Annotated in this window: 52 protein-coding genes, 5 tRNA genes and 1 pseudogene; 40 read left to right on the forward strand and 18 right to left on the reverse strand. The window is 71.4% G+C overall.

From position 1 onward, the window contains the following. Positions 1-93: 93 nt before the first annotated feature. From SSNG_RS25285 to SSNG_RS25295, 4 genes are all read left to right on the forward strand, one after another. On the forward strand, positions 94-978 hold the full coding sequence (locus tag SSNG_RS25285; protein WP_007266753.1) for a LysR family transcriptional regulator: 885 nt from the start codon (positions 94-96) through the stop codon (positions 976-978). A 264-nt stretch (positions 979-1,242) separates the two neighbouring features. Next, complete coding sequence (locus tag SSNG_RS44935; protein ID WP_277752153.1) at positions 1,243-1,374, forward strand: hypothetical protein; 132 nt, start codon at positions 1,243-1,245, stop codon at positions 1,372-1,374. Between the two features lie 128 nt (positions 1,375-1,502). After that, complete coding sequence (locus SSNG_RS25290; protein WP_007266755.1) at positions 1,503-2,543, forward strand: 3-isopropylmalate dehydrogenase; 1,041 nt, start codon at positions 1,503-1,505, stop codon at positions 2,541-2,543. A gap of 225 nt (positions 2,544-2,768) precedes the next feature. Continuing rightward, positions 2,769-3,854, forward strand: coding sequence for a branched-chain amino acid aminotransferase (locus SSNG_RS25295; RefSeq protein ID WP_007266756.1), 1,086 nt, complete (start codon positions 2,769-2,771; stop codon positions 3,852-3,854). Between the two features lie 86 nt (positions 3,855-3,940). Here the strand turns inward: SSNG_RS25295 and SSNG_RS42320 are convergent, their stop codons facing one another. Continuing rightward, positions 3,941-4,102 carry a hypothetical protein gene (locus SSNG_RS42320; RefSeq protein ID WP_007266757.1) on the reverse strand — a complete coding sequence of 54 codons (162 nt, stop codon included), beginning with the start codon at positions 4,100-4,102 and terminating at the stop codon, positions 3,941-3,943. Positions 4,103-4,137: 35 nt separating this feature from the next. Then, the gene (locus tag SSNG_RS25300; protein ID WP_042801863.1) at positions 4,138-5,568 is read right to left on the reverse strand and encodes a cytosine permease; all 1,431 of its coding nucleotides are present in this window, start codon (positions 5,566-5,568) and stop codon (positions 4,138-4,140) included. Positions 5,569-5,723: 155 nt separating this feature from the next. Here SSNG_RS25300 and ureA point away from each other — a divergent pair, with 155 nt between their 5' ends. The 5 genes from ureA (at position 5,724) to cimA (ending at position 11,858) form a co-directional block, all read left to right on the forward strand. Further along, positions 5,724-6,443, forward strand: coding sequence for an urease subunit gamma (gene ureA, locus SSNG_RS25305; protein WP_007266759.1), 720 nt, complete (start codon positions 5,724-5,726; stop codon positions 6,441-6,443). A 56-nt stretch (positions 6,444-6,499) separates the two neighbouring features. Continuing rightward, positions 6,500-8,182, forward strand: coding sequence for an urease subunit alpha (locus SSNG_RS25310; RefSeq protein ID WP_042804096.1), 1,683 nt, complete (start codon positions 6,500-6,502; stop codon positions 8,180-8,182). Positions 8,183-8,199: 17 nt separating this feature from the next. Continuing rightward, positions 8,200-9,246, forward strand: coding sequence for an agmatine deiminase family protein (locus tag SSNG_RS25315; protein WP_050779726.1), 1,047 nt, complete (start codon positions 8,200-8,202; stop codon positions 9,244-9,246). A 29-nt stretch (positions 9,247-9,275) separates the two neighbouring features. Next, positions 9,276-9,890, forward strand: coding sequence for a TetR/AcrR family transcriptional regulator (locus SSNG_RS25320; protein ID WP_042801865.1), 615 nt, complete (start codon positions 9,276-9,278; stop codon positions 9,888-9,890). A 345-nt stretch (positions 9,891-10,235) separates the two neighbouring features. After that, positions 10,236-11,858 carry a citramalate synthase gene (gene cimA / locus SSNG_RS25325; protein ID WP_007266763.1) on the forward strand — a complete coding sequence of 541 codons (1,623 nt, stop codon included), beginning with the start codon at positions 10,236-10,238 and terminating at the stop codon, positions 11,856-11,858. Positions 11,859-11,870: 12 nt separating this feature from the next. Here cimA and SSNG_RS25330 read toward each other — a convergent pair whose 3' ends face one another. After that, complete coding sequence (locus SSNG_RS25330; protein WP_129593336.1) at positions 11,871-12,371, reverse strand: hypothetical protein; 501 nt, start codon at positions 12,369-12,371, stop codon at positions 11,871-11,873. Positions 12,372-12,499: 128 nt separating this feature from the next. Here SSNG_RS25330 and SSNG_RS25335 point away from each other — a divergent pair, with 128 nt between their 5' ends. After that, positions 12,500-13,879, forward strand: a complete 1,380-nt coding sequence (locus SSNG_RS25335; protein WP_042801869.1) for a hypothetical protein — start codon at positions 12,500-12,502, stop codon at positions 13,877-13,879. Positions 13,880-13,908: 29 nt separating this feature from the next. On the opposite strand, the gene SSNG_RS25340 is transcribed toward SSNG_RS25335, so the two are convergent. Further along, on the reverse strand, positions 13,909-14,532 hold the full coding sequence (locus SSNG_RS25340; protein WP_007266766.1) for a YceI family protein: 624 nt from the start codon (positions 14,530-14,532) through the stop codon (positions 13,909-13,911). Positions 14,533-14,783: 251 nt separating this feature from the next. Here SSNG_RS25340 and SSNG_RS25345 point away from each other — a divergent pair, with 251 nt between their 5' ends. Both SSNG_RS25345 and SSNG_RS25350 read left to right on the forward strand, forming a co-directional pair. Continuing rightward, complete coding sequence (locus tag SSNG_RS25345) at positions 14,784-16,367, forward strand: acyl-CoA carboxylase subunit beta (RefSeq protein WP_007266768.1); 1,584 nt, start codon at positions 14,784-14,786, stop codon at positions 16,365-16,367. A 23-nt stretch (positions 16,368-16,390) separates the two neighbouring features. After that, the gene (locus SSNG_RS25350) at positions 16,391-16,591 is read left to right on the forward strand and encodes an acyl-CoA carboxylase subunit epsilon (protein ID WP_007266769.1); all 201 of its coding nucleotides are present in this window, start codon (positions 16,391-16,393) and stop codon (positions 16,589-16,591) included. A 146-nt stretch (positions 16,592-16,737) separates the two neighbouring features. Here SSNG_RS25350 and SSNG_RS25355 read toward each other — a convergent pair whose 3' ends face one another. From SSNG_RS25355 to SSNG_RS25390, 8 genes are all read right to left on the reverse strand, one after another. Further along, positions 16,738-17,322 carry an ATP/GTP-binding protein gene (locus SSNG_RS25355; RefSeq protein WP_007266770.1) on the reverse strand — a complete coding sequence of 195 codons (585 nt, stop codon included), beginning with the start codon at positions 17,320-17,322 and terminating at the stop codon, positions 16,738-16,740. Further along, complete coding sequence (locus SSNG_RS25360) at positions 17,303-17,857, reverse strand: DUF742 domain-containing protein (protein ID WP_042801871.1); 555 nt, start codon at positions 17,855-17,857, stop codon at positions 17,303-17,305. The genes SSNG_RS25355 and SSNG_RS25360 overlap by 20 nt, the downstream gene beginning before the upstream one ends. Before the next feature lie 93 nt (positions 17,858-17,950). Next, a complete protein-coding gene (locus SSNG_RS25365) occupies positions 17,951-18,364 on the reverse strand; it encodes a roadblock/LC7 domain-containing protein (RefSeq protein WP_007266772.1) in 414 nt (137 codons plus the stop codon). 10 nt (positions 18,365-18,374) lie between these two features. Then, positions 18,375-21,578 (reverse strand): nitrate- and nitrite sensing domain-containing protein, encoded by a 3,204-nt coding sequence (locus tag SSNG_RS25370; RefSeq protein ID WP_007266773.1) that lies wholly within the window; start codon positions 21,576-21,578, stop codon positions 18,375-18,377. 293 nt (positions 21,579-21,871) lie between these two features. Continuing rightward, a complete protein-coding gene (locus tag SSNG_RS25375) occupies positions 21,872-22,456 on the reverse strand; it encodes an ATP/GTP-binding protein (RefSeq protein WP_007266774.1) in 585 nt (194 codons plus the stop codon). Continuing rightward, a complete protein-coding gene (locus SSNG_RS25380; RefSeq protein WP_007266775.1) occupies positions 22,437-22,829 on the reverse strand; it encodes a DUF742 domain-containing protein in 393 nt (130 codons plus the stop codon). The genes SSNG_RS25375 and SSNG_RS25380 overlap by 20 nt, the downstream gene beginning before the upstream one ends. A gap of 148 nt (positions 22,830-22,977) precedes the next feature. Beyond that, positions 22,978-23,391: a roadblock/LC7 domain-containing protein gene (locus SSNG_RS25385; RefSeq protein ID WP_007266776.1), complete on the reverse strand. Its 414-nt coding sequence runs from the start codon at positions 23,389-23,391 to the stop codon at positions 22,978-22,980. Positions 23,392-23,400: 9 nt separating this feature from the next. Next, positions 23,401-27,093, reverse strand: coding sequence for a nitrate- and nitrite sensing domain-containing protein (locus SSNG_RS25390; protein ID WP_007266777.1), 3,693 nt, complete (start codon positions 27,091-27,093; stop codon positions 23,401-23,403). A gap of 581 nt (positions 27,094-27,674) precedes the next feature. Here SSNG_RS25390 and SSNG_RS25395 point away from each other — a divergent pair. The 9 genes from SSNG_RS25395 (at position 27,675) to SSNG_RS25435 (ending at position 31,749) form a co-directional block, all read left to right on the forward strand. Continuing rightward, positions 27,675-27,860, forward strand: a complete 186-nt coding sequence (locus tag SSNG_RS25395) for a hypothetical protein (protein WP_007266778.1) — start codon at positions 27,675-27,677, stop codon at positions 27,858-27,860. 111 nt (positions 27,861-27,971) lie between these two features. Beyond that, entirely contained in the window at positions 27,972-28,778 is an 807-nt protein-coding gene (locus tag SSNG_RS25400; RefSeq protein WP_007266779.1) for a fumarylacetoacetate hydrolase family protein, read from the forward strand. Beyond that, positions 28,771-30,246, forward strand: a complete 1,476-nt coding sequence (gene gltX, locus SSNG_RS25405; protein WP_007266780.1) for a glutamate--tRNA ligase — start codon at positions 28,771-28,773, stop codon at positions 30,244-30,246. The genes SSNG_RS25400 and gltX overlap by 8 nt, the downstream gene beginning before the upstream one ends. A gap of 188 nt (positions 30,247-30,434) precedes the next feature. After that, positions 30,435-31,163, forward strand: coding sequence for an HAD family hydrolase (locus SSNG_RS25410; protein ID WP_007266781.1), 729 nt, complete (start codon positions 30,435-30,437; stop codon positions 31,161-31,163). A gap of 89 nt (positions 31,164-31,252) precedes the next feature. Then, a tRNA-Gln gene (locus SSNG_RS25415) sits at positions 31,253-31,324 on the forward strand. Positions 31,325-31,351: 27 nt separating this feature from the next. Further along, positions 31,352-31,424 (forward strand) — tRNA-Glu (locus SSNG_RS25420). Positions 31,425-31,485: 61 nt separating this feature from the next. After that, positions 31,486-31,561, forward strand: a tRNA-Glu gene (locus SSNG_RS25425). 22 nt (positions 31,562-31,583) lie between these two features. Beyond that, positions 31,584-31,655: transfer RNA gene (locus SSNG_RS25430), tRNA-Gln, on the forward strand. Positions 31,656-31,676: 21 nt separating this feature from the next. After that, positions 31,677-31,749 (forward strand) — tRNA-Glu (locus SSNG_RS25435). A gap of 169 nt (positions 31,750-31,918) precedes the next feature. Here the strand turns inward: SSNG_RS25435 and ndgR are convergent. Further along, on the reverse strand, positions 31,919-32,635 hold the full coding sequence (gene ndgR, locus SSNG_RS25440; protein ID WP_007266782.1) for an IclR family transcriptional regulator NdgR: 717 nt from the start codon (positions 32,633-32,635) through the stop codon (positions 31,919-31,921). 185 nt (positions 32,636-32,820) lie between these two features. On the opposite strand from ndgR, the gene leuC reads away from it, so the two are divergent. The 4 genes from leuC (at position 32,821) to SSNG_RS25460 (ending at position 36,044) form a co-directional block, all read left to right on the forward strand. Further along, positions 32,821-34,245 carry a 3-isopropylmalate dehydratase large subunit gene (leuC, locus tag SSNG_RS25445; RefSeq protein WP_007266783.1) on the forward strand — a complete coding sequence of 475 codons (1,425 nt, stop codon included), beginning with the start codon at positions 32,821-32,823 and terminating at the stop codon, positions 34,243-34,245. 3 nt (positions 34,246-34,248) lie between these two features. After that, positions 34,249-34,842, forward strand: a complete 594-nt coding sequence (gene leuD, locus SSNG_RS25450; protein WP_007266784.1) for a 3-isopropylmalate dehydratase small subunit — start codon at positions 34,249-34,251, stop codon at positions 34,840-34,842. 137 nt (positions 34,843-34,979) lie between these two features. Beyond that, positions 34,980-35,207 (forward strand): hypothetical protein, encoded by a 228-nt coding sequence (locus tag SSNG_RS25455; RefSeq protein WP_007266785.1) that lies wholly within the window; start codon positions 34,980-34,982, stop codon positions 35,205-35,207. Positions 35,208-35,351: 144 nt separating this feature from the next. Continuing rightward, complete coding sequence (locus SSNG_RS25460) at positions 35,352-36,044, forward strand: HU family DNA-binding protein (RefSeq protein WP_042801877.1); 693 nt, start codon at positions 35,352-35,354, stop codon at positions 36,042-36,044. A 310-nt stretch (positions 36,045-36,354) separates the two neighbouring features. Here SSNG_RS25460 and cofC read toward each other — a convergent pair. Next, positions 36,355-37,029 (reverse strand): annotated as a pseudogene (gene cofC / locus SSNG_RS25465) (2-phospho-L-lactate guanylyltransferase); the annotation flags it as partial. 165 nt (positions 37,030-37,194) lie between these two features. Here cofC and SSNG_RS25470 point away from each other — a divergent pair. From SSNG_RS25470 to SSNG_RS25480, 3 genes are read left to right on the forward strand one after another with little or no spacing between them, the layout of a single operon-like run. After that, on the forward strand, positions 37,195-37,947 hold the full coding sequence (locus SSNG_RS25470) for a lysophospholipid acyltransferase family protein (RefSeq protein WP_007266788.1): 753 nt from the start codon (positions 37,195-37,197) through the stop codon (positions 37,945-37,947). Further along, entirely contained in the window at positions 37,944-38,954 is a 1,011-nt protein-coding gene (locus SSNG_RS25475) for an NAD(P)H-dependent glycerol-3-phosphate dehydrogenase (protein WP_007266789.1), read from the forward strand. The genes SSNG_RS25470 and SSNG_RS25475 overlap by 4 nt, the downstream gene beginning before the upstream one ends. Positions 38,955-38,993: 39 nt before the next feature. Beyond that, positions 38,994-40,151, forward strand: a complete 1,158-nt coding sequence (locus tag SSNG_RS25480) for a D-alanine--D-alanine ligase family protein (RefSeq protein WP_007266790.1) — start codon at positions 38,994-38,996, stop codon at positions 40,149-40,151. A 94-nt stretch (positions 40,152-40,245) separates the two neighbouring features. Here SSNG_RS25480 and SSNG_RS25485 read toward each other — a convergent pair whose 3' ends face one another. Then, complete coding sequence (locus SSNG_RS25485) at positions 40,246-40,737, reverse strand: DUF3515 domain-containing protein (RefSeq protein WP_007266791.1); 492 nt, start codon at positions 40,735-40,737, stop codon at positions 40,246-40,248. A gap of 23 nt (positions 40,738-40,760) precedes the next feature. Further along, a complete protein-coding gene (locus SSNG_RS25490) occupies positions 40,761-40,994 on the reverse strand; it encodes an Lrp/AsnC ligand binding domain-containing protein (RefSeq protein WP_007266792.1) in 234 nt (77 codons plus the stop codon). Between the two features lie 245 nt (positions 40,995-41,239). Here SSNG_RS25490 and SSNG_RS25495 point away from each other — a divergent pair, with 245 nt between their 5' ends. Both SSNG_RS25495 and thiD read left to right on the forward strand, forming a co-directional pair. Next, on the forward strand, positions 41,240-42,220 hold the full coding sequence (locus SSNG_RS25495; RefSeq protein WP_042801879.1) for a thiamine-phosphate kinase: 981 nt from the start codon (positions 41,240-41,242) through the stop codon (positions 42,218-42,220). Continuing rightward, complete coding sequence (gene thiD / locus SSNG_RS25500) at positions 42,217-43,026, forward strand: bifunctional hydroxymethylpyrimidine kinase/phosphomethylpyrimidine kinase (RefSeq protein ID WP_007266794.1); 810 nt, start codon at positions 42,217-42,219, stop codon at positions 43,024-43,026. Before SSNG_RS25495 ends, thiD begins: the two co-directional genes overlap by 4 nt. A gap of 134 nt (positions 43,027-43,160) precedes the next feature. Here the strand turns inward: thiD and rpmB are convergent, their stop codons facing one another. Next, positions 43,161-43,346, reverse strand: coding sequence for a 50S ribosomal protein L28 (rpmB, locus tag SSNG_RS25505; RefSeq protein WP_007266795.1), 186 nt, complete (start codon positions 43,344-43,346; stop codon positions 43,161-43,163). A gap of 241 nt (positions 43,347-43,587) precedes the next feature. Between rpmB and SSNG_RS25510 the strand changes: the two genes are divergently transcribed. The 9 genes from SSNG_RS25510 to mutM all read left to right on the forward strand — a co-directional run bounded on the left by SSNG_RS25510 (position 43,588) and on the right by mutM (position 52,577). Next, entirely contained in the window at positions 43,588-45,273 is a 1,686-nt protein-coding gene (locus SSNG_RS25510) for a DAK2 domain-containing protein (RefSeq protein ID WP_007266796.1), read from the forward strand. A 26-nt stretch (positions 45,274-45,299) separates the two neighbouring features. After that, positions 45,300-47,507, forward strand: coding sequence for an ATP-dependent DNA helicase RecG (gene recG / locus SSNG_RS25515; protein ID WP_007266797.1), 2,208 nt, complete (start codon positions 45,300-45,302; stop codon positions 47,505-47,507). A gap of 73 nt (positions 47,508-47,580) precedes the next feature. Continuing rightward, positions 47,581-48,159: a 16S rRNA (guanine(966)-N(2))-methyltransferase RsmD gene (gene rsmD / locus SSNG_RS25520; protein ID WP_007266798.1), complete on the forward strand. Its 579-nt coding sequence runs from the start codon at positions 47,581-47,583 to the stop codon at positions 48,157-48,159. 14 nt (positions 48,160-48,173) lie between these two features. Then, positions 48,174-48,653, forward strand: coding sequence for a pantetheine-phosphate adenylyltransferase (coaD, locus tag SSNG_RS25525; RefSeq protein ID WP_042801881.1), 480 nt, complete (start codon positions 48,174-48,176; stop codon positions 48,651-48,653). 105 nt (positions 48,654-48,758) lie between these two features. Beyond that, positions 48,759-49,829, forward strand: coding sequence for a hypothetical protein (locus SSNG_RS25530; protein ID WP_007266800.1), 1,071 nt, complete (start codon positions 48,759-48,761; stop codon positions 49,827-49,829). A 78-nt stretch (positions 49,830-49,907) separates the two neighbouring features. Continuing rightward, entirely contained in the window at positions 49,908-50,606 is a 699-nt protein-coding gene (locus tag SSNG_RS25535; RefSeq protein ID WP_241695117.1) for a DUF177 domain-containing protein, read from the forward strand. A 2-nt stretch (positions 50,607-50,608) separates the two neighbouring features. After that, entirely contained in the window at positions 50,609-50,782 is a 174-nt protein-coding gene (gene rpmF / locus SSNG_RS25540) for a 50S ribosomal protein L32 (RefSeq protein ID WP_003965982.1), read from the forward strand. 19 nt (positions 50,783-50,801) lie between these two features. Next, positions 50,802-51,623: a ribonuclease III gene (gene rnc, locus SSNG_RS25545; protein WP_007266802.1), complete on the forward strand. Its 822-nt coding sequence runs from the start codon at positions 50,802-50,804 to the stop codon at positions 51,621-51,623. A gap of 84 nt (positions 51,624-51,707) precedes the next feature. After that, positions 51,708-52,577 carry a bifunctional DNA-formamidopyrimidine glycosylase/DNA-(apurinic or apyrimidinic site) lyase gene (gene mutM / locus SSNG_RS25550; RefSeq protein WP_007266803.1) on the forward strand — a complete coding sequence of 290 codons (870 nt, stop codon included), beginning with the start codon at positions 51,708-51,710 and terminating at the stop codon, positions 52,575-52,577. Here the strand turns inward: mutM and SSNG_RS25555 are convergent. Then, positions 52,550-52,954, reverse strand: a complete 405-nt coding sequence (locus tag SSNG_RS25555; RefSeq protein WP_007266804.1) for a helix-turn-helix domain-containing protein — start codon at positions 52,952-52,954, stop codon at positions 52,550-52,552. The genes mutM and SSNG_RS25555 overlap by 28 nt on opposite strands. A 131-nt stretch (positions 52,955-53,085) precedes the next feature. On the opposite strand from SSNG_RS25555, the gene SSNG_RS25560 reads away from it, so the two are divergent. Beyond that, positions 53,086-53,697 (forward strand): flavodoxin family protein, encoded by a 612-nt coding sequence (locus SSNG_RS25560; protein ID WP_007266805.1) that lies wholly within the window; start codon positions 53,086-53,088, stop codon positions 53,695-53,697. Positions 53,698-53,727 lie beyond the last annotated feature (30 nt).

Genomic DNA, 53,727 nt, shown 5'->3' on the forward strand with positions numbered 1-53,727 from the left:
CGAACCTAGGAAGGAATCCCCCGGCCGGGCAGGGGGGGCCCTCATGGAAGCCGCACATCCATGAAAGCGGCTCATACACCGAGGTGGGAACCAGTGGCCGAGCTCGCCCCGCAGGAACTCCGGGTCCTGGTCGCCGTCGCCGACACGGGCGGATTCTCCGCCGCGGCCGCCGCGTTGGGGGTCAGCCAGTCGGCCGTCTCGCACTCGGTGCGCGGCAGCGAGGGCAAGGTCGGCGCGGTGCTCTTCGAGCGCGGCCGCACCGGGGCCTCGCCCACCCCGGCCGGCGAGCGGGCCGTCGCGCTGGGCCGGCGCATCCTGCGGCTGTACGAGGTGCTGGGCGCGGAGGCGCGCGGCGCGGCCCGCGCCCCCGCCGGGCGGGAGGCGGTGGAGGGGGTGCTGCGCGTCGCGGCCTTCCGCAGCGCGGCCCTGCACCTGCTGCCGCCCGCGCTGGAGCGGCTCGCCGTGCTGCACCCCGGCATCCGGCCCGAGGTCAGGGTGGTGCGCGAGCTCGGCGCCGGCACGGCGGGGGAGGTGGCCGCGGGCCGGGCGGACCTGGGCATCGCGACGCTGGGCGCGCGGGAGGACGTACCGCCGGGGCTGCTGACCGGGGTGCTGGCGGAGGAGGCGTACGCCCTGGTGCACCCCGCCGGGCACCCGGATCCCAAGGCGCTGCCGCTGCTGGACTGGGACGAGAACTGCGGCTCCTACACCCGGGCGTGGTGGCGGTCCCAGGACTGGATCCCGCGGGCCACCGTGAAGGCGGAGGACGACGCCATGGTGCTGACGATGGTCGGCCGGGGCCTGGGCATGGCGATCATGCCGGAGCTGTCGCTGCGGGAGGCCCCGGACACCGTCGAGATCACCGCCCTGGGGCCCCGGAGGCCGGTGAGGCAGGTGGGATACGTCACCACGACGGAATTGGCGTCGACTCTCGCCGTCAGGGCTCTGATCAGGGAACTCAGGGCCGCGAAGGCCTGAAAACGGAACCTGCGGAAGGCTCCCTTCGGGGGGTTTCCCATCTCAGATACTAGGAAGTCCGAGTAATTGCGGAGACATACAGCCGGACCTGCCCTAGCTTTGTAGGAGCCGAACGTCTCGCTGATCCTGCGAATGGCGGTCGAGGGCGCGCGCCCACTGGCAGGCAACCCCTGCGGCGCACGGCCCCCCGCCTCTTCCGGCGCCTTGAAGGAACACCCCTCATCCGTGGCCCCGCCACGCCGTGATCCCAAGGAGTCGATCACCATGACCCCCACCACCGCCGCAGCCCGCCGCGTCCGCCACACCTCCCCGGCCGACGCCGACCGCAAGAACGCCGCCGCCGCCCTCCAGCGCGCCCTGGACCGCCGCGACAACGGCGGCTCGACCGGCCACTGACCGGTCTCCCGGCAGCTCCGCCGCCCAGCCCGCCCGCACCCGGCGCACCGCGCCCGCAGCCGACCCCCGTTGGTCCGAATGCTGGACGCGATATGTCTGAGGGCTGGGACACGGAGTACGGTTCCGACATGTCGACCAGCATCAATCTCGCAGTGATCCCCGGTGATGGCATCGGCCAGGAAGTCGTGGCTCAGGGCCTCAAGGTCCTTACCGCGGTCCTGCCCCAGGATGTGAAGCTGGAGACCAAGGAGTACGACCTCGGCGCCCAGCGCTGGCACCGCACCGGTGAGACCCTCCCGGACGCGGAGCTGGAGGCCCTCAAGCACCACGACGCGATCCTGCTGGGCGCCATCGGCGACCCGTCGGTCCCGTCGGGCGTCCTCGAACGCGGCCTGCTGCTGAAGCTCCGCTTCGCCTTCGACCACTTCATCAACCTGCGCCCCTCGAAGCTGTTCCCGAACACGGCCACCCCGCTCGCCGGCCGTCCGGAGATCGACTTCGTCGTGGTCCGCGAGGGCACCGAAGGCCCGTACACCGGCAACGGCGGCAGCCTGCGCACCGGCACCCCCGCCGAGGTCGCCACCGAGGTCAGCGTCAACACCGCCTACGGTGTGGAGCGCGTCGTGCGCGACGCGTACGAGCGGGCCAACGCCCGCCCCCGCAAGAAGCTGACGCTCGTCCACAAGAACAACGTCCTCGTGTACGCGGGCCACATGTGGAAGAACATCTTCGACAAGGTCGGCCAGGAGTACCCCGAGGTCACCACCGACTACCTGCACGTCGACGCCGCGACGATCTTCTTCGTCACCCAGCCCGAGCGCTTCGACGTCATCGTCACGGACAACCTCTTCGGCGACATCCTCACCGACCTGGCCGCGGCCGTGACCGGCGGCATCGGCCTGGCCGCCTCCGGGAACATCAACCCGACCGGCGCCTTCCCGTCCATGTTCGAGCCCGTCCACGGCTCGGCGCCCGACATCGCGGGCACCGGCAAGGCCGACCCGACCGCGACGATCCTCTCGGTCGCCCTCCTGCTGCGCCACCTCGGCTACGAGGACCAGGCCGTCCGCATCGAGGACGCCGTCTCGGCCGACCTGGCCGAGCGCGACGGCACCTTCCGCTCCACCGACGCGATCGGCGACGCCCTCGCCGCGCGAGTAGCCGGCTGACCCGGCCGTTCCACCCAGGAAGCCGCCAGGTCACAAAGGGACCTGGCGGCTTCTCCTGCGCGGCCCCCGGTGCCACCATCTCCCCTGGGCCGCTAAAGCCCCGTTTCTCCGAAGCCTGCCCGCGCGCGATAATCGAACGCGAGGCCGCGGAATACGGGGAAGCTCGGACGTCCTAGTACGCATGAGCGCGGTCCGCCATACCCAACCGGTGAAGGACAAGCACTCATGACGACGCCCACGATCGAGCTCAAGCCCTCCTCGAACCCGCTGTCCGACGCGGAGCGCGAGGCGATCCTGGCCAGCCCCGGCTTCGGCCGCCACTTCACCGATCACATGGTGACGATCAAGTGGACCGAGGGCCGCGGCTGGCACGACGCCGAGCTGGTCCCGTACGCCCCGCTGGCGATCGACCCCGCGAACATGACCCTGCACTACGCGCAGACGATCTTCGAGGGCCTCAAGGCCTACCGCCAGCCCGACGGCACCGTCGCCACCTTCCGCCCGCGCGCCAACGCCGAGCGCTTCCAGGCCTCCGCCCGCCGCATGGCGATGCCGGAGCTGCCGGCCGACCTCTTCATCGAGGCCTGCGACGCCCTGATCAAGCAGGACCGCGCCTGGGTGCCGGACTCCGGCGAGGCCTCCCTGTACCTGCGCCCGTTCATGTTCGCGTCCGAGGTCGGTCTGGGCGTCCGCCCGGCCAACGAGTTCCTCTTCATGGTCATCGCCTCGCCCGCCGGCGCCTACTTCCCCGGCGGCGTCAAGCCCGTCTCCGTCTGGCTCTCCGAGGAGTACGTCCGCGCCGTCAAGGGCGGCACCGGCGCCGCCAAGACCGGCGGCAACTACGCGGCCTCCCTCGTCGCCCAGGCCCAGGCGGCCTCGCACGGCTGCGACCAGGTCGTCTGGCTGGACGCCGTCGAGCACCGCTGGATCGAGGAGATGGGCGGCATGAACCTGTACTTCGTGTACGGCGACCGCATCGTCACCCCGGAGCTGACCGGCTCGCTCCTCCCCGGTATCACCCGCGACTCCCTCCTCACCATCGCCCGCGACCTCGGCTACACCGCCGAGGAGGGCCGGATCACCACCGAGGACTGGAAGCGCGACAACGAGAACGGCACCCTCACCGAGGTGTTCGCCTGCGGCACCGCCGCCGTGATCACCCCGGTCGGCTCGGTCAAGTCCGAGCGCGCCAACTGGACCCAGGGCGACGGGCAGCCCGGCGAGGTCACGATGAAGCTCCGCAAGGCGCTCCTGGACCTCCAGACCGGCCACACCGCCGACACCCACGGCTGGATGCACCCGCTCGGTTAAGGGGGCCCCCCGAGACGCCCGAAGGCCCCCGCGCTGCTGCGCGGGGGCCTTCGGCCTTGCGGCGGGGCGGGGCGGGAGGAGCGTGGTCAGCGCTCCTCCTCCCTCTTCTTCTTCTCGTCGTCCTTCTTCCCGCCGCCCTGGACCGGGCCCTCCGAGCCGGTCATGGCCGACAGGCCGTCGCCGATCAGGTAGGCCAGGCCGGCCATCCCCTTGACGATCTTCGTCGCCACGTATGCGAGCTCTTCCACGACGCCTCCCCGTGTCGTACGCGGCGACTCCTGTCCTAGTCGGCCGCCGCCATCACTGCTTCCGCCGTCGGGGCGGCGGCCGGTGCCGCCTGCGGCCGGACGGTCAGCGCTGCGTACACCGCGCCTCCGACCAGCCCCGACAGGATGAAACTACAGTCCACCCCGCCGGTGAGCGCCAGCAGAGGGCCCTCGTACACCGGGGTCGACACGGCCGCCAGTCCCACGACCGCGCCCGCCGCCCAGGAGGCGGTGGCGCGGAGGTTCCAGCCGCCGCTGTACCAGTAGACGCCGCCGCGGGCCCGACGGTTGAACACCTGGAGGGCGTCGGCGTCGTAGACCCCGCGGCAGCGGACGAAGCCGATCAGGGTGATCACGGCCCAGGGGGTGCCGATCGCGGTGAGCAGCAGCACGAAGGAGGTCATCGCGGACTGCACGTCCCACTCGAAGGAGCCGAAGAAGACGAACGCGGTGGCCACGGCGGCGGCGATCACGGTGGCCTTCGTGCGGGTGGCCTTCGGGATGATGGCGTCCAGGTCCAGGCCCATGGAGTAGAGCATCAGCCCGGCGTTGCCCACCGAGCCGGCCGCCGCGGCCACCAGCAGCGGCACGAGGTACCAGAAGGGCGCGGCCGCCACGAGCGGCCCGGCGTAGTCGGCCCCGGCACGGGCGGCCAGGGCGGTGTAGGTGCCGAACAGCTGCGGCAGCAGCAGGCCGAACAGCAGCCCGAGGCAGGTGGCCCAGAACACCTTGCGGGAGCCGTGGCGGCGCGGGGAGACGTAGCGGGTGTAGTCGCCGAGCAGGGTGATGAACGCGACGGGCCCGCTGAGCCCGGCGGCGACGGCGGCCAGCAGCCAGGTCGGCCAGAACGAGCCGAGCAGGTACTCCGTGTCCGGCGGGGCGGCGGCGGTGAAGTGGGGGGCGTAGGCGACGACACCGACGGCCAGCAGGACCACCATGGCGATGGACAGCACCTTGCTCATGCGCAGCAGCAGCCGGTAGCCGAAGACGGCTCCGACGACGGTGCACGCGGCGAGCGCGCCGTACATCAGGGCCCGGGTGAGGCCGGTGTCGGGCAGCCCGGTGAGCCGGGACAGGGTCCCGGCCATCACGTCGCCGCCGATCCACAGGGTGAGCGCGGTGTAGCCGAGGGAGAGCAGCAGGCCGACCACGGAGCCGACCAGCCGCCCCCGTACGCCGAACTGGGCGCCGCTGGAGGTGGACAGGTTGGTCGCGGTCCGCAGCGACACCAGGGCGAGCGGCGCGGTGAAGGCGATGCCGACGAGGGTGCCGGTCACGATGGCGGTGACGGAGGGCACCAGGCCGAGCCCGAAGGACGGGGGCAGCCAGCCGAAGACGATCACGCCGAGGCAGAGGTTGGAGCCGAGGAGGATCGAGATCAGGTCACGGGGACCGCTCGTCCGCTCCTCCTCCGGGATGGTGTCGACTCCGCGCTGTTCGATGGGCATGGGGGGCTCCCTTGGCAGGGCGGGGGTGGTTGCGCATTCGTTTGAGCGTCATTCAATGTGACCTGAGTCCTGGCCCCAGGTCAATGCTTCATTGCGAGGGAATGAAGAGTTAGAGTGATGCTCTAACCCATCGAGTCAAAAGGTGGTGGATCGGCGTGCGGCTGACCCCTACGGAGCGCGACCGGCTGCTGCTGCGCAGCGCCGCGGAACTGGCCAGGGCCCGTCGGGCCCGGGGCCTCAGGCTCAACGTCCCCGAAGCCACGGCGCTGATCGCGGACACGGTCTGCGAGGCCGCGCGCGACGGCAAGCGGCTGGCCGAGGCCATCGAGGAGGCCCGGAGCGTCCTGGGCCCCGACGACGTACTGCCCGGCGTCGCCGACGTGGTCACCGAGGTCCACGTGGAGGCCGTCTTCGACGACGGGTCCCGCCTCGCGGTGGTCTCCGCGCCCATCCAGGGCGCCGTCTCCCTCGGCGCCGACGCCCCCGGCGCGGTCGTCCCCGGCCCCGGCGCGCCGCAGCCCGAACCGCGGGTGCACCTGCGGGTGCGCAACACCGCGTCCGTGCCGGTCAGCGTCACCTCCCACTTCCACTTCTTCGAGGCGAACCCCCGCCTCGACTTCGACCGCGCCGCCGCCTACGGCATGCGGCTGTGCGTGCCAGCCGGCTCCTCGGTCCGCTTCGACCCGCACGGCGAGGGCGAGGTGGGGCTGGTCCCGATCGGCGGCGACCGGATCGCCATCGGCTTCGCCGGCCTGGTGGACGGGCCCCTGGACGCACCCGGAGCCAAGGAGCAGGCCCTGGCCCGCGCCGCCGCCTGCGGCTACCTCGGCGCCGCCGCCACCACCGAAGACGACCCGCAGGGAGACCAGGCGTGAGCCGTCAGACCCCCCACACCGACCACAGCGCGCACTGCGCCCCCGGCAGCCGCCACATCGACCCGCACGAGTACGCCTCCGTCTTCGGCCCCCGCGCCGGGGACCGGGTCCGGCTCGGCGACTCGGGGCTCACCGTGCGGGTGGAGCACGACGCCCAGAAGCCCGGCGACGAGTTCCTGGCCGGCTTCGGCAAGACCGCGCGCGACGGCCTGCACCTGAAGGGCGCCGCCGTCCGCGAGACCTGCGACGTCGTGATCAGCAACGTCCTCGTCATCGATGCCGTCCTCGGCATCAGGAAGGTCTCCATCGGCATCCGCGAGGGCCGCATCCACGCGATCGGCCGGGCCGGCAACCCGGACACCCTCGACGGGGTCGACGTGGTCGTCGGCACCGGCACGAGCATCGTCTCCGGCGAGGGCCTGATCGCCACCGCCGGCGCCGTGGACACCCACGTCCACCTGCTCTCCCCGCGCATCATGGAGGCCTCCCTCGCCGCCGGCGTCACCACCGTCATCGGCCAGGAGTTCGGCCCCGTCTGGGGCGTCGGGGTCAACTCCCCCTGGGCACTGAAGCACGCCTTCAACGCCTTCGACGCCTGGCCGGTGAACATCGGCTTCCTGGCGCGCGGTTCCTCATCGGACGCCGCTCCGCTGGTCGAGGCCCTCGCCGAGGGCGGCGCCTCCGGCTTCAAGGTCCACGAGGACATGGGCGCCCACACCCGCGCCCTGGACACCGCCCTGCGGGTGGCCGAGGAGCACGACGTCCAGGTCGCCCTGCACTCCGACGGCCTCAACGAGTGCCTCTCCGTGGAGGACACCCTGCGCGTCCTCGAAGGCCGCACCATCCACGCCTTCCACATCGAGGGCTGCGGTGGCGGGCACGTGCCCAACGTGCTCAAGATGGCGGGCGTGCCGAACGTCATCGGCTCCTCCACCAACCCCACCCTGCCCTTCGGCCGGGACGCGGTCGCCGAGCACTACGGCATGATCGTCTCCGTCCACGACCTCAAGCCGGACCTCCCGGGCGACGCGGCGATGGCCCGCGACCGGATCCGCGCGGGGACGATGGGGGCCGAGGACGTCCTGCACGACCTGGGCGCCATCGGCATCACCTCCTCCGACGCCCAGGGCATGGGCCGGGCCGGCGAGACGATCCGCCGCACCTTCGCCATGGCCGCCAAGATGAAGGGCGAGCTGGGCCCGCTGGACGGCGACGGCGAGGGCGACGACAACGCCCGCGTCCTGCGGTACATGGCCAAGCTGACGATCAACCCGGCCATCGCCCACGGCCTGGCGCACGAGATCGGCTCCATCGAGATCGGCAAGCTCGCCGACATCGTCCTGTGGCGCCCCCAGTTCTTCGGCGCCAAGCCCCAGCTGGTGCTGAAGTCCGGATTCCCGGCGTACGGAGTCACCGGCGACCCCAACGCCGCCACCGACACCTGCGAACCGCTCGTCCTCGGCCCCCAGTTCGGCTCGTACGGGGCCACCGCCGCCGACATCTCCGTCGCCTTCGTCTCCGCCGCCGCGGCAGCCCTGGGCAGCGACGCGATGCCGACCAGGCGCCGCCGGGTCGCCGTACGCGGCACCCGCGGCATCGGCCCCAAGGACATGCTCCTCAACTCCCGGGTGGGCGCGGTCGATGTGGACGCGCGCAGCGGACTCGTCTCGCTCGACGGGGAACCGCTGCGCTCCGAAGCGGCCGACTCGGTCTCCCTCAACCGCCTTTACTTCCTGTAAGCCGTAAGGACCCCGCCATGACTGCACAGCACGCCAAGCCCGTGACCGACGGCTTCCGGATGCCCGCCGAGTGGACCCCCCACGAGCGCACCTGGATGGCCTGGCCCAGCCCCAACCCCACCTTCACCAACGAGCAGGAGCTCGCCGAGGCCCGCCAGGCCTGGGGTGCCGTCGCCCGCGCCGTGCGCGCCTACGAGCCGGTGACCCTCGTCGTCTCCCCGGGCGACGCCGAGAGCGCCCGCGCGATCGTCGGCGACGACGTCCAGCTCGTCGAGCAGGAGCTCGACGACGCCTGGATGCGCGACATCGGTCCGACCTTCGTCACCAACGACGCCGGCGAGCTCGCCGCCGTCGACTGGACCTTCAACGGATGGGGCGCCCAGGAGTGGGCCCGCTGGGACCACGACTCGAAGATCGCCCGGCACATCTCCGACGTGGTCGGCACCCGCACCTACAGCACCCGCCTGGTGAACGAGGGCGGCGCCATCCACGTCGACGGCGAGGGCACCGTGCTCCTGACCGACACCGTGCAGCTCGGCGAGGGCCGCAACCCCGGCTGGACCCGCCAGCAGGTCGAGGAGGAGATCCACGCCCACCTCGGCACCACCAAGGCCATCTGGCTGCCCTACGGCCTGGCCGGCGACTACGGCACCTACGGCACCCAGGGCCACGTGGACATCGTCGCCGCCTTCGCCCGCCCCGGCGTGGTCATGGTCCACACCCAGCCCGACCCGGCCCACCCGGACCACGAGCGCTGCAAGACCATCGCCGCCCTCCTGCGCGCCTCCACCGACGCCAAGGGCCGGCTGCTGGAGGTCGTGGAGGTCCCCGCGCCGACCGTGCTGGAGGAGGACGGCGAGTGGGTGGACTACTCGTACATCAACCACTACCTCTGCAACGGCGGTGTGGTGCTGTGCGCCTTCGACGACCCGCGGGACGAGGAGGCCGCCGAGATCTTCCGCGGACTGTTCCCCGAGCGGACCGTGACGCTCGTTGACGCACGTACGATTTTCGCCGGGGGTGGCGGTATCCACTGCATCACCCAGCAGCAGCCGAAGGTCTGACCCGAGGCGGACCTCGTGAAGGAGTGACCATGGTGGCGGGTGGAGTACCGGTACGGGCGGCGCGCAAGAACGCGCCCCCGCGCGAGGACGTACTCGCCGCCGCCATGGCCACGATCGCCGAGCGCGGACTGGAGGGCCTGACCATGGCCGGCCTGGGCCGCCAGGTCGGCATGAGCAGCGGCCACCTCCTCTACTACTTCGGCAGCAAGGACGAGCTCCTGCTGCAGACCCTGGAGTGGAGCGAGGCGGCCCTGGGCGGCGAGCGGCGGGCCCTGCTGGCCCGTCGCGGCCCGGCGCGCGAGCGCGTACGGGCGTACGTGGACCTGTACGTGCCGGACGGGGCCCGGGACCCGCACTGGACCCTGTGGCTGGAGGTCTGGAACCGGTCCCAGAACGCGGGCCCCCAGGAGCGCGAACGGCAGGCCGCCATCGAGGGCGCCTGGCACCGCGACCTGGTCGCCCTGCTCGCCGAGGGCATCTCGCGCGGCGAGTTCCGCGCGGTGGACCCCGACCGCTTCGCGTCCAGGCTGCGGGCCCTGCTCGACGGGTTCAGCATCCAGGTAGCGGTGGGCCTGCCCGGCATAGGGCGCGAGGACATCCTGGAACACGTCGCGGAGTTCCTCGCCGAAACCCTCGCCGACTAGGCCGTGTGCAGGGCTCCCACCGGCGGCGGCCGCCTGACGGACGCCGGGTGCCCGCATGCTGAGACCGGCGTCCACCGGCGACGGGCCGTGTGACACACTGCGAGCGTGTCTGCTCAGCTCATGATTATGGACAGCAGCGCGCCGGTCCTCTGTGACCGCTGAAACCGTGGACGACCTCCGCGGCAGCGGCCACCGTGCCTCAGACCCGCGCGCAGACCTCTCGCACCCGCGAGGGGTCTTTTCGTTTCCAAGGGCAGAAACATGCCGGAAGCGGGCGGCGCGCGATGATGGGGGCAGTGGATCCCCGGTCTCCGGAACCACTCATCCGACAGGAGTCAGATCAGCATGACGACGACAGAGGCGACCCAGCCGACAGCGGCCCTCGACGACGCCTTCCACGTCTTCGACACCACCCTGCGCGACGGCGCCCAGCGTGAGGGCATCAACCTCACGGTCGCGGACAAGCTGACCATCGCGCGGCACCTGGACGAGTTCGGAGTCGGCTTCATCGAGGGCGGCTGGCCGGGCGCCAACCCCCGCGACACCGAGTTCTTCGCCCGCGCCCGGGCCGAGATCGACTTCAAGAACGCCCAGCTCGTCGCCTTCGGCGCCACCCGCCGGGCCGGCGGCGACGCCGCCTCGGACCCGCAGGTGCGGGCCCTCCTGGAGTCCGGCGCGCCGGTCATCACCCTCGTCGCCAAGTCCCACGACCGGCACGTCGAACTCGCGCTCCGCACCACCCTCGACGAGAACCTGGAGATGGTCCGCGACACCGTCTCCCACCTCGTCGCCCAGGGCCGGCGCGTCTTCGTCGACTGCGAGCACTTCTTCGACGGCTACCGCGCCAACCCCGAGTACGCCAAGTCCGTCGTCCGCACCGCGCACGAGGCCGGCGCCGACGTCGTCATCCTCTGCGACACCAACGGCGGCATGCTCCCCGCCCAGATCACCGCCGTCGTCTCGACCGTGCTGGCCGACACCGGGGCCCGCCTCGGCATCCACGCCCAGGACGACACCGGCTGCGCCGTCGCCAACACCCTGGCCGCCGTCGACGCGGGCGCCACGCACGTCCAGTGCACCGCGAACGGCTACGGCGAACGCGTCGGCAACGCCAACCTCTTCCCGGTCGTCGCCGCGCTAGAGATCAAGTACGGCCGCAAGGTCCTGCCCGAGGGCGCGCTCGGCGAGATGACCCGCATCTCCCACGCCATCGCCGAGGTCGTCAACCTCACCCCCTCCACGCACCAGCCGTACGTCGGCGTCTCCGCCTTCGCGCACAAGGCGGGCCTGCACGCTTCGGCGATCAAGGTCGACCCGGACCTGTACCAGCACATCGACCCCGAGCGCGTCGGCAACACGATGCGCATGCTGGTCTCCGACATGGCCGGCCGGGCCTCCATCGAGCTCAAGGGCAAGGAGCTCGGGGTCGACCTCGGCGGGGACCGCGCGCTGATCGCCCGCGTGGTCGAGCGGGTCAAGGAGCGCGAGCTGGCGGGCTACACGTACGAGGCCGCCGACGCCTCCTTCGAGCTGCTGCTGCGCGCCGAGGCCGAGGGCCGGGCGCGCAAGTACTTCCGCGTGGAGTCCTGGCGGGCCATCGTCGAGGACCGCCCCGACGGCACCCACGCCAACGAGGCCACGGTCAAGCTGCGGGCCAAGGGCGAGCGGATCGTCGCCACTGCGGAGGGCAACGGCCCGGTCAACGCCCTCGACCGGGCCCTGCGGGTTGCGCTGGAGCGCTTCTACCCCCAGCTGGCCAAGTTCGAGCTGGTGGACTACAAGGTCCGCATCCTGGAGGGCAAGCACGGCACCGAGTCCACGACCCGCGTCCTGATCGCCACGACGGACGGCACCCGCGAGTGGAACACGGTGGGCGTCGCCCCCAACGTCATCGCGGCCTCCTGGCAGGCCCTGGAGGACGCCTACACCTTCGGCCTCCTGCACGCGGGCGTGGAACCGGCCGAATAGTCCGGCAGGGGGTCAGCACTTGTCCGCGACGAGCTTGCGGAACTTCTTCGGGGACATCGCCCTGCCGCCGGCCCAGACCTTGCCGGGCCCGAGCCGGGCGAGGTCCTCGGCGGTGAAGTGGACCGTCCCCGAGTAGTCGGCGAAACCCGGCGGGTGAAAACTCAGGCTGTAGCTGCGGCCGGGCTTGAGGCTCCGTTCGGCACCCCACTCGCGGACCGCCCACGTGGCCGGCGGGGAGAAGAGGGGGAACGTGACCCGCCCCGCGGCGAGTGGGGAGCCGCCGGCCATCCAGCCGTCCTCCGAGGCCGTCGACGGTGTCGTCACGGTGGGCTGCGGCGCACCGGACGCCGGAGCGTCGTGGACGAAGAAGTCCGCGGTGCCGATCGCGTCGTCGCCGCACGGCGCCATCGTGACCTGCGGCGTTCCGTCGGCTCCGATGCCGACCGAGATCAGCGGCAGATCGGCCGCCGAACAACCCGAGAGCATCCCCGCTCCCGCCAGTGCCAGAGCCACCCCACGCCATGCGCGTCTCATCGGCCCACCCCCTGGCGGCAGGCTACGCGGGCGGGGTCTCGTGAAGGCAGCGAAGGGCTTATGTCCCGCTCACACAGGAAATGACCGGTTCGGGTAGCGTCGTCGGTATGAGGACCAGGCTGATATCCGTACGCATGCGATCGGTGCTGTCCGGTCTGCTGCTCGTGCTGACCGTCGGCGCGCTCGGGGCCGCCCCGCGGGCCGCCGCCGCCGACGGGGGGACCGCCGCCGTGGCGGAGGCGCTCAAGAAGGGGCCCGTCTACGTGGACCCCGGCGCCGCGGCCCAGCTGTCGCCGGCCCAGGCCGACGCCCTCGCCGCCAAGATCAAGGCGGCCGGCAAGCCGCTCTTCGTCGCCGTGCTGCCCGCCACCCCCGCCTTCCCCGCCGACAGCGTGCTGCGCACGGTCCGCACCGGGACGGGGATCACCGGGCTCTACGCCATCCGGCTCGGTGACGGCTTCGACGCCGGGGCCGACCGGGCCGTCATGCCGAACAACGCCGTCCGCAACCTCACCGACGCGGTGAAGGCGGGCGGGGCCGTGGACGCCGCGACCGAGCTGAACAACTTCGTCGACCAGGCACTCCCGCAGATGAGGGGCAGGGCCCCGGCCTCCTGGGACGGCGCGGCCGACAGCGGCGGCGGCTCCTCGGCCGGGGCGGTGATCGCCCTCGGCGCGGTGGCCCTGGCCGGCGGCGGGGGCGCGTACCTGCTGGTCAAGCGGAACCGGAAGAAGAAGGAAGAGGCCCGGCAGGAGGCGGTCGCCCGGCTGAGCGTGGTCGTGGACGAGGACATCACCGCCTTCGGCGAGGAACTCGAACGCCTCGACTTCCACCCCGGCGAGCCCGGCGCCGACGACGCCATGCGCGCGGACTACGAGAAGGGGCTGGACTCCTACGAGAAGGCCAAGCGGATCATGTCCTCGGTCCGGGAGCCGCACGAGGTGCAGGGGGTGACCCAGGCGCTGGAGGACGGCCGGTTCGCACTCGCGAGCCTCGACGCCCGCCGTCAGGGCAGGCCGCTGCCCGAGCGCCGCGTGCCCTGCTTCTTCGACCCGCGCCACGGGCCGAGCACCGAGGACGCGGCCTGGGCCCCGCCCGCAGGGGCGGCCCGTACCGTACCGGTCTGCGCGGCGGATGCCGTACGGCTGCGCGACGGGCTGGACCCGGCGGTGCGCACCGTGGACACGGAGTACGGCCGGCGGCCGTACTACGACGCCGGCCCGGCGTACGGCCCCTGGGCCGGCGGGTACTTCGGCGGCGGGATGCTGCCCGGCCTGCTGGTGGGCACGATGCTCGGTTCGATGATGGCCACTCCCGCGTACGCCTCGGACTTCGGCGGCGGGTACGGCGGCTACGACGGCGGCGGCTTCGAGGGCGGGGACGTCTCCGGCGCCGACTTCAACCCGTCCGACTTCGGCGGCGGGGACTTCGGCGGCGGTGGCGGCTTCGACGGGGGCGGCGGATTCGACGGCGGGGGCGGCTGGTAGCCGCCCCCGGGGTTCCGCGCGGGCCGTGGTCAGGCCTGCTTGACCGCCGAGATGTCGAAGGTCAGCTTCACCTTGTCGCTGACCATCACGCCGCCGGCCTCCAGGGCCGCGTTCCAGGTCAGGCCCCAGTCGGAGCGCAGGATCTCGGCCGAGCCCTCGAAGCCCACGCGCTCGCTGCCGTAGACGTCCGTGGCGGTACCGGCGAACTCCAGGTCGATGGCGAGGGGACGCGTCACGTCCTTGATCGTCAGGTCGCCGGTGATGCGGTACTTGTCGCCGCCCAGCTGCTCCGCCGAGGTGGAGCGGAAGGTCATCAGCGGGAAGAGCTCGGCGTCGAAGAAGTCGCTGCCCAGCAGGTGGGCGTCGCGGTCGGCGATGCCGGTGCTGACCGAGGCGATCTGCACGTCGATGGAGGCGGTGGAGCGCGACGGGTCGGCGCCGTCCAGGTGGAGGGTGCCCTCGTGCTGCGCGAAGCTGCCGCGGACGTTGGTCACCATGGCGTGGCGGACGGTGAAGCCGATGCTGCTGTGCGCGGCGTCGATGGCGTAGTCGCCGGTGAGGGCGGCGAGGGCCGGGTCGACGGGGAGCGTGGCCACCGGGCCCTGCTGGGCGGGGGCGACGGTCTGGCTGCTGCGGCGGGAGAAGAGGCCCATGACTTCCTCCTGGGGAGTCCGTGGTTTGGTTCAACTTTCAACAAGAACGACGCTAGACCCATTCCGTTCAAATTTCAACTTCTCGGGTCGGGGTGTCGCCGTTTTGTTGGACCCCCACAAAGGCTGAAGGGTCCTGCTGGGGGAGTCCATGCATCCTTCGGAGGTTCTGTCCGGGCCGCACAGCGGACGGGGTCCGAGACTGTGTAGAACCAACGGAGGGTTTTGATGGCCACCCTTCGTAAGGTCGGTACATGACCGTTGTGGACCAGACCCCGAGCGAGCCGACGGACGCCCGCGGGCGCGTGGCCGAGCTGCACTCCCTGCGCGAGGAGGCCCGGCGCGGCCCCAGTGACCGCGCGACCGAGGCCCAGCACGCCAAGGGCAAGCTGACCGCGCGCGAGCGCATCGCGCTCCTGCTCGACGAAGGTTCCTTCAGGGAGGTCGAGCAGCTCCGCCGGCACCGGGCGACCGGCTTCGGCCTGGAGGCCAAGAAGCCCTACACCGACGGTGTCATCACCGGCTGGGGCACGGTCGAGGGCCGCACGGTCTTCGTCTACGCGCACGACTTCCGCATCTTCGGCGGCGCGCTGGGCGAGGCCCACGCCACGAAGATCCACAAGATCATGGACATGGCCATCGCGGCCGGTGCCCCGCTGGTCTCCCTCAACGACGGCGCCGGCGCCCGTATCCAGGAGGGCGTCTCCGCCCTCGCCGGCTACGGCGGCATCTTCCAGCGCAACACCAAGGCCTCGGGCGTCATCCCGCAGATCTCGGTGATGCTGGGCCCGTGCGCCGGCGGCGCCGCGTACTCCCCGGCCCTGACGGACTTCGTGTTCATGGTCCGGGACACCTCGCAGATGTTCATCACCGGCCCCGACGTCGTCCGCGCCGTCACCGGCGAGGAGATCACCCAGAACGGCCTCGGCGGCGCCGACGTGCACGCCGAGACCTCCGGCGTCGCGCACTTCGCGTACGACGACGAGGAGACCTGCATCGCCGAGGTCCGCTACCTCATCACGATGCTCCCCTCGAACAACCGCGAGAACCCGCCGGTCCACGAGAACACCGACCCCGCCGACCGGCGCTCGGACGTCCTCCTGGACCTGGTGCCCGCCGACGGCAACCGCCCGTACGACATGCTCAAGGTCATCGAGGAACTCGTCGACGACGGCGACGTCCTGGAGATCCACGAGCGCTGGGCGCGCAACATCATCTGCGCCCTGGCCCGCCTCGACGGCCAGGTCGTCGGCATCGTCGCCAACCAGCCCGGCCACCTCGCCGGCGTCCTGGACATCCACGCGTCCGAGAAGGCCGCGCGCTTCGTCCAGATGTGCGACGCGTTCAACATCCCGATCGTCACCCTGCTGGACGTCCCGGGCTTCCTGCCCGGCGTCGACCAGGAGCACGGCGGCATCATCCGCCACGGCGCCAAGCTGCTGTACGCGTACTGCAACGCCACCGTGCCGCGGATCTCGCTGATCCTGCGCAAGGCCTACGGCGGCGCGTACATCGTCATGGACTCCCAGTCCATCGGCGCCGACCTCACCTACGCCTGGCCCACCAACGAGATCGCCGTCATGGGCGCCGAGGGCGCCGCCAACGTGATCTTCCGCAAGCAGATCGCGGACGCCGAGGACCCCGAGGCGATGCGCGCCCGGATGGTCAAGGAATACAAGGCCGAGCTGATGCACCCGTACTACGCGGCCGAGCGCGGCCTCGTGGACGACGTCATCGACCCCGCCGAGACCCGCGGGGTGCTCGTCAGCGCCCTCGCGATGCTCCGCACCAAGCACGCCGATCTGCCGTCTCGCAAGCACGGCAACCCGCCGCAGTAACGAGCGAAGGAGACCTGCCGACGATGAGCACCGCCACCGACACCCTGCTGAAGGTCGAGAAGGGCAACGCCGCCCCCGAGGAGCTGGCCGCGATCACCGCGATCCTCCTCGCCCGCGCCGCCGCCACCCCGGAGGAGGCCGCCGCCACCAGCCGTTCCACGGCCGGCTGGCGCCGCCTGGAGCGCAGCCGGGGCTTCCAGGCCCCCCACAGCTGGCGCGGCTGAGCAGCGCACGCACGAACGCCGGAAGGCCCCGCACCCCCAGGGTGCGGGGCCTTCCGCGTGCCCGGCGCCCCCGGACACCGGACCCCGGGTACGGCGAAGGCCCCCGTGTCCCGGACACGGGGGCCTTCCGCGGGGTTCCGCTCTGCTTACCGGAGCCGGGCCATGAGGGCGTGCTCGACGAGCGTGATGAGTGCGCTCTTGGCGTCCGCGCGGTGGCGGGCGTCGGTGGTGATGATGGGGGCGTCGGGGCCGATCTGGAGGGCCTCGCGTACTTCTTCGGGGGTGTAGGGCTGGTGTCCGTCGAAGCCGTTGAGGGCGATGACGAACGGCAGGCCGCTGTTCTCGAAGTAGTCGACGGCGGGGAAGCAGTCGGCGAGGCGGCGGGTGTCGACGAGGACGACGGCGCCGATGGCGCCGCGTACGAGGTCGTCCCACATGAACCAGAAGCGGTCCTGTCCGGGGGTACCGAAGAGGTACAGGATCAGGTCCTGGTCCAGGGTGATGCGGCCGAAGTCCATGGCGACCGTGGTGGTCGTCTTGTCACCGGTGTGGGTGAGGTCGTCGATACCCGCGGAGGCGCTGGTCATGACGGCTTCGGTGCGCAGGGGGTTGATCTCGGAGACCGCGCCGACGAACGTGGTCTTGCCCACGCCGAAGCCGCCCGCCACCACGATCTTCGCGGAGGTGGTGGAGCGCGGAGCCGCTCCGCCGTTAGAGCTTGCGAAGTCCACTGAGCACCCTTTCGAGCAGTGTCACATCTGGCTGGCCGCCGGCAGACTCGTCGCCGCCGGGCTGGTGAATGGCGACAAGGCCCGCCTCCGCCAGGTCGGCGACGAGGATGCGGGCGACACCAAGAGGAATGGAGAGAAGTGCCGAGATCTCCGCGACGGATTTGATCTCCTGGCACAGGCGGCAGATGCGCTGGTGCTCGGGCAACTGCCCTTGCAGGCGCGCGGGGTCCGCCGTGGTACTGACCAGCGCCTCGATGGCGAGCTGGTAGCGCGGCCGGGTACGGCCGCCGGTCATCGCGTACGGGCGCACCAGCGGGTTGTGCGCCTTCGGGGCCTGAGGCTGCGCGGCCCTGGGGGGCTGCTGCGGAAGCCGGTGGGGCGCCTGGGGCTGCTGGGGCTGGCCGTACGGCTGCTGGGCGTAGGGGTTGTGCTCCGGCATCTGCCGGCTGGGGGAGGAGGGGAAGTTGAAGCGGTTCTGGTCGTGCCCACCCTGCGGCTGCTGGCCGCCATAAGGATGTCCTCCGGGTGTTGTCACGTTTCCTCCTCCGACTCCAAGAACGCAGTACTCCCTGTGGAACCGCGCCACCGCACCCTACGGTGCGATGACGCGAAACGCACTGCCCGTTTGCTAGTTGAGAAGGCTTCCCTGCAGCTCCGCGCGGAGGTCCGGGGTGAGGACCGTGCCGGCGCGGTCAACGAGGAGGGCCATCTCGTAGCCCACGAGGCCGATGTCGCACTCGGGGTGCGCGAGCACCGCGAGCGAGGATCCGTCGGAGACGGACATCAGGAAGAGGAACCCGCGGTCCATCTCCACGACGGTCTGGTTGACGGCGCCGCCCTCGAAGATCCGGGAGGCACCGGCGGTCAGCGAGGTCAGGCCGGAGGCCACGGCCGCCAGCTGATCGGCGCGGTCGCGCGGGAATCCGTCGGACATCGCCAGCAGAAGGCCGTCGGCGGAGACCACCACCGTGTGGGACACCCCGGGGGTGTTGTCCACGAAGTTGGTGATCAACCAGTTAAGGTTCTGCGCCGCCTGGCTCATCGCGCTCACACTAACGCTCCTGGTCATAGCTGTTACCTGACTGCTCGGAACCCGCGCTGCGTCCCTGCTGGACACCGCGTCGCAGGTTGCTCAACCTGCCACGGACGTCCTCCGGGGCGCGGGAGACCTGGGGGCCTCCCTGCGGGGTCGTCTCCGCAGCGCCCTCGACCAGGTTGGCCTTGGGCACGCGCCGAGGGAGACCGGACGAGGTGACCCCGCCCGCCTTCGGCTCACGGAGCTTGCCGGCCTGCTGCCAGCGCTCGTCGTTCGTCGAGCGCCAGCCCCCGCCGGCTGCTGCCTCCGCCACATCCTGCTTCGGTTCGGCGGCCTGCTGCTGACGCTGCGGCCGCTGCTCGAAGAGGGATCCGGCGGACTCCGCTTCCTGCTGTGCCGGCTGCCACTGCTGCTGGCTGCCGCGTCGCGGCAGGCCCGCCCCGGTCAACTCGTGACCGGCGTCGGCAGCGGCGCCCGGACGGTCGAAGCCTACGCGGTCCAGAGCCGGTTCGGGAGCGGAGGGCGATTCCGAATCGGACCCGTAATCCTGCTGGTAGGAGCCCGGGTAGGTGTTCTGCCCGGGCCACTCGACCTGCTGGGACTGGTCCTCGTAGCCGCCGTCGTACGCCTGGGCGGGCTGCTGCCCGTCCTGGTAGCCGGCTTCCGGATACGAGTAGTCCTGCTCCGGGTACGCCTCGTAGGACCCCGGCTGCTGCTGGGAGTCGTACGGAGCCTCGTAGCCCTGCGCGGACTGCTGCTCGTAGCCCTGGTACTCCTGGTACCCGTGCTCCGGCTGCGGTTCCGGATAGTCCTGCGCCTCGGGGCCGGGGTACTGCTCCTGCTCCTGAGCCTGCGGGAAGTTGAGCTGCGCCTCCAGCGCGGCCCGGCGCTCCTCGCGGCCCAGGGACCGCACGACCGGGTCCGCCGGCTTCGCGTCGCCGCCCTGGGCGCCCGGGGCGTCGTAGGCGGAGTCGTCGAAGCCGAGCTCGGCGGCCGTCCGCAGCGGGGCGGCCTGCTGGGCCTGCTGCTGCGGAATGATCGAGGAGACGGTGAAGTCGTCGTCCGGGATGCCCTCGCCACCGCCACCGTGGGTGATGGCGTCGGGGAGCATGACCAGCGAGGTGGTGCCGGCCGCCTCGCCCGAGGGGCGCAGCTGGACGCGGATGCTGTGGCGGTCCGCCAGCCGGCCGACCACGAACAGACCCATGCGCTGCGAGATCGCGGCGTCCACGGTCGGCGGGTTGGCCAGCTTGTGGTTGATGTCCGCGAAGTCCTCGGCCGTGAGGCCGATGCCCTTGTCGTGGATCTCGACCATCACGCGGCCGTCGGGCAGACGCGTGGCGGTCACGCGGACCTTGGTCTGCGGGGAGGAGAACGTGGTGGCGTTCTCCAGGAGCTCGGCGAGCAGGTGCACGAGGTCGGTCACGGCCTGGCCGTGGATCTCGGCCTCGGAGACGCCCGAGAGCTCGATGCGCTCGTACTGCTCCACCTCGGAGGAGGCGGCGCGCAGCACGTCGACGAGGGGCACCGGCTGGTCCCAGCGGCGGCCCGGGTTCTCACCCGCGAGGATGAGGAGGTTCTCGCCGTTGCGGCGCATACGGGTGGCCAGGTGGTCCAGGCGGAAGAGGTTCTCCAGCTGGTCCGGGTCGGCCTCGTTGTTCTCCAGGTCGGTGATGAGGGTCAGCTGGCCCTCGATCAGCGACTGGTTGCGCATGGAGAGGTTCGTGAAGATCGCGTTGACGTTGCCCCGCAGGAGCGCCTGCTCGGCGGCGAGCCGGACCGCTTCCCGGTGGACCTGGTCGAAGGCGCGGGCGACCTCGCCGATCTCGTCGCGGGAGGTGATCGGGATCGGCTCCACGCGGGTGTCGACCTTGCCCGGGTCGGTGCGCGAGAGCTGGTCGACGAGCGAGGGCAGGCGCTGCTCGGCGATGTCGAAGGCGGAGCTGCGCAGACGGCGCATCGAGCGGCTCATCTGGCGGGCCATCATGGCGGCCAGGATGAAGGCGGCCAACAGGGCCACGACCACGATGGCGCCGGTCAGGATGGCGTCGCCGCGCGACTTGTCGGAGACCGCGACGGCGTCCTTGACGGCCTTGTCGAGGAGTTCCTTCTCGATCTCGGCGTAGCCGTCGAACTTGGCGGTGGCGGCGGCCTGCCAGGCGGGGGCGGTGGTGCCGTTCAGGGCGAGCTTGGCGGGCTTCTCGCCGCCGGCTATCGCCTCGGTCATGCCGGTGAGGGCGGAGCCGTTCACCACGGGCGGAGCCTTGAAGACGGTGCCGGACTGCTCGGCGGCCTGCTTGGCCTGGGCGAGCTTGGCGGCACCCTCCTGGGACTTCTTGCCCATGACCTCCTTGAGCCGGTTGGTGTCCTCGTCGGTGCCGGCGGCGACGTACTCGCCGATGGCGATCTCTTCGAGGTAGGCGTAGGAGGAGAAGGCGACCAGCTGGGCCTTGCGGACTTCCTCGTTCTCGTTCGGGCGCACCAGCAGGTGCGTGCCGACGGAGCGCTGGAGCGAGTTCGCGGCCTTGGCCAGCTCGACCGCGTAGACCATGCGGCCGTAGCTGGTGACGTTTCCGGTGCCCAGGCCCAGTTCGTTGGAGAACTGCATGAGGTAGTGCTGGACCAGCACGTAGCCCTCTTCGGTCGGGATGGGGCCGGCCGAAGAGGGGAGGTTCTTCTTCTGGGTCTCCGGGACGGCGTAGGCCGTCTTGCGGACCTGCTCCAGCTTCGGCTCCTCCTGGCGGAAGAGTTCGAGGCGGCGCTCCAGGCCCTGCTTGGCCGGGAGGTCCTTCGCGGCCTGGGCGAACTTGGCCTTGGCCGCGTCCGTGGCCGCGTAGGCCTTGGAGACCGCGGCGTTGTTGCGGTCGTTCTTGAGGAGGGGCTCGGCGGTGAGGTCGCGCTCGTTGAGGAGGGCCTGGCCGTATTCGGCCGCGGCCTGGACGATCCGCGCGGTCTTCTCGGCGTCCTTGGCCTCGTTCCAGCTGTCGACCGAGCCCTTCACCTGGAAGCCGCCCATGACCAGTCCGACGAGGACGGGAACCATGAGGATGGCGTTCAGCTTGGTGGCCACCCGCCAGTTGCGGGGAGCGAGCTTGCTGGTGCTTCCGCTGCTCGTGGATGGTTCCACGGGCACGTCGACGGGCGACATGGCCGCGCGCGGCGGCGGGGTGAAGTTGCCTCGCGCGGGTTCATCCGCGGGGCTCGAGTTGCTTCGCCTCACTCGACCAACAACCTCTCGGCGGTGCTACTAGCTGGTTCGTTGAATTCCAGCACGGTTAAGCGCCGTGTTCCAAACAGTTGAATCCGGCCATTCACAGAACCTTACGCCCCACATAAAACGGACATAAAGAGCGAGCTGCGGCAAAAATAGGGCTCGCCGTGCGCGCAGCGGCACCGACCGAACGCACGCAGTGTCCGCCTGACTGCAATTCACTGTCGAAACGTTATGAACACGAGGGGCGGGCCGTGTTGGAGAACACAGCCCGCCCCCGGCGTATTGCCTTGTCGTGCGTGTTACTTGAGCCGGGCCATGAGGGCGTGCTCGACGAGCGTGATGAGTGCGCTCTTGGCGTCCGCGCGGTGGCGGGCGTCGGTGGTGATGATGGGGGCGTCGGGGCCGATCTGGAGGGCCTCGCGTACTTCTTCGGGGGTGTAGGGCTGGTGTCCGTCGAAGCCGTTGAGGGCGATGACGAACGGCAGGCCGCTGTTCTCGAAGTAGTCGACTGCGGGGAAGCAGTCGGCGAGGCGGCGGGTGTCGACGAGGACGACGGCGCCGATGGCGCCGCGTACGAGGTCGTCCCACATGAACCAGAAGCGGTCCTGTCCGGGGGTACCGAAGAGGTACAGGATCAGGTCCTGGTCCAGGGTGATGCGGCCGAAGTCCATGGCGACCGTGGTGGTCTTCTTGTCGCCGGTGTGGGTGAGGTCGTCGATGCCCGCGCTCGCGGACGTCATCACGGCCTCGGTTCTCAGCGGGTTGATCTCGGAGACCGCGCCGACGAACGTGGTCTTGCCCACGCCGAAGCCGCCCGCCACCACGATCTTCGCGGAGGTGGTGGAGCGAGGAGCCGCCCCACCGTCAGAGCTTGCGAAGTCCACTGAGAACCCTCTCGAGCAGCGTTACATCCGGCGTTCCGCCGGCCTCTCCATTGCCCGGCTGGTGGATGGCCACCATGCCGGCTTCCGCCAGGTCGGCGACGAGGATGCGGGCGACGCCGAGAGGCATCGAAAGCAGCGCGGAGACCTCCGCGACCGACTTCACCTCGCGGCACAGGGTGCAGATGCGCTGGTGCTCCGGCAGCAGGCCGGACAGGTGCATCGGGTCGGCCGTCGTGCTGACCAGCGCCTCGATGGCGAGCTGGTAGCGCGGACGGGTCCGGCCGCCGGTCATCGCGTACGGGCGGACGAGCGGCTGATCGCCTTCCGAGTACGAATCTCCGTACGCGTCGGGGTAGGCGGGGGGCGGGGTCATTGATCCTCCGGGCTGGACAGCAGTGGTCAGCGTGCCGTCTGACAGGGCGGCCGGTGGGGGGACATGACGGCCTGTCGGGGGTACTGGATTCCGGGTGTGCGGACCCGGTTCCCCGGCCGGAAGTACCGTCCGGCCGGGGAGGGGGGTGTCAGATGAGCAGGCTTCCCTGGAGCTCCGCGCGCAGGTCCGGGGTGAGGACGTTGCCGGCGCGGTCGACGAGGAGGGCCATCTCGTAGCCGACGAGGCCGATGTCGCACTCGGGGTGCGCGAGCACGGCCAGCGAGGATCCGTCGGAGACGGACATCAGGAAGAGGAACCCGCGGTCCATCTCCACGACGGTCTGGTTGACGGCGCCGCCCTCGAAGATCCGGGAGGCACCGGCGGTCAGCGAGGTCAGGCCGGAGGCCACGGCCGCCAGCTGGTCGGCGCGGTCACGGGGGAATCCTTCGGACATCGCCAGAAGGAGTCCGTCGGCGGAGACCACCACGGTGTGGGACACCCCGGGGGTGTTGTCCACGAAGTTGGTGATCAACCAGTTCAGGTTCTGTGCCGCCTGGCTCATCGAACTCAACTATCGCTCCTGCTGGTAAGTGGGGTCGATGTGGTAACTGCCGGTCGCGGGGCCGGTGGTGCCGGCCTGGCGGCCCTGCTGGATACCGCGACGGAGGTTGGTGAGACGGCCGCGGACGTCGTCCGGGGCGCGCGACACCTGCGGGCCCGCCTGGGTTTCCGACTGCTGCTGCGCGGTACCCGCCACGAGGTTCGCACGAGGCACCCGGCGGGGCAGACCCGAGGTGGTGATACCGCCGGCGGCGGGCTGGCGCACGCGCTCGGCCTGTCGCATCAGCTCGTCGTTCGGGGACGCCTTCCAGCTGACCGTCGGCGTGACGCCGGTGACCGCAGCGGCCGGCTCGGCCGGCAGCTCCTGGCCGCGCTGCGGCAGCGGCTGCTGCTGCGGAGCCGGGGAGAGCGGGGCCGCCTGCTGGGGCTGGTGCGGCTGCTGGGGGACGGCCGGTGCGTGCCCGGCGGACTGCTGCCCGCCCTGGTGGGACCAGTGCGAGTCCAGCGGCTGCGCCGGAGCCGGCGGCAGGGCCTCCGGCTGGTACGCCTGCGGGAGGCGCGGGGCCTCGGCGCGCGGGGCCGGAGCCGGGGCGTAACCGCCGGGCTGCTGAGCCTGCTGCTGCTCGGCGTAACCGCCGACACCGGGGCCGCCCGGGCGGGCGAACTGGCCGGTGGAGGACGGGTCCAGCGGGCCCGCCGGCTGCGGCCGCTCGAACTGGCCGGTGCTGCCGCCGAGGGGCGTGCCGCCGGTGGCCTGCGGGTACGGGGCGTTGAAGTCCGGGCGGGCGAACTCGGCCGTGGAGCCGGGGCCCGACAGCTCGTCGTGGCCGCGCGGGACCTCGTGGCCGCCCTGGGCCGCGGCGCCCCAGCTGGTGCCCTGCGGAGCCGGAGCCGGAGTAGGGACCGGAGCCGCCGGACCGCCCGCGCCCGGGAGCTCCGGACGGGAGGCGCCGCCGTCACGCGCCGGCAGCTGCGGCCGCCTGCGCTTGACGGGGGCACCGGGCTGCTGCTGGGGGCGGCCCTGCTGGGGCTGCTGCCCCTGGCCCTGCGGCTGCTGCTGCGGCGGCTGCGGCCGCTCGAAGCCGTTGCCCTGCTGCGGGAAGCCGCCCTGCTGCGGGAAGCCGCCGGGACCGCCGGCCGGCCGCGCCTGCGGGCCGCCGGACTGACCGCGGGCCGGCAGCGGAGCACCGCCGCCGAAGGCGCCCTGGCCCTGCGACTGGCCCGTCGGGGCGGAGGGACCGCCCTGCGGACGGGGGCCCTGGCCCTGCGGGCGCTGCTGCTGGCCGGGGCCGCCGTCACGGCCCGGCAGGGCCGTGCGCTGGCCGCCGCCGGCGACCTGGCCGCGCTGCTGGCCGGCGCCCACGGGGGGACGCGCGCCCGCACCGGGCATGGAGGCCTGCTGGCCGCCGGGGCCACCCGGACCGCCGGCGCCGCCGGGACCGCCCGGCGCGCCGCCGGGACCGCCCTGGCCGCCCTGGCCCGGCATCGGACCCGGCTTCTTGCCGCCCTGGGCGACGTCCACCGGAAGCATGACGAGGGCCGTCGTACCGCCCGAGTCGGAGGGGCGCAGCTGGATGCGGATGCCGTGTCGCAGGGACAGGCGGCCGACCACGAACAGACCCATGCGACGGGACACCGAGACGTCCACGGTGGGCGGCGAGGCGAGCCGCTCGTTGATCGCGGCGAGGTCCTCGGGGGAGAGGCCGATGCCGGTGTCGTGGATCTCGACGAGCACGCGGCCGTCGGGCAGCGCGTGACCGGTGACCTTGACCTTGGTCTGCGGGGAGGAGAACGAGGTGGCGTTCTCCAGCAGCTCGGCGAGGAGGTGCACGAGGTCGTTGACGACGCGGCCGGCGACATCGGTGCCGGGCACCGCCGCCAGCTCGATGCGCTCGTACTGCTCCACCTCGGACGCGGCGGCGCGGAGCACGTCGACGAGCGGGACGGGGCGGGTCCACCGGCGGCCCGGCTCCTCGCCCGCGAGGACGAGGAGGTTTTCGCCGTTACGGCGCATGCGGGTCGCGAGGTGGTCGAGCTTGAAGAGCGAGGAGAGCTGGTCCGGGTCGGCCTCGCGCGACTCCAGTTCGGAGATGAGCGACAGCTGACGCTGGATGAGGCCCTGGGAGCGGCGCGAGAGGTTGGTGAACATCGCGTTGACGTTGCCCCGGAGGAGGGCCTGCTCGGCGGCGAGGCGGACGGCCTCGCGGTGCACGTCGTCGAAGGCCGCGGCCACCTGGCCGATCTCGTCGCGGGTGTGCAGGCCGACGGACTCCACGGAGGTGTCCACGTCCTGCGGGTCCGACTCGGAGAGCTGCTTGACGAGCTCCGGCAGGCGGTCCTGGGCGACGCGCGTCGCGGTGTCCTGCAGGCGGCGCAGCGAGCGGATCATGGACCGGGCCATGACGAAGGCGCCGATGAGCGAGACGCCGAGGACGAGGAGGATCAGGGCACCGTTGATGATGGCGTCCTGCTGCGACTCGCTCTTGAGCTCGCGGGCCTTCTGCTCCATGTCCTCCAGCAGCGTGAGCTCGATCTGCTGCATCGCGCGGAGCTTGGTGTCGTCGGCGTCGTACCAGTCCATCCAGGAGCGGTTCTTCTCCTTGACGAACTGTCCCTGGGTGCTCAGCACGCGGCGGGCGTAGTGGTCGGCGCTGCCGATCTCGGAGTTGCCGTCGCCGAGGGAGCTGAGGAGCTCCTCGGGCTTGCCCTGGTAGACGAGCTCGAAGGTCTTCTTCGCCTGGCTCTCACCGCGGAGCGCGGAAAGGGCGTAGAGGCGGTCGTTCTCCTCCAGCTTGCCCTGCTTGTCGCTGCTCTCGGGGAGCGAGGCGGCGATGATCGCGCGCTGGATGGACGCGTACTCCTTGGCGGAGGAGAACGCCGCCAGGGCGCGGGTGCGCTTGATCATCTCGGGGTTCGAGGTGGCCTGCGCCATGTCCTGCGAGAGCGAGAGCAGCGAGACGATCAGCGCGTTGTACTCGGTGACGGTCTGCTGGGCGCCGTTCTGGTACGCCTTCTTGCGGATGTCCTCGATGCCGGTGAGCTGGCGGCCGATCTGGAGGATGTTGTTGCGGATCGACTTGAGGGTCTCGTCCTTGTCCTCCGCGTTGTCGACCTTGTCGGTCGCGGCGGCGAAGGCCTTGGCGGCGGCGTCGGTCTGGTCGCGGACACCCTCGACGAGGCTGTTCGCCTTGCCGTCCTTGGTGATCGACATCGGACCGGCCGACTTGTCCCGCTCCTCCTGGAGCATGGCAGCGAGGCTGGTCGCCTGGCGCGTCATCACCGTCAGCAGCTGCATGTGCTCCAGCTGCTGGATGTCCTCGAGCGAGTCGTTGATGCGGAAGCCACCGAGCGAGGTGGCGGCGACGACGGGCAGGGTCAGCAGCGACACGAGTCGCGTGCTGATGCGCCAGTTCTGCATGGCGAGACGGGAGCCGGGCCCGGGCGGGGCCTTCGGTATCGCCTCTTCGGTCGCGGGCGATTCGGCCTTGCCCTTGGCCCTGCCCGGCTTGACGGCCTTGCCGGGCTTCCCGGCCTTGCCGGACCTGCCGCGGCCCTTCGCCTTCACCGAGGAGGTGTCGGGTCCGGCTCCTTCGGCAGCCGGCCCGCGGTTCTGGGCGTGCTGGGGTGAGGAGCCACGGTCGATCCCGCCGCGCGGCTCCTGCTCCGCCGCAGCGCTGCCATCCCTCTTGAATCGTCCCTGCACTAGCGTCGCAACCTCTGGACCAGGCGCCCCGCCGGGTGAACGGCGGAACGGTGTCGAGTCATGGGGCACTGACGGCCCCGTGGTGGTCGTCGGTGACCGGCGCGTCTCCCTCTCCATTGACGCCGCGCGCGGCGCTCTCTTGCGCCACCTGCGCGCCGGCTGATACCCGCGGCGGTCCCGCGAATTCCAGCACAGTGGGGGATCTCCAACAAGGTGCGCGTGTCGCCCCGGCGGGGCGGTCACGGCTCGTGGCGGAGGGGCTACGCGCCGTGGAGGCACTATGGGGAGGAAACGGACTTACGTCAACCAAAGCTTCGGTTTGCCAAGGTGTCCCAGTCGAGATGATCAGGAGCGGAATGGCGCATTCAGTGGCGCAATGTCCGTTTCTAAGGGCTGAATTGACCGCCTGTTATGCCCGTATTGCCCGGTCGCTGGTGAGGAAACTCACACGACTGTGGCCATTACTTACCGGTTCAGACGGGGATTCGGATGTTTAGCCTTGCCTGTTAAAGGGTTGGCGCCACATCCGGCGCATCCGACAGCCCCCATCCCACGAAGCGACCCGAGGGCCCGAAACTCCGATGAAGACGACGATGATGTTCCGCAACATAGCCAACCCCCGCCGCACCACCCTCGCGCACCTGAAGGACGCCGAGGAGCTGCAGGCGGCGCCGGCCACCCCGGAGCACTCCGTCGACCTGCCGGGGCAGACCGCGAACCCCCGCCGGACCGTCCTCATGGACGCCCCGGTCGCCGCGGCACAGTAGTCCCTCCGCAGTAGCGGCTCCGTAAAGGAGCGCGAAGCGCCGCCGCCCACCGCGTTAGCCTGGAGTCCGCAGACTCCAGCCAGCGGAAATACAGAGGGGCAGACGCAACACGTGCGCATCGCCAGGTTCTCGATCGACGGCAATGTCGCGTTCGGCGCGGTCGAGGGCAGCACTGCCCCCGGCGCCGAAGGTGAGCTCGTCCTCGACATCATCAAGGGCATCCCGTTCGCGGACTTCGAGCTCTCTGGCACGAAGGTCCCGCTGAGCAAGGTCCGGCTGCTGCCGCCCGTGCTCCCGAACAAGGTCGTGGCCATCGGCCGCAACTACGCGGAGCACGCGGCGGAGCTCGGGAACGCCATCTTCGACGATCAAGGCCGTCCGGACGCCCCGATCACCTTCTTCAAGCCCTCCACCTCCGTGGTCGGCCCGGGCGACCCGATCGTCTACCCCTCCTTCTCCCAGGACGTGCACCACGAGGCGGAGCTCGCCGTGGTCATCGGCCGCATGTGCCGCGAGGTCCCCAAGGAGCGCGTGAAGGACGTCATCCTCGGCTACACCTGCGCCAACGACGTCACCGCCCGCGACGTCCAGCAGCGCGAGAAGCAGTGGGCCCGGGCCAAGGGCTTCGACAGCTCCTGCCCGCTCGGCCCCTGGATCGAGACCGACCTGGACCCGGGCGACCTCACCATCCAGTGCACCGTCAACGGCGAACAGCGCCAGCTCGGCCGCACCAGCGACATGGTCCGCTCCATCGAGGACCTGGTCGTGCACATCAGCGAAGCCATGACGCTGCTCCCGGGCGACGTCATCCTCACGGGGACCCCGGCCGGAGTCGGCCCCCTCAACGTCGGCGACGAGGTCGCCGTCACCATCGAAGGCATCGGCACTCTCACCAACAAGGTGATCAAGCGTGGCTAACGCGAACGTCCGCGTACGTTTCTGTCCCTCCCCGACCGGCAACCCCCACGTGGGCCTGGTCCGCACCGCCCTTTTCAACTGGGCGTTCGCCCGCCACCACGGCGGTACGTTCGTCTTCCGCATCGAGGACACCGACGCGGCGCGCGACTCCGAGGAGTCGTACGAGCAGCTCCTCGACTCGCTGAAGTGGCTCGGCTTCACCTGGGACGAGGGCCCCGAGGTCGGAGGCCCCCACGCCCCGTACCGGCAGTCCCAGCGCATGGACATCTACAAGGACGTGGCGCAGCGGCTCCAGGACGGCGGCTACGCCTACCACTGCTACTGCACCACCGAGGAGCTCGACGCCCGCCGCGACGCCGCCCGCGCGGCCGGCAAGCCCTCCGGCTACGACGGCCACTGCCGCGAGCTGAGCGCGGAGCAGGTCGCCGCGTACGAGGCCGAGGGACGCACCTCCATCGTCCGCTTCCGGATGCCCGACGAGACCATCACCTTCACGGACCTGGTCCGCGGCGAGCTCTCCTTCACCCCGGAGAACGTGCCCGACTTCGGTATCGTCCGCGCGAACGGCGCCCCGCTGTACACGCTGGTCAACCCGGTCGACGACGCGCTGATGCAGATCACGCACGTCCTGCGGGGCGAGGACCTGCTCTCCTCCACCCCCCGCCAGATCGCGCTGTACAAGGCGCTGATGGAGCTCGGCATCGCGACGGGCGTCCCGCGGTTCGGCCACCTGCCGTACGTGATGGGCGAGGGCAACAAGAAGCTCTCCAAGCGCGACCCCGAGTCCTCGCTCAACCTCTACCGCGAGCGCGGCTTCCTGCCCGAGGGCCTGCTGAACTACCTCTCGCTCCTCGGCTGGTCCTTCTCCAAGGACCAGGACATCTTCTCGATCGAGGAGATGGTGGCGAAGTTCGACATCGACGGCGTCAACGCCAACCCGGCCCGCTTCGACCTCAAGAAGGCCGAGGCGATCAACGCGGACCACATCCGCCGGATGGACCCCAAGGCCTTCGCGGACGCCTGCGAGCCGTGGCTGCGCGCCCCGCACGCCAACTGGGCCCCCGAGGACTTCGACGCCGAGGCCTGGGCCCGGATCGCGCCGCACGCCCAGACGCGTGTGACCGTCCTCTCGGACATCACCGCGAACGTGGACTTCCTCTTCCTGAAGGAGCCCGTCGAGGACCAGGCGTCCTGGGACAAGGCCATGAAGGGCGAGCCCGCGGCCCTGCTGACCACGGCGCGGGAGAACCTCGCCGCCGCCGACTGGTCGGACCCGGAGTCCCTCAAGCAGGCCGTCCTGACGGCCGGCGAGGCCCACGGCCTCAAGCTCGGCAAGGCCCAGGCCCCGGTCCGCGTGGCCGTCACCGGCCGCACCGTCGGCCTGCCGCTCTTCGAGTCCCTGGAGATCCTGGGCAAGGAGCGCTCGCTGGCGCGCATCGACGCGACCCTGGCGAAGCTCTCCGCCTGACCCGCACCACCCCGTGGGGGCGGCAGCCGACCCGGCTGCCGCCCCCACGGCGTTCCCGAAGCGCTCCGCCGTGAGAACGGCCACTCCCGCGCACGCCGGCCCCGGCCCCCGGCCGTACCGTGACGCGCCTCACGCGGACTTCGCCGAGGACCCCACGCGGGACCCGCCGGCGGCGTAGGCTCGCCCGTATGCCGATCCGCGCAGTGCTGTGGGACATCGACGACACCCTGTTCGACTACACGGGGGCCGATGCGACCGGCCTGGCCGCCCACCTGCGCGACGAGGGGCTCGGGGAGCGTTACGGATCCCCGCACGAGGCCCTGGCCCTCTGGCGCAGGATCACCGAGCTGAACTGGGCCCGCTTCGCCGCCGGCGAGGTCACCTTCCAGGGCCAGCGGCAGGACAGGGTGCGGGACTTCCTCGGCAGGCCCGCCATGACGGCGCCGCAGGCCGACGCCTGGTTCGACCGCTACGTGGCGCACTACCAGGCCGCCTGGGCGCTGTTCCCGGACGTCCTGCCCGCCCTGGACGCCCTCGCCGGCACCCACCGGCACGGGGTGCTCTCCAACTCCTCCGCCGCCAACCAGGACCCCAAGCTGCGCCACCTCGGTCTGCGCGACCGCTTCGAGGTGCTGGTCTGCGCCGCCGAGCTGGGCGTGAGCAAGCCCGACGCCGCCGCCTTCCTGGCCGCCTGCCAGGCGCTCGCGCTGCCTCCGGCCCAGGTCGCGTACGTCGGGGACCAGCCGGAGATCGACGCGCGCGGCGCCCGGGACGCCGGACTGACGGCCGTCTGGCTTGACCGGCAGGGCGGCAGGGGGCCCGGTCCGGCGGGCGTACACAGGATCGAGGGGCTCGATCGGCTGCCCGAGGTGCTGGCCGTGGATACCCGTTTTGGAGCACGGTCAGGCATCCGGTAATGTTCTTTCTGCGCCGGGGAAACGGGCCGAAAGGGCCGGAAACCACAGGCGCCAACCAAACGAAAGGCCCCCAGGGGCTTGAAGTTCGGTGGGCTATAGTGTAATTGGCAACACGAGGGTTTCTGGTTCCCTTATTCTAGGTTCGAGTCCTGGTAGCCCAGCGCAGTGCAGTAGTAACGCAGTGCTTTGCCCCCGTTGTGTAGCGGCCTAGCACGCCGCCCTCTCAAGGCGGTAGCGCCGGTTCGAATCCGGTCGGGGGTACAGATCCTTCCCGCGGGATCTCCAGGGTCGCTCCCGGAGGTCTTGATGCAGGATCGCTAGGGCCCCCGTTGTGTAGCGGCCTAGCACGCCGCCCTCTCAAGGCGGTAGCGCCGGTTCGAATCCGGTCGGGGGTACCAAGGTCTGGCAGGTCTAGACCATTGGGCTATAGTGTAATTGGCAACACGAGGGTTTCTGGTTCCCTTATTCTAGGTTCGAGTCCTGGTAGCCCAGCGCAGTACCGCAGTAGAGCTAGCCCCCGTTGTGTAGCGGCCTAGCACGCCGCCCTCTCAAGGCGGTAGCGCCGGTTCGAATCCGGTCGGGGGTACAAGAGGAGAGGCCCTCCGCGATCATCGCGGAGGGCCTCTTCCGTGTGTCCGGGGCCGGGCCCGGCCGGCCGGTGCCGGGTACAAGTACGGGCCCGGAGGCGCGAGTTCGGACGTGTGCGGCGTCGTACGCGCCCCCGGGCCCGGGGGTGTGGTGGAGCAGGGCGGGGTTCAGCCGGAGCGGCGCAGGGCCTCCGTCAGGCGGGCGGCCGCGTCTATGACGGCCTGGGCGTGCATGCGCCCCGGGTGGCGGGTCAGGCGCTCGATCGGCCCGGAGACCGACACGGAGGCCACCACGCGGTTCGAGGGGCCCCGTACGGGCGCCGAGACGGACGCCACGCCGGGCTCCCGCTCGCCGATCGACTGGGCCCAGCCGCGGCGGCGTACGCCGGACAGGGCCGTGGCCGTGAAGCGCGCGCCCTGCAGGCCGCGGTGGAGCCGCTCGGGCTCCTCCCAGGCCATCAGGATCTGCGCGGCCGATCCCGCCTTCATCGGGAGCGTGGAGCCCACCGGGACGGTGTCCCGCAGGCCCGACAGCCGCTCGGCGGCCGCCACGCAGATGCGCATGTCTCCCTGACGGCGGTAGAGCTGCGCGCTCTCGCCCGTCACGTCACGGAGGTGCGTGAGCACCGGTCCGGCCGTCGCCAGCAGGCGGTCCTCGCCGGCCGCGGCGGCAAGCTCTGCCAGCCGCGGGCCGAGGATGAACCGGCCCTGCATGTCCCGCGCCACCATCCGGTGGTGTTCCAGTGCCACGGCCAGACGGTGTGCCGTGGGTCGTGCGAGCCCTGTCGCCGCGACCAGCCCGGCGAGGGTGGCCGGACCGGACTCCAGTGCGCTCAATACCAGAGCTGCCTTGTCGAGAACGCCGACGCCGCTAGAGTTGTCCATGAAACGATATTCACGTCTCACACTGTGAAACGCAAGTTCAAATTTTCCAAGAACGAGCGAGTCTGTATGTGCGGGTCCACGAACCACTGGGTCCGAGCCGTCGTTCCGCGGGTGGGGTAGCGGGCGATCAGGCGCACAGATCTCTACATAAGCGCCGGCCCGACCGGCCGGCCGGAGGGAAAGCGATGGGTAGGACACTCGCGGAGAAGGTCTGGGACGACCACGTCGTCCGGCGCGCCGAGGGCGAGCCCGATCTCCTCTTCATTGATCTCCACCTGCTGCACGAGGTGACCAGCCCGCAGGCCTTCGACGGTCTGCGTCAGGCCGGCCGCAAGGTCCGCCGCCTGGACCTCACCATCGCGACCGAGGACCACAACACCCCCACCCTCGACATCGACAAGCCGATCGCCGACCCCGTCTCCCGGGCCCAGCTGGAGACGCTGCGCAAGAACTGCGCCGAGTTCGGTGTCCGACTGCACTCGCTGGGTGACGTCGAGCAGGGTGTCGTCCACGTCGTGGGTCCCCAGCTGGGCCTGACCCAGCCGGGCACGACCGTGGTCTGCGGCGACTCGCACACGTCCACGCACGGCGCCTTCGGCGCGCTGGCCTTCGGCATCGGCACCAGCCAGGTCGAGCACGTGCTGGCCACCCAGACGCTGCCGCTGGCCCGGCCCAAGACGATGGCCATCACCGTCACCGGCGAGCTGGCCGAGGGCGTCACCGCCAAGGACCTGATCCTCGCGATCATCGCCAAGATCGGTACCGGCGGCGGCCAGGGCTACGTCCTGGAGTACCGCGGCGAGGCCGTCGAGAAGCTCTCGATGGAAGCCCGCATGACCATCTGCAACATGTCGATCGAGGCCGGCGCGCGCGCGGGCATGATCGCCCCCGACCAGACCACCTTCGACTACCTGGAGGGCCGCGACCACGCCCCGACGGGCGAGGACTGGGACGCGGCGGTCGCCTACTGGAAGACGCTGCGCACCGACGACGACGCCGTCTTCGACGCCGAGGTCGTCATCGACGGCGCCTCCCTGTCCCCGTTCGTCACCTGGGGCACCAACCCGGGCCAGGGCGCGCCGCTGTCGGCCAGCGTCCCCGACCCGGCTTCGTACGAGGACGCTTCGGAGCGCCTGGCCGCCGAAAAGGCCCTGGAGTACATGGGGTTGACGGCCGGACAGCCGCTGCGCGAGATCAAGGTCGACACCGTCTTCGTAGGTTCCTGCACCAACGGCCGCATCGAGGACCTGCGCGCCGTCGCCGGCATCATCGGGGGCCGCAAAGTCGCCGACGGCGTACGGATGCTGGTCGTTCCGGGCTCGGTCCGGGTCGCCCTGCAGGCCGTGGAGGAGGGCCTGGACAAGGTCTTCAAGGAGGCCGGCGCCGAATGGCGGCACGCGGGCTGTTCGATGTGCCTGGGCATGAACCCCGACCAACTGGCCCCCGGTGAGCGTTCCGCGTCCACCTCCAACCGCAACTTCGAGGGCCGGCAGGGCAAGGGCGGGCGCACCCACCTGGTCTCCCCGCAGGTGGCCGCCGCCACCGCGGTACTGGGCCATCTGGCCTCGCCCGCCGACCTGTCCGCCGCCGACGCGACCGCCGGAGTCTGAACCATGGAAGCCTTCACCACCCACACCGGCCGGGCCGTTCCGCTGCGCCGCAGCAACGTCGACACCGACCAGATCATCCCGGCCCACTGGCTGAAGAAGATCACCCGCGACGGGTTCGAGGACGGGCTCTTCGAGGCCTGGCGCAAGGACCCGGAGTTCGTCACCAACCGCCCCGAGCGGGCCGGCGCGACCGTCCTGGTCGCCGGCCCCGACTTCGGCACCGGTTCCTCGCGCGAACACGCCGTCTGGGCCCTGCAGAACTTCGGCTTCAAGACGGTCATCTCCTCCCGCTTCGCCGACATCTTCCGCGGTAACTCGCTGAAGAACGGTCTGCTGACCGTCGTCCTGCCGCAGGAGACCGTCGACCGGCTGTGGGAGCTGACCGAGGCCGACCCCACCGCCGAGGTCACCGTCGACCTGGTGGACCGCAAGGTCCGAGCCGAGGGGATCGAGGCGGAGTTCGAGCTCGACGACAACGCCCGCTGGCGTCTGCTGGAGGGCCTGGACGACATCTCCCTCACCCTTCAGAACGAAGCCGACATCGACGCCTACGAAAGCGGACGCCCGGCCTTCAAGCCGAGCACCATTCGGCACTGATTCCTGCCTGATCAGCGCTTATTCACCCTCGGGTGATCACATCGGCAACACTGTGCCCCCCGCCTTCCGGCGGGGGGCACAGCCGTATGTTGAGGCCCCGTGAGGCGACAACTCGCCCCAGATGGCACAATCTGTGCATGGAACGCGACAGTCAACTCGAGCTCTACGAGCTCGTCGCGGACCGGTTGAAAGAAGCACACGCAAGGGTGCGCGCACTGCAAGTCCCGGAGGGCGTAAGGATGACGCTGTCCCGGAAGCTGTTGGTCGTCACTGCCGCGGCGAAGCACGATCTCGCCGACGCGGCAAGGCGCCTGGACAGGTTGATGAAGGACCTCGACGAGGGTCGATTCCCTGAAGGCGACTGATGCGAAGGAACTCCGTAACGGCCTACATCGTTGCGGCACTAGGGTGATTAGCCCGTTTCGTGTTTGATTTGCGGTATATATCCGCCTAACGTGCGAAATAAGCTTGAACACATTCGTTCTGGCGATGTCTCCGAAGGGGAAGACGTGAACAAGGCGCAGCTCGTAGAAGCGATTGCCGACAAGCTGGGCGGCCGCCAGCAGGCCGCGGACGCCGTCGACGCGGTACTGGACGCCATGGTCCGCGCGGTCGTCGCGGGAGACCGGGTCTCGGTCACGGGCTTCGGCTCGTTCGAGAAGGTCGACCGTCCGGCCCGCTACGCCCGCAACCCGCAGACGGGTGAGCGCGTCCGGGTCAAGAAGACCTCCGTCCCCCGCTTCCGTGCGGGTCAGGGCTTCAAGGACCTGGTCAGCGGCACCAAGAAGCTCCCCAAGGGCGACGAGGTCGCCGTGAAGAAGGCCCCGAAGGGCAGCCTGACCGGCGGCGCGTCCGCCACGGTCAAGAAGGCCGCCGCGAAGAAGGCCACCACGGCGAAGAAGGCCGCCGCGAAGACCACCGCCGCCGCGAAGAAGGCCACCCCGGCGAAGAAGGCCGTCGCGAAGAAGACCGCGACCACCGTCAAGAAGAGCGCGGCGAAGACCACGGTCGCCAAGAAGGCCACGGCCACCGCCAAGAAGGCCACCCCGGCCAAGAAGACGGCGACGGCGGCCAAGAAGACCACCGCCACCGCGAAGAAGACCGCCCCGGCGGCCAAGAAGGCCACCGCGACGAAGGCGCCCGCCAAGAAGACGACGACGCGCAAGGCCACCGCGAAGAAGACCACCGCCCGCAAGAAGTAAGGGCACGGGTTACACACGCCGGGCCGGCTTCCCCCTCGGGGAGGCCGGCCCGCGGTGCGTTCCCTCGCAGGTCACGGGCCTGTCGGCAGGCCCGTGAGGGGCGTCAGAAGGTCTGCAGGGTCACCAGCGTGATGCGCAGGGCCGGGCCCTCGCCCTCGGTCTCGATGCGGACCCGCTGCCCGGGCCGCAGCAGCCGCAGGCCGCCCGCGTCGAAGGCCGCGGTCTCGAAGGGCACCGGGGTGCCGTCGTCCAGCAGCACGCTGCCGCTGCGGGTCTGGGAGTCGTACGTGTACGCGGTCGCCTGCATACGGGAACTGTATCGGGCCGTGTGCCGCCCCACCCCGAGGGTCAGGGCCGTGCGCAGGTCCGCCCCGGTGTCCACGTCGCGGCGCACGCTCTCCACGTCCGCCAGGGCTATTTCCACCGCCCCCGAGGCCGAATGCCGGGCCCGGGAGGGGCCGCCGAACGAAGGTGCCAATTCCACGTCGGGAGCCGCGGAAAGCAGGGTCGTGCCGATTCCCGCCGCATCCGCCAGAAATGCCCGGGGAAAATTCCCCGCGATATCGAGCACACGTAGCAATTCCGCCGCCCGCAAGGCCGGCAGGTCGGCGTTCATCGCGGCCACCGCCGTCCCGGGCCGCCCCGCCCGCACCGCCCGCGCCCCGTGGTCCAGCGCGGCGTTGAGCCCCGCGCCCGGGGCGTCCGGCAGGATCCGCGCCCCCAGCCGCGCCAGCTCCGCACCCGCCACGGCGTCGTCCGTGACGACCACCACATCCGCGACGGACGCGCAGGCCAGCGCCCCCGCGACGGTGTCCTGGGCGAAGGCCAGGGCCAGCCCGGGCCTGGACCCGCCGACGGCCGCCGCGAGCCGGCTCTTGGCCAGCGCCAAGGGCTTCAGCGGGACCACCAGGCTCCATGCGGCGTCCGTGGCGGCCCCCTTCCCTCCGGTGCGCTGCGGCACCCGCCCGACCCATCGGCAGGTCATGGCCCGGTCATCACTCGGCCCATTGTCGCCTCCGAGCGGCCGCAGGGGGGCCTCGCGGTGCGAGCGGGGCGTACGGTGTCCTCGACAGAGGCCGGACCCGCAGCGACACTTGTCCGGCCCACAAGGTGCCCACGCCACGCACCGGTCCTAGAGGAAGGTGTCCGAGTGTCCCGCCGCAGAATCGGCTTCTGGTACCGCCTGGCGGCGGTCATCGCAAAACCGCCGCTGGTAGTGCTCTTCAAGCGGGACTGGCGGGGAATGGATCACATTCCGGCCGACGGTGGATTTATCACCGCCGTCAATCACAACTCGTATCTCGACCCGCTCTCCTACGCGCACTTCCAGTACAACACCGGCCGGGTGCCGCGTTTGCTCGCCAAGGCGGGCCTCTTCAAGGTGCCTTTTGTCGGCATGATCCTGCGCGGATCCGGACAGATCCCCGTCTACCGGGAGACCACCAACGCCCTGGACGCATTCCGGGCCGCCGTGGACGCGGTCGAGCGCGGCGAATGCGTCGCCTTTTACCCGGAAGGCACCCTCACCCGCGACCCGGAGATGTGGCCGATGGCCGGCAAGACCGGCGTCGCCCGCGTGGCGCTGATCACCAAGGCCCCCGTCATTCCCGTGGCCCAGTGGGGCGCCAACCTCGCCATGCCGCCGTACGCCAAGGAGAACAAGGTCCGGTTGTTCCCGCGCAAGACCCTCCAGGTGCTCGCCGGACCGCCCGTGGACCTCTCGGCCTTCTACGACCGCGAGCCCACGCCCGACGTCCTCAAGGGCGCCACCGAGGCCATCATGGCCGACATCACCAAGCTCCTGGAGGAGCTGCGGGGCCAGCAGGCGCCCGCCGAGCCGTACGACCACCGCAAGGCCAGGGCGGAGCAGCGGCGCAAGGCCGCGGGGGAGGGCAAGAAGTGACACGTCCCGTGAAGGCGGCCGTCTTCGGAACCGGCTCCTGGGGCACGGCCTTCGCCGTCGTCCTCGCCGACGCCGGCTGCGAGGTGACCCTGTGGGGCCGCCGCCAGGAGCTCGCCGACGCCATCAACACCGGCCGGACCAACCCGGACTACTTCCCGGGCGTCGAACTCCCCGCGAACATCCGCGCCACCACCGACGCGGCCGAGGCGGCCCGGGACGCCGACTTCGCGGTCCTGGCCATCCCCTCCCAGACCCTGCGGGCCAACCTCGCCGAGTGGGCGCCGCTGCTGGCGCCCGACACCGTCCTCGTCTCCCTGATGAAGGGCATCGAACTCGGCACCGCCAAGCGGATGAGCGAGGTCATCGAGGAGGTGGCCAAGGTCCCCGCCGAGCGCGTCGCCGTGGTCACCGGCCCCAACCTGGCCCGCGAGATCGTCGCCCGGCAGCCCGCCGCCTCCGTCGTCGCCTGCGTGGACGAGGCCGTGGCCCAGCGCCTCCAGGCCGCCTGCCACACCCCGTACTTCCGCCCGTACACCAGCACCGACGTCATCGGCTGCGAACTCGGCGGCGCCGTCAAGAACGTCATCGGCCTGGCCGTCGGCATCGCGGACGGCATGGGCCTGGGCGACAACACCAAGGGCTCCCTCATCACGCGCGGGCTCGCCGAAGCGACCCGCCTGGGCCTGGCGATGGGCGCCGACCCGCTCACCTTCTCCGGCCTCGCCGGCCTCGGCGACCTCGTAGCGACCTGCTCCTCGCCGCTCTCCCGCAACCACACCTTCGGCACCAACCTGGGCCGCGGGATGACCCTGGAGGAGACCATCGCGGTCACCAGCCAGACCGCGGAAGGGGTCAAGTCCTGCCAGTCCGTGGCGGATCTGGCACGCCGGTACGGAGTGGACATGCCGATCACCGACACGGTCGTCGAGATCGTGCACCACGGCAAGCCCCCGCTGGTCGCGCTGAAGGAACTGATGGGCCGCAGCGCCAAACCGGAACGTCACTGACACCTTTCCGGACGCCTGAGCGGGTACTCTCGTGGCGATATGAGCAGCGAGAACCTCCCCCAGACCCCTGAGCAGCAGGGCCGCAAGCCCCGCGTGGCCGTCGTCTTCGGCGGCCGCAGCTCGGAACACGCCATCTCGGTCGTCACCGCGGGCGCCGTGCTGCGCTCCATCGACCGGTCCAAGTACGAGGTGCTGCCGATCGGCATCACCACGGACGGCCGGTGGGCCCTGACGGCCGACGCCCCCGAGCGCATGGCCATCGCGGACCGGCAGCTCCCCAGCGTCGAGGCGCTGGCGGAGTCCCCGGACGGCACCGTCGTGCTCCCCGTCGACCCCGCCAGCCGTGAGGTCGTCTACACCGAGCCGGGCGCCGTCCCGAAGGCACTGGGCGAGGTCGACGTCGTCTTCCCCGTGCTGCACGGCCCCTACGGCGAGGACGGCACCCTCCAGGGCCTCCTGGAGCTCTCCGGCATCCCGTACGTCGGCTGCGGCGTCCTCTCCTCGGCCGTCGGCCAGGACAAGGACTACATGAAGCGGGTGTTCGCCTCCTACGGGCTGAACGTCGGCCCGTACGTGACCATCCGCCCCCGCGAGTGGGAGGCCGACCAGGCCGCCGCCACGGCGAAGGTCCTGGACTTCGCCGGCGAGCACGGCTGGCCGCTGTTCGTGAAGCCCGCCCGCGCCGGCTCCTCCATCGGCATCACCAAGGTCGACGACGCCTCCGGGCTCGACGCGGCGATCCGAGAGGCCCGCCGCCACGACCCGAAGGTCATCGTGGAGGCGCTGCTGCGCGGCCGCGAGATCGAGTGCGGCGTCCTGGAGTTCGAGGACGGCCCGCGCGCCAGCGCCCCCGCCGAGATCCCGCCGGTCTCCAGCCACGACTTCTACGACTTCGAGGCGAAGTACATCGACTCCGCCACCGGCCTCGTCCCCGCCCCGCTCACCCCGGAGCAGACCGCCGAGGTGCAGAAGCTCGCGATCGACGCCTTCGAGGCCGCCTCCTGCGAGGGCCTGGTGCGCGCCGACTTCTTCCTCACCGAAGACGGCACCTTCGTCATCAACGAGATCAACACCATGCCCGGTTTCACGCCGATCTCGATGTACCCGCGGATGTGGCAGGAGTCGGGCATCGAGTACCCGGAGCTCGTGGACCGGCTGATCCAGGCCGCCCTGCGCCGCTCCACCGGACTGCGCTAGCCGCGCACCCGGCGCCCCGAACAGCCGACCGCCCGCTGGAACGATCCAGCGGGCGGCGGTGTGCGCGGGGCGGACGGGCGGGCTGGCGGGCGGATCAGTACGAGGAGATCCCGGCCGGGACCGATGCGGCCACGGCGGCGGACAGACCGACGAGCATGCTCGCGTCCGTGGCGTGCTCCTCGTCGATCCACACCTCCGTGTAGGCCAGCCGGCCCGTGGTGGTGAACCGCAGGCCGCCCTCCGGGGGCTGTTCCACCAGCCAGCCGACGCCGTCGACCTCGACGCCGTCCGCCTTGGGATCGGCCATCTTGGGGGGCTTGGGGATACCGCACCGCAGTACGATCGCCGAGCCGCCCCACGCGGCGGTCAGGTCCGTCTCCGGGTCGGTGACGGACCGGTCCAGCCCCGACACCGTCTCCGGGAGCTTCCTGTGCAGCGCCGCACAGAGCTGCGCCACACCGGCGGGCGGAGCCGGCGGGGGTGTCACCCGGGCCTCGGAGGCCCCGGGGGCGCAACCCGCCAGGGCCACGACCGCCACCAGGGCGGGCAGGGCCAGTAGACGGAGGGGCCGGTGGTGCGAAGACATCACCGGCCAAGACTAGACGGGGGCTACAGATGGACCACCGGGCAGGTCAGGGTGCGGGTGATCCCCTCCACCTGCTGGACCTTGGCGACCACCATGCGGCCGAGATCGTCGACGGTGTCGGCCTGGGCGCGCACGATCACGTCGTACGGCCCCGTCACGTCCTCGGCCTGGATCACCCCCGCGATCTTGGAGATGGACTCGGCGACGACCGACGCCTTGCCCACCTCGGTCTGGATGAGGATGTACGCCTGTACCACGGAACCTCCAGGGCGGCCACGAGGATCATTTCCCCTAACCTTCGGATGGGCCCGGGGAGATCGGGCGGGCCCGGGGAAGAAGGGACGCCACGGTACCGCGTCGCCGCGTGCCACGGGGAGACCCGGGGGCCCGGCGCCACGCACAGCGGGGCGTACGCAGAGCAGAAGTTGACGTATCTGTTGACGGTACCCAGAGCTGTGACGGCTCGCGACCGCAAGCGGACTTGCCAAGAAGGGGCACAGCGATGAAGGGCACTGTGGGCGAGCTGGGGGAGTTCGGGCTCATTCGGGAGCTCACCTCACGGCTCACCACCACCCCGGCGGTCCGGCTCGGACCCGGGGACGACGCCGCGGTGGTGTCGGCCCCCGACCGGCGGGTCGTGGCCAGCACGGACATCCTGCTCGAAGGCAGGCACTTCCGCCGCGACTGGTCCACCGCCTACGACGTGGGCCGCAAGGCCGCCGCACAGAACCTGGCCGACATCGCCGCCATGGGCGCCGTGCCCACCGCGCTGCTGCTCGGCCTCGTCGTCCCGGCCGAGCTGCCGGTCACCTGGCCCACCGAGCTCATGGACGGCATCCGCGACGAATGCCAGGTCGCGGGCGCCGCCGTGGTCGGCGGGGACGTCGTGCGCGGCGACACCATCACCGTCTCCATCACCGCCCTCGGCGACCTGCGCAACCACGAGCCCGTGCTGCGCTCCGGCGCCCAGCCCGGCGACGTCGTCGCCGTCACCGGCTGGCTCGGCTGGTCCGCGGCGGGCTTCGCGGTGCTCTCGCGCGGCTTCCGCTCCCCCCGGGCCTTCGTCGAGGCCCACCGGCGCCCCGAGCCGCCCTACCACGCGGGCCCCGCGGCCGCCGGGCTCGGCGCCACCGCCATGACCGACGTCAGCGACGGCCTGATCGCCGACCTCGGGCACATCGCCGAGGCCAGCAAGGTCCGCATCGACCTGCGCTCCGGCGCCGTGGACATCCCGACCCAGATGCACGACATCGGCCAGGCCGTCGGCGTCGACCCGCTCCAGTGGGTGCTCACCGGGGGAGAGGACCACGCCATCGTGGCCACCTTCCCGCCCGACGTGAAGCTCCCGGCCCGCTGGAAGGTCATCGGCTCCGTCCAGCACCGCTCCGCCCTGCCCCAGGTGACCGTGGACGGCGCCCCGTGGACCAGCACCGGTGGCTGGGACCACTTCGGCGCCGACCCGGCCGACGGGGAGACCGCGTGAGCGTCGCCGGGGCCGCCCCGCCGCTGTGCCTGACCGTCGCCGGATCCGACTCCGGCGGCGGCGCGGGCATCCAGGCCGACCTCAAGACCATGCTGGCCCTCGGCGTGCACGGCATGAGCGTGGTCACCGCCGTGACCGCCCAGAACTCCCTCGGCGTGAAGGGGGCCTGGGAACTGCCCGCCGAGGCCGTCACGGCCCAGTACCGGGCCGTGGTCGACGACATCGGCGTGCACGCCGTCAAGACCGGGATGCTGTCCTCCGCCGTCCTCGTGGAGACGGTGGCGGAACTGCTGGCCGGCACCCCCGCCCCGGCCGTGGTCGACCCCGTCGGGGTCTCCAAGCACGGGGACGCGCTGCTCGCCGCCTCGGCGCTGGACGCCGTACGGCAGGAGCTGCTGCCCAGGGCCACGGTCGCCACCCCGAACCTGGACGAGGTGGCCCAGCTCACCGGGCTGGCCGTCGAGACCGAGGACGACATGCGGCGGGCCGCCGACGCGGTCCTCGGCTACGGGCCCCGCTGGGCGCTGATCAAGGGCGGCCACCTCGCGGCCCACGGCGACCGGGCGGTGGACCTGCTGAGCGACGGCTCGCGGGAGCTGTGGCTGAGGGCGCCCCGGCACGACAACCGGCACACCCACGGCACCGGCTGCACCCTCGCCAGCGCGATCGCCGCGGGCCTGGCCAAGGGCCTGGACGTGCCGGAAGCCGTCACCGCAGCCAAGGAGTACGTCACCGGCGCCATCGCCGCCGGCTTCGCCCTCGGCGGCGGCATCGGCCCGGTGGACCACGCCTGGCAGTGGCGCTGATACGGGTAGAGGAGCACCTACTGATCAAGCAGGTGCTCCTCAACGGCCCCCGGACAAGGCAAAAGGCCGGTTCACCAGAGGTGAACCGGCCTTCTTGGCAACCGGAAAGGGCTGCGCTACGACGACGGGAGGCGTCAGCGCGAGACCTTGCCGGCCTTGATGCACGAGGTGCAGGCGTTGAGGCGCTTCGGCGTCCCATTGACCACGGCACGGACGCGCTGGATGTTCGGGTTCCAGCGACGCGAGGTGCGGCGGTGCGAGTGGGAGATGTTGTTGCCGAAGCTCGGCCCCTTGGCGCAAACGTCGCAGTTGGCAGCCACAGGTCACTCCAAGACTTCAGATGCAATTACGGTGGAATCCGGCGCACCGGAATCAGAGATCTGAAGTGGCTTGCCGGACGAATGACCCGACTCTCGACGGGCAACCTGAGCAGCATACAACGACTGCTTGGGTCCGAGAAAACTACCATGACGGGGCCCTGCTCCGCCCCGGGGCCCCCGAGCGGAGGGCTCCCTTCGTTACCCTGCGGTGAACCCTGGCCCGCACAAGGAGGAACGCCCGGTGGCGCACGAGCCTGGCCCGCACACCCTCGACGCCGAAGCGGTGCGCACCTGGAGCTCGCTGGCCCTGGCCGCACTGGGCCGGGCCCGCGAGGACATCGACGCGATCAACGTCTACCCGGTCGCGGACGCCGACACCGGAACCAACCTCTACCTCACCGCCGAGGCCGCCGACCGCGCCCTCGACGAGTCCCTCGCCGGCGTGACGGACCCCACAGCCGCCCCCGCCTCCCTCGCCGAAGCCGTACGGGCCTACGCGCACGGCGCGCTCATAGGCGCCCGGGGCAACTCCGGGACCATCCTCGCCCAGCTGCTGCGCGGGGTCGCCGACGTCCTCGGCGCCGAGGCCGACCCCGCCGGCCCAGCCGCCCCCGCCGACCCAGCCGACCGCGCCCCGGGCCCGCTGCTCGCGCGGGCCCTGACCCGCGCCGCCGAGGAGGCCTACCGGGCCGTCGCGCACCCGGTCGAGGGCACCATGCTCACCGTCGCCGGAGCCGCCGCCCGCGCCGGTGCCGCCGCCGCGACCGCCGCCGCCACCGCCGCCGAGGTGGCCCGCGCCGCCTACGACGGGGCCCGCGCCGCCCTCGCCGAGACCCCGGGCCAGCTGCCCGCGCTCGGGGAGGCCGGAGTGGTCGACGCCGGGGGCTGCGGCCTGGTCGCCGTACTCGGAGCCCTCTGGCAGGCGCTGTCCGGCCAGGAACCCGCCGCCGAACCGGTACGCGGCCCCGGCGTGCCCGTACCCCTGGCGCTGGACCCGGAGCCCTGCGGGCAGGAGCAGGGCGGCCCCGCGTACGAGGTGGTCTACCTGCTGGAGGCCTCCGACGAGGCCGTCGCCGGACTCCGCTCCGGCCTCGACCAGCTCGGCGACTCCCTGGTGGTGGTCGGCGGCGACGGGCTGTGGAACGTCCACGTGCACGTCGACGACCCCGGCGCGGCCGTCGAAGCCGGCGTCGAAGCCGGCCGGCCGCACCGCATCCGCATCACCCACTTCGGCGACCAGCGCCGCCGCGCCGCCGCCCCCCGGGCCCAGCGGGCCGTCGTCGCCGTCGTCCAGGGCGAGGGCCTGGCCGCCCTGTGCGGGGAGGCGGGCGCCACCACCGTGCTGGCCCGCCCCGGGGAGCAGCCCGTCACCGCAGAGCTGCTCGACGCCGTCCGCCGGGCCCACGCCCGCGAGGTCGTCCTGCTGCCCGGCGGCCCCGAACTGCGCGCCGCCGCCGCGGCCGCCGCCGAACAGGCCCGCGCCGAAGGGGTACGGGTCGCCGTGATCCCCACCCGCTCCGCCGTCCAGAACCTGGCCGCCCTCGCCGTCCACGACCCGGACGGCAGCTTCGACGAGGACGTCGTCGCCATGACCGCGGCCGCCGGCGCCACCCGCTACGGGGAACTGGCCGTCGCCGAACGGCAGTCCTTCACCTCCGCAGGGATCTGCCAGGCCGGGGACGTCCTCGGGCTCATCGACGGGGACGTCGCCGTCATCGGCGCGGGCCTGCCCGAGACCGCCGAAGCCGTCCTGAAGCGGATGCTCGGCTCCGGCGGCGAACTGGTCACCCTCGTCCTGGGCCCCGAGGTCCCGGACACCCTGGCCGCACGCCTGGAGGCGTACGTCCAGCACGCGCACCTGGCCGTCGACACCGTCACCTACCGCGGCGGCCGCTGGTCGGCGCCCCTGCTCATCGGAGTCGAATAGCCGGCTTGTCAGCGCGATGGTGTGCAATGGAACACGTGCCCGCGCTCGACGAAGACCTCAAGAAGACCCTCGGACCCGCCACCGCCAAGGTGCTGGCCGAGCAGCTCGGCCTGCACACGGCCCTGGACCTGCTCCACCACTACCCCCGGCGCTACGCCGAGCGCGGCGAGCTGACCTCGCTGGCGGACCTCGCCGACCAGCTCGACGAGCACGTCACCGTCGTCGCCCAGGTCGCCGACGCCCGCCTGCTGACCTACCACGGCAGCCGCGGCGGCGGGAAGCGCCTCGAAGTCACCATCACCGACGGCAGCGGCCGCCTCCAGCTGGTCTTCTTCGGCGCCGGCGTCCACAAGCCGCACAAGGAGCTGCTGCCCGGCAGCCGCGCCATGTTCGCCGGCAAGGTCTCCCGCTTCAACCACAAGCTCCAGCTCGCGCACCCGGCGTACGAGCCCCTCGGCGCCGACGCCTCCGACCGCGACGCCGCCACCGCCTTCGCCAACCAGCTGATCCCCATCTACCCGGCCTGCGCCAAGCTGGAGTCCTGGAAGATCGCCAAGTGCGTGGACGCGGTACTGCCCCGCGCCCAGGAGGCCGTGGACCCGCTCCCGCCCGCCCTGCGCGAGGGCCGCGGACTCGTCCCGCTCACCGAGGCGCTCCTCAAGATCCACCGCCCCGCCACCAAGGCCGACATCGAGGACGCCCGCCAGCGCCTGAAGTGGGACGAGGCCTTCGTCCTCCAGGTCGCCCTGGCCCGCCGCCGCCACGCCGACTCCCAGCTGCCCGCCGTCGCCCGCCGCGCCACCCCCGGCGGCCTCCTCGACGCCCTCGACGCCAAACTGCCCTTCACCCTCACCGACGGCCAGCAGAAGGTCTCGAAGGAGATCTTCGACGACCTCGCCACCAGCCACCCCATGCACCGCCTCCTCCAGGGCGAGGTCGGCTCGGGCAAGACGCTGGTCGCCCTGCGCGCCATGCTCGCCGTCGTCGACTCCGGCGGGCAGGCCGCGATGCTCGCGCCCACCGAGGTGCTCGCCCAGCAGCACCACCGGTCGATCACCGAGATGATGGGCGAACTCGCCGAGGGCGGCATGCTCGGCGGCTCCGACCAGGGCACCAAGGTGGTCCTGCTCACCGGCTCCATGGGCACCGCCGCCCGCCGCCAGGCCCTGCTCGACCTGGTCACCGGCGAGGCCGGCCTCGTCATCGGCACCCACGCCCTGATCGAGGACAAGGTGCAGTTCCACGACCTCGGCCTGGTCGTCGTCGACGAGCAGCACCGCTTCGGCGTCGAACAGCGCGACGCCCTGCGCTCCAAGGGGAAGCAGCCCCCGCACCTGCTCGTCATGACCGCCACCCCGATCCCGCGCACCGTCGCCATGACCGTCTTCGGCGACCTGGAGACCTCCGTCCTCGACCAGCTGCCCGCCGGCCGCTCCCCGATCGCCACCCACGTGGTCCCCGCCAGGGACAAGCCGCACTTCCTCTCCCGGGCCTGGGAGCGGGTCCGCGAAGAGGTGGAGAACGGCCACCAGGCGTACGTGGTCTGCCCGCGCATCGGCGACGGTGAGGACGATCCCAAGAACAAGAAGAAGGCCTCCGCCGAGGACGAGGCCGAGAAGCGGCCGCCGCTGGCCGTGCTGGAGATCGCCGAGCAGCTCACCCGGGGCCCCCTCGCCGGGCTGTCCGTCGAGGTCCTGCACGGGCGGATGGACCCCGCCGACAAGGACGACGTGATGCGCCGCTTCGCCGCCGGAGAGGTCAAGGTGCTGGTCGCCACCACCGTCATCGAGGTCGGCGTGAACGTCCCCAACTCCACCGTCATGGTGATCATGGACGCGGACCGCTTCGGCGTCTCCCAGCTCCACCAGCTGCGCGGACGCGTCGGCCGCGGCTCCGCCCCGGGCCTGTGCCTGCTGGTCAGCGAGATGCACGAGGCCAGTCCCGCCCGGGCCCGGCTCGCCGCCGTCGCCGCCACCCTCGACGGCTTCGAGCTCTCCCGGATCGACCTGGAACAGCGCCGCGAGGGCGACGTGCTCGGCCAGGCCCAGTCCGGCGTCCGCTCCTCGCTGCGCATGCTCGCCGTCATCGACGACGAGGAGGTCATCGCCCAGGCCCGGGAGGAGGCCACCCGCGTCGTCGCCGCCGACCCCGAGCTGGAGCACCTGCCCGGGCTGCGCACCGCGCTGGACGCGCTGCTGGACGCCGAGCGGGAGCAGTACCTGGAGAAGGGCTGAGGCGCACGACCTATCGTTGGAGGCCAGAACGGAGGCCAGGGCCTCCCCCGACCGCCCCAGCGAAGGACCCCAGATGACCCGCGTGATCGCCGGCACCGCCGGCGGGCGGCGGCTGGCCGTGCCGCCCGGTACCGGTACCCGCCCGACCTCCGACCGGATGCGCGAAGGGCTCTTCTCCACCTGGGAGTCCCTGCACGGCGTCGACGGCTCCCGCGTCCTCGACCTCTACGGCGGCTCCGGCGCCGTCGGCCTGGAGGCCCTCTCCCGGGGCGCCGCCCACACCCTGCTGGTGGAGGCCGACGCCAAGGCCGCCAAGGCCATCCGGGACAACATCAAGGCCCTGGGCCTGCCCGGCGCCGAATTCCGGGCCGGCAAGGCCGAGCAGATCGTGGCCGCCGCCGCATCCGGGGACCCGTACGACATCGTCTTCCTGGACCCGCCGTACGCCGTGGAGCACGCCGATCTCGGCGAGATCCTCCTCACACTCCGCGCCAATGGCTGGCTCACGGGCGACGCGCTCGTCACGGTGGAGCGCAGCACGAGGAGCGGACCGTTCCCGTGGCCGGAGGGGTTCGAGCCGCTGCGTTCGCGCAAGTACGGCGAAGGCACCCTTTGGTACGGTCGCGCCGCCTTCACCAGCGAAGACTCATGAACGAGGGAGCTCAGTTGCGCCGCGCCGTCTGTCCGGGATCCTTCGACCCCATCCACAACGGACACCTCGACGTCATCGGACGCGCCGCCAGGCTGTACGACGTCGTGCACGTCGCCGTGATGATCAACAAGTCCAAGCAGGGCCTGTTCACCATCGAGGAGCGGATCGAGATGATCCGCGAGGCGACCGCCGACTACGGCAACGTCGAGGTCGAGTCCTTCCACGGCCTGCTCGTCGACTTCTGCAAGCAGCGCGACATCCCGGCCATCGTCAAGGGCCTGCGCGCGGTCAGCGACTTCGACTACGAGCTCCAGATGGCCCAGATGAACATGGGACTGTCGGGCGTCGAAACGCTGTTCGTCCCGACCATCCCGACCTACAGCTTCCTGTCGTCCTCCCTGGTCAAGGAGGTCGCCACCTGGGGCGGCGACGTGGCCCACCTGCTCCCCGCGCACGTCCACGCGGCACTGGTCGAACGGCTGCGCGCGAAGTGACCCGGCGCCGGACGGGCCGGTCTTCCCCGGCCCGTCCCGCGGGTCCGTCCGGGGGCCCTACAGTCGTCTCTCGTCAGTCCTAGGCCGAGAGAGCGCGAGCCCCCCATGGACGTACAGAAGAAGCTGGACGAGATCGTCGCGGCCGTGGGCGGAGCCCGCACCATGCCGATGTCCGCCTCCTGCGTGATCAACCGTGCGGAACTCCTCGCCCGGCTCGAAGAGCTGCGGGAGGCCCTGCCCGGCTCGCTCGCCCAGGCCCGGGAGCTCATCGGCGGGCGCGAACAGCTGGTCGACGAAGCCCGCCGGGAGGCGCAGCGCATCATCGAGTCCGCGCACGCCGAGCGGGGCTCGCTGATCTCCGGCACCGAGATCGCCCGCCGCTCGCAGGGCGAGGCGGACCGGATCCTGGCCGAGGCCCGCCGGGAGGCCGCCGAGATCCGGGCCGAGGCCGACGACTACGTCGACAGCAAGCTCGCCAACTTCGAGGTCGTGCTCAGCAAGACCATCGGCTCGGTGGACCGCGGCCGGGAGAAGCTGCTCGGCCGCGGACCCGGCACGGACGAGCACGGCCGGGACGACAGCGGCGCCCCCGAGCCCAGCCCCGACCCGGAGACCCGGCGCGAGCAGGCGGACGCGTACGTGGACCAGAAGCTCGCCACCTTCGAGGCGGTGCTCTCCAAGACCCTGGAGGCCGTCGGCCGGGGCCGCCAGAAGCTGTTGGGCCGGGCGCCCGCGGACGACCTCGGCGCCCACATGGCCGCCCAGGACGCCGCCGGGGCCCAGGGGGCCCGCCCGGCGAGCGACGCGGAGTTCCTGGCCGGCCTGGCGGACCCGGGCCCCGTGCCGCCGCCGCTGCCCGCCCGGCCGGAGCCGGTGTACGACGGGTACGCGGCGGCGTACCCCGCGCAGCCCGCAGCCCACCCCCAGCAGGACGGCTACGCGTACCAGGACCCCTACGCGGCCTACCCGCAGCAGCCGGACCCGTACGGCGGATACCAGCAGCAGCCCGACCCGTACGCCTTCTACCAGCAGCCGCAGCAGCCCCAGCAGCCTCAGCACCCCCAGCAGCCGGCGCTCGACGAGACCAGCCTCTTCGACACGAGCATGATCAACCTGGCGCAGGTGCACCCGGGGGTACCTCCCGTGCGCAGCTACGGTGGAGGCGAGGGGCGCTGAGCCCGGATTGGGCTCAGAGCGAAGCGCCGGGTATCCTGGCTCTTCGGTCGCGCGTATGCGTCGCGATCCATGCTGCCCGTGAGCGGCGGAATTCTTGATCTTCAGCGATCTGTGAAAGCAGGAACGGCCCTGAACACCCGCCTTGACCACCGCAACCCCCTCGTGTTCGACACGCACGAGCTGGGTCGGCGTCCTGGTGCCATGCAGCGGCTGTCCCGCGAGATCCCGGCACCGGCGGACTTCGGTCTCGTCGACGTCATCGGAGTGCCGGAAGGCGCGCCGCTGAAGCTCAACCTCCGCCTCGAGTCGGTCATGGAAGGGGTGCTTGTCACAGGCACCGTCCGTGCATCGGCGACGGGGGAGTGCGTAAGGTGTCTGGAGACCGTCGAGCGCGAGCTCAAGGCGGACTTCCAGGAGATGTTCTCGTACCCTGACGCCGACGACCGGGGCCGCCCCAAGGCGGAGCCGGCCGACGACGCCGAGGACGACGAGGACATGCTCCTCCTCGAGGACGGCTTGTTCGACCTCGAACCCGTGCTGCGCGATGTGGTGGTGCTCGCACTGCCCATGCAGCCGGTGTGCCGGGAGGACTGTCTCGGACTGTGCCCCGATTGCGGGCTCAGCCTGAACGACGACCCGGAGCACCACCACGACGCCGTCGACATCCGTTGGGCGGCATTGCAGGGACTCGTCACCGATCAGGGCGATGAGAAGGACAACATGAGCGGCACTGCGTCTGACGGAGTTCAGAGCGCCGCCGAGAAGCAGGAGAAGTAGCCGTGGCTGTTCCGAAGCGGAAGATGTCGCGCAGCAACACGCGCCACCGCCGGTCGCAGTGGAAGGCTGCGGTCCCCACCCTGGTTTCGTGTGAGCGTTGCCAGGAGCCGAAGCTCCAGCACATCGCGTGCCCGAGCTGCGGCACCTACAACAAGCGCCAGGTCCTCGAGGTCTGAGCGGCTGGTGAGAGGCGCAATGTCTGAGCTGTCCAACGCTGAGAAGCAGGCAGACAGTAACAACGCGGCCTCGTCCCACACGCTTCTGGAAGGGCGGCTCGGGTATCAACTCGAGTCCGCCCTTCTGGTGCGTGCGCTGACCCACCGTTCGTACGCGTACGAGAACGGCGGTCTGCCCACCAACGAACGCCTGGAGTTCCTCGGGGACTCCGTGCTCGGCCTGGTGGTCACGGACACGCTGTACACCACCCACCCCGACCTGCCGGAAGGCCAGCTGGCCAAACTGCGGGCCGCGGTGGTCAACTCTCGTGCGCTGGCGGAGGTCGGGCGCGGCCTCGAACTCGGCTCCTTCATCCGGCTCGGCCGGGGCGAAGAGGGCACGGGCGGCCGGGACAAGGCCTCCATCCTCGCCGACACCCTCGAAGCGGTGATCGGCGCGGTCTATCTCGATCAGGGCCTCGACGCGGCCTCGGAGCTGGTCCACCGGCTCTTCGACCCGCTCATCGAGAAGTCCTCCAACCTCGGTGCCGGCCTGGACTGGAAGACCAGTCTCCAGGAGCTCACGGCGGCCGAGGGTCTCGGCGTACCGGAATACCTGGTCACCGAGACGGGACCGGACCACGAGAAGACCTTCACAGCTGCCGCCCGCGTCGGTGGTGTCTCGTACGGCACCGGTACCGGCCGCAGCAAGAAGGAGGCGGAGCAGCAGGCCGCGGAGTCCGCCTGGCGCGGCATCCGCACCGCGGCGGACGAGCGCAAGGCGGCGGAAGCCGCTGCCGCCGCCGCTCCGGCACAGGGCGACGGGGCGCCGACGCCCGCCGACCCGGCGCCGGACGCCTGACCGCCTTCTTCTACAGTGACCCCGTCGCACCCCGGTGCGGCGGGGTTTCCTGTTCGACGCCGCGCCCCCTCCAGGAGGAACACCATGCCCGAGCTGCCCGAGGTGGAAGTCGTGCGGCGCGGCCTGGAGCGGTGGGTGGCCGGGCGGACCGTCGCGGCGGTGGAGGTGCTGCACCCCCGGGCCGTACGCCGTCACCTGGCGGGCGGCCCCGACTTCGCGGCGCGCCTGGCGGGGCAGACCATCGGGGTGCCGCGGCGGCGCGGGAAGTACCTGTGGCTGCCGCTGGAGGGCCGGGACCTGTCCGTCCTCGGCCACCTCGGGATGAGCGGGCAGCTGCTGGTGCAGCCGGCCGACGCCCCCGACGAGAAGCACCTGCGGATCAGGCTCCGCTTCGCCGACGACACGGGCACCGAACTGCGCTTCGTCGACCAGCGCACCTTCGGCGGGCTCTCGCTCCACGAGACCGTCCCCGGCAGCGCCGAGGGACTGCCGGACGTGATCGCGCACATCGCCCGCGACCCGCTGGACCCCCTCTTCGACGAAGGGGCCTACCACCTGGCGCTGCGCGCCAAGCGCACCACCGTCAAGCGGGCGCTGCTGGACCAGTCGCTGATCAGCGGGGTCGGCAACATCTACGCCGACGAGGCGCTGTGGCGCGCCAGACTGCACTACGAGCGCCCCACCGCGACCCTCACCCGCCCCCGGAGCGCGGAACTCCTCACGCACGTGCGGGAGGTCATGAACGCCGCGCTCGCCGTCGGCGGGACCAGCTTCGACAGCCTGTACGTCAACGTGAACGGCGAGTCCGGCTACTTCGACCGGTCGCTCGACGCCTACGGGCGCGAGGGGGAGCCCTGCCGCCGCTGCGGCACCCCGATGCGCCGCCGGGCCTGGATGAACCGGTCCAGCTACTTCTGCCCCCGCTGTCAGCGGCCGCCGCGCGCCGCGTCGTAGGCCTCCCGGGAAGCGAGCACCTCGTCCATGCTGCCCTCCAGCAGCTGGATCAGGGCGCGCAGGCGGTCGGCGACCTCCCGCCCCAGGGGGGTCAGCTCGTAGTCGACGCGGGGCGGGTTGGTCGGCTGCGCCTCGCGCAGCACGATCCCGTCCCGCTCCAGGGCGTGCAGCGTCTGGGAGAGCATCTTCTCGCTCACGCCGTCGATCCGGCGGCGCAGCTCGTTGAACCGGCAGGGGCCCTCGCGCAGTGCGCCCACGGTGAGGCTGCCCCATCGGCCGGTGACGTGTTCCAGGGTTTCGCGCGAGGGGCAGGCGCGCGCGAAGACGTCGAACGGCAGGTCGGCCGTGACGGCTTCGGTACAGGCGGGGTTCTCCATGAAAACTAGCGTACTCCTGGAGTGCGCTAACTGTCTGCTTGCGCTTTCCAAAAGTTAGTGCTTCTCTGGTCGCAGCGCAGTCCTGCGCCCCGGTCGCACTGCGCCGCCCGACGTTTTCGAGGAGAACAGTCATGTCCGCGAACACCCACACCCCCGTCGTCTCCGTCGCCTACCACTCCGGCTACGGGCACACCGCCGTGGTCGCCGAGGCCGTACGGGCCGGCGCCGCCGACACGGGCGCCACGGTGCACCTGATCAAGGTCGACGAGATCACCGACGCCGAATGGGCGCTGCTGGACGAGTCGGACGCGATCATCTTCGGCTCGCCGACCTACATGGGCACGGCGTCGGGTGCCTTCCACGTCTTCGCCGAGGCCTCCTCGAAGCGCTGGTTCGGCGACGTCTGGCAGGACAAGGTCGCGGCCGGCTTCACCAACTCGGGCTCCAAGGCCGGCGACAAGCTGAACACCCTGCAGTTCTTCCAGGTCCTGGCCGCGCAGCACGGCATGAGCTGGGTCAGCCTGGGCCTGAAGCCGGGCTGGAACCACAGCGGTGGTGCCGAGTCCGACCTCAACCGCCTCGGCTTCTCCACCGGCGCGGCCGCCCAGACCAACAACGACGAGGGCCCGGACGCCGTCCACAAGTCCGACATCGCCACCGCCGAGCACCTGGGCCGGCGCGTCGCCGAGCACACCCGCGTGATCGTCGCGGGCCGTGCGGCCCTCGCGGCGGCCGGAGCCTGACCTCGGAGTCACCCGCGCGGATACGCGGAC

Origin of the sequence: Streptomyces sp. C (genome assembly GCF_000158895.1) — a bacterium.
In the GTDB taxonomy this organism is placed as follows: domain Bacteria; phylum Actinomycetota; class Actinomycetes; order Streptomycetales; family Streptomycetaceae; genus Streptomyces; species Streptomyces racemochromogenes.

Coding starts and splice junctions, on each gene's coding strand:
- SSNG_RS44935 (WP_277752153.1), top strand. CDS start 1,243: ATGACCCCCACCACCGCCGCAGCCCGCCGCGTCCGCCACACCTCCCCG.
- SSNG_RS25290 (WP_007266755.1), top strand. CDS start 1,503: ATGTCGACCAGCATCAATCTCGCAGTGATCCCCGGTGATGGCATCGGC.
- SSNG_RS25295 (WP_007266756.1), top strand. CDS start 2,769: ATGACGACGCCCACGATCGAGCTCAAGCCCTCCTCGAACCCGCTGTCC.
- SSNG_RS25300 (WP_042801863.1), bottom strand. CDS start 5,568: ATGCCCATCGAACAGCGCGGAGTCGACACCATCCCGGAGGAGGAGCGG.
- SSNG_RS25315 (WP_050779726.1), top strand. CDS start 8,200: ATGACTGCACAGCACGCCAAGCCCGTGACCGACGGCTTCCGGATGCCC.
- SSNG_RS25320 (WP_042801865.1), top strand. CDS start 9,276: ATGGTGGCGGGTGGAGTACCGGTACGGGCGGCGCGCAAGAACGCGCCC.
- cimA (WP_007266763.1), top strand. CDS start 10,236: ATGACGACGACAGAGGCGACCCAGCCGACAGCGGCCCTCGACGACGCC.
- SSNG_RS25335 (WP_042801869.1), top strand. CDS start 12,500: ATGAGGACCAGGCTGATATCCGTACGCATGCGATCGGTGCTGTCCGGT.
- SSNG_RS25340 (WP_007266766.1), bottom strand. CDS start 14,532: ATGGGCCTCTTCTCCCGCCGCAGCAGCCAGACCGTCGCCCCCGCCCAG.
- SSNG_RS25345 (WP_007266768.1), top strand. CDS start 14,784: ATGACCGTTGTGGACCAGACCCCGAGCGAGCCGACGGACGCCCGCGGG.
- SSNG_RS25350 (WP_007266769.1), top strand. CDS start 16,391: ATGAGCACCGCCACCGACACCCTGCTGAAGGTCGAGAAGGGCAACGCC.
- SSNG_RS25365 (WP_007266772.1), bottom strand. CDS start 18,364: ATGAGCCAGGCGGCGCAGAACCTTAACTGGTTGATCACCAACTTCGTG.
- SSNG_RS25380 (WP_007266775.1), bottom strand. CDS start 22,829: ATGACCCCGCCCCCCGCCTACCCCGACGCGTACGGAGATTCGTACTCG.
- SSNG_RS25385 (WP_007266776.1), bottom strand. CDS start 23,391: ATGAGCCAGGCGGCACAGAACCTGAACTGGTTGATCACCAACTTCGTG.
- SSNG_RS25395 (WP_007266778.1), top strand. CDS start 27,675: ATGAAGACGACGATGATGTTCCGCAACATAGCCAACCCCCGCCGCACC.
- SSNG_RS25410 (WP_007266781.1), top strand. CDS start 30,435: ATGCCGATCCGCGCAGTGCTGTGGGACATCGACGACACCCTGTTCGAC.
- ndgR (WP_007266782.1), bottom strand. CDS start 32,635: ATGGACAACTCTAGCGGCGTCGGCGTTCTCGACAAGGCAGCTCTGGTA.
- leuC (WP_007266783.1), top strand. CDS start 32,821: ATGGGTAGGACACTCGCGGAGAAGGTCTGGGACGACCACGTCGTCCGG.
- leuD (WP_007266784.1), top strand. CDS start 34,249: ATGGAAGCCTTCACCACCCACACCGGCCGGGCCGTTCCGCTGCGCCGC.
- SSNG_RS25455 (WP_007266785.1), top strand. CDS start 34,980: ATGGAACGCGACAGTCAACTCGAGCTCTACGAGCTCGTCGCGGACCGG.
- SSNG_RS25480 (WP_007266790.1), top strand. CDS start 38,994: ATGAGCAGCGAGAACCTCCCCCAGACCCCTGAGCAGCAGGGCCGCAAG.
- SSNG_RS25485 (WP_007266791.1), bottom strand. CDS start 40,737: ATGTCTTCGCACCACCGGCCCCTCCGTCTACTGGCCCTGCCCGCCCTG.
- SSNG_RS25495 (WP_042801879.1), top strand. CDS start 41,240: ATGAAGGGCACTGTGGGCGAGCTGGGGGAGTTCGGGCTCATTCGGGAG.
- recG (WP_007266797.1), top strand. CDS start 45,300: ATGGAACACGTGCCCGCGCTCGACGAAGACCTCAAGAAGACCCTCGGA.
- rsmD (WP_007266798.1), top strand. CDS start 47,581: ATGACCCGCGTGATCGCCGGCACCGCCGGCGGGCGGCGGCTGGCCGTG.
- SSNG_RS25530 (WP_007266800.1), top strand. CDS start 48,759: ATGGACGTACAGAAGAAGCTGGACGAGATCGTCGCGGCCGTGGGCGGA.
- rnc (WP_007266802.1), top strand. CDS start 50,802: ATGTCTGAGCTGTCCAACGCTGAGAAGCAGGCAGACAGTAACAACGCG.
- mutM (WP_007266803.1), top strand. CDS start 51,708: ATGCCCGAGCTGCCCGAGGTGGAAGTCGTGCGGCGCGGCCTGGAGCGG.
- SSNG_RS25555 (WP_007266804.1), bottom strand. CDS start 52,954: ATGGAGAACCCCGCCTGTACCGAAGCCGTCACGGCCGACCTGCCGTTC.
- SSNG_RS25560 (WP_007266805.1), top strand. CDS start 53,086: ATGTCCGCGAACACCCACACCCCCGTCGTCTCCGTCGCCTACCACTCC.